This window comes from Bradyrhizobium sediminis (assembly GCF_018736105.1).
Classification (GTDB): domain Bacteria; phylum Pseudomonadota; class Alphaproteobacteria; order Rhizobiales; family Xanthobacteraceae; genus Bradyrhizobium.
The window spans coordinates 503,712-560,955 of sequence record NZ_CP076135.1 but is presented as its reverse complement, the minus strand read 5'-3'; the positions used below and the strand labels follow the sequence as shown (position 1 = coordinate 560,955).

General features: G+C 59.6%; 53 protein-coding genes and 1 tRNA gene (2 of these 54 only partly in view). 32 read left to right on the top strand and 22 right to left on the bottom strand.

Features of this window, described 5'->3' with window-relative positions; genetic code table 11:
• Together KMZ68_RS02725 and KMZ68_RS02720 are read left to right on the top strand one after the other, a co-directional pair.
• Positions 1-571 carry the 3' portion of a helix-turn-helix domain-containing protein gene (locus KMZ68_RS02725; RefSeq protein WP_215614379.1) on the top strand. It extends 341 nt beyond the left edge of the window, so 571 of the gene's 912 nt are visible here — the last part of the coding sequence; its start codon lies beyond the left edge, outside the window; the stop codon is at positions 569-571.
• Between the two features lie 613 nt (positions 572-1,184).
• A complete protein-coding gene (locus KMZ68_RS02720) occupies positions 1,185-1,847 on the top strand; it encodes an SOS response-associated peptidase (RefSeq protein WP_215614378.1) in 663 nt (220 codons plus the stop codon).
• A 28-nt stretch (positions 1,848-1,875) separates the two neighbouring features.
• Here KMZ68_RS02720 and KMZ68_RS02715 read toward each other — a convergent pair whose 3' ends face one another.
• Together KMZ68_RS02715 and KMZ68_RS02710 are read right to left on the bottom strand one after the other, a co-directional pair.
• Complete coding sequence (locus KMZ68_RS02715) at positions 1,876-2,358, bottom strand: hypothetical protein (protein ID WP_215614377.1); 483 nt, start codon at positions 2,356-2,358, stop codon at positions 1,876-1,878.
• Between the two features lie 38 nt (positions 2,359-2,396).
• Complete coding sequence (locus tag KMZ68_RS02710) at positions 2,397-4,031, bottom strand: recombinase family protein (protein ID WP_215614376.1); 1,635 nt, start codon at positions 4,029-4,031, stop codon at positions 2,397-2,399.
• A 290-nt stretch (positions 4,032-4,321) separates the two neighbouring features.
• Between KMZ68_RS02710 and KMZ68_RS02705 the strand changes: the two genes are divergently transcribed.
• Positions 4,322-5,395, top strand: coding sequence for a hypothetical protein (locus tag KMZ68_RS02705; RefSeq protein ID WP_249779499.1), 1,074 nt, complete (start codon positions 4,322-4,324; stop codon positions 5,393-5,395).
• Positions 5,396-5,510: 115 nt separating this feature from the next.
• Here KMZ68_RS02705 and KMZ68_RS02700 read toward each other — a convergent pair whose 3' ends face one another.
• Positions 5,511-6,392 carry a class I SAM-dependent methyltransferase gene (locus KMZ68_RS02700; RefSeq protein ID WP_215614374.1) on the bottom strand — a complete coding sequence of 294 codons (882 nt, stop codon included), beginning with the start codon at positions 6,390-6,392 and terminating at the stop codon, positions 5,511-5,513.
• Positions 6,393-6,417: 25 nt separating this feature from the next.
• Between KMZ68_RS02700 and KMZ68_RS02695 the strand changes: the two genes are divergently transcribed.
• A complete protein-coding gene (locus tag KMZ68_RS02695; RefSeq protein WP_215614373.1) occupies positions 6,418-6,615 on the top strand; it encodes a hypothetical protein in 198 nt (65 codons plus the stop codon).
• 210 nt (positions 6,616-6,825) lie between these two features.
• Here KMZ68_RS02695 and KMZ68_RS02690 read toward each other — a convergent pair whose 3' ends face one another.
• Positions 6,826-7,809, bottom strand: coding sequence for a VOC family protein (locus tag KMZ68_RS02690; RefSeq protein WP_215614372.1), 984 nt, complete (start codon positions 7,807-7,809; stop codon positions 6,826-6,828).
• Positions 7,810-7,967: 158 nt separating this feature from the next.
• On the opposite strand from KMZ68_RS02690, the gene KMZ68_RS02685 reads away from it, so the two are divergent.
• The 5 genes from KMZ68_RS02685 to KMZ68_RS02665 all read left to right on the top strand — a co-directional run bounded on the left by KMZ68_RS02685 (position 7,968) and on the right by KMZ68_RS02665 (position 14,086).
• Positions 7,968-8,759, top strand: a complete 792-nt coding sequence (locus KMZ68_RS02685) for a DNA-binding transcriptional regulator (RefSeq protein WP_215614371.1) — start codon at positions 7,968-7,970, stop codon at positions 8,757-8,759.
• A 91-nt stretch (positions 8,760-8,850) separates the two neighbouring features.
• Complete coding sequence (mhpA, locus tag KMZ68_RS02680; RefSeq protein ID WP_215614370.1) at positions 8,851-10,365, top strand: bifunctional 3-(3-hydroxy-phenyl)propionate/3-hydroxycinnamic acid hydroxylase MhpA; 1,515 nt, start codon at positions 8,851-8,853, stop codon at positions 10,363-10,365.
• 26 nt (positions 10,366-10,391) lie between these two features.
• Positions 10,392-11,249 (top strand): fumarylacetoacetate hydrolase family protein, encoded by an 858-nt coding sequence (locus KMZ68_RS02675; protein ID WP_215614369.1) that lies wholly within the window; start codon positions 10,392-10,394, stop codon positions 11,247-11,249.
• Between the two features lie 57 nt (positions 11,250-11,306).
• Positions 11,307-12,515, top strand: a complete 1,209-nt coding sequence (locus KMZ68_RS02670) for an ABC transporter substrate-binding protein (protein WP_215614368.1) — start codon at positions 11,307-11,309, stop codon at positions 12,513-12,515.
• A gap of 545 nt (positions 12,516-13,060) precedes the next feature.
• On the top strand, positions 13,061-14,086 hold the full coding sequence (locus tag KMZ68_RS02665; RefSeq protein WP_215614367.1) for a hypothetical protein: 1,026 nt from the start codon (positions 13,061-13,063) through the stop codon (positions 14,084-14,086).
• Between the two features lie 179 nt (positions 14,087-14,265).
• Here KMZ68_RS02665 and KMZ68_RS02660 read toward each other — a convergent pair whose 3' ends face one another.
• On the bottom strand, positions 14,266-15,480 hold the full coding sequence (locus KMZ68_RS02660; RefSeq protein ID WP_215614366.1) for a restriction endonuclease: 1,215 nt from the start codon (positions 15,478-15,480) through the stop codon (positions 14,266-14,268).
• Positions 15,481-15,579: 99 nt separating this feature from the next.
• On the opposite strand from KMZ68_RS02660, the gene KMZ68_RS02655 reads away from it, so the two are divergent.
• Positions 15,580-16,476: a 3'-5' exonuclease gene (locus KMZ68_RS02655; RefSeq protein WP_215614365.1), complete on the top strand. Its 897-nt coding sequence runs from the start codon at positions 15,580-15,582 to the stop codon at positions 16,474-16,476.
• A gap of 98 nt (positions 16,477-16,574) precedes the next feature.
• Positions 16,575-16,742, top strand: a complete 168-nt coding sequence (locus KMZ68_RS02650; RefSeq protein WP_215614364.1) for a hypothetical protein — start codon at positions 16,575-16,577, stop codon at positions 16,740-16,742.
• 43 nt (positions 16,743-16,785) lie between these two features.
• Here KMZ68_RS02650 and KMZ68_RS02645 read toward each other — a convergent pair whose 3' ends face one another.
• From KMZ68_RS02645 to KMZ68_RS02630, 4 genes are all read right to left on the bottom strand, one after another.
• Entirely contained in the window at positions 16,786-17,268 is a 483-nt protein-coding gene (locus KMZ68_RS02645; protein WP_215614363.1) for a phage terminase small subunit P27 family, read from the bottom strand.
• Entirely contained in the window at positions 17,268-18,671 is a 1,404-nt protein-coding gene (locus KMZ68_RS02640; protein ID WP_249779498.1) for a site-specific DNA-methyltransferase, read from the bottom strand. The genes KMZ68_RS02645 and KMZ68_RS02640 overlap by 1 nt, the downstream gene beginning before the upstream one ends.
• Positions 18,672-18,753: 82 nt before the next feature.
• Positions 18,754-19,497: a helix-turn-helix domain-containing protein gene (locus tag KMZ68_RS02635; RefSeq protein ID WP_215614362.1), complete on the bottom strand. Its 744-nt coding sequence runs from the start codon at positions 19,495-19,497 to the stop codon at positions 18,754-18,756.
• Complete coding sequence (locus tag KMZ68_RS02630) at positions 19,497-19,673, bottom strand: hypothetical protein (RefSeq protein ID WP_215614361.1); 177 nt, start codon at positions 19,671-19,673, stop codon at positions 19,497-19,499. Before KMZ68_RS02630 ends, KMZ68_RS02635 begins: the two co-directional genes overlap by 1 nt.
• Positions 19,674-19,827: 154 nt before the next feature.
• Between KMZ68_RS02630 and KMZ68_RS02625 the strand changes: the two genes are divergently transcribed.
• From KMZ68_RS02625 to KMZ68_RS02595, 7 genes are all read left to right on the top strand, one after another.
• On the top strand, positions 19,828-20,451 hold the full coding sequence (locus KMZ68_RS02625) for a hypothetical protein (protein WP_215614360.1): 624 nt from the start codon (positions 19,828-19,830) through the stop codon (positions 20,449-20,451).
• Positions 20,452-20,508: 57 nt separating this feature from the next.
• The gene (locus KMZ68_RS26195; RefSeq protein WP_215614359.1) at positions 20,509-20,709 is read left to right on the top strand and encodes a helix-turn-helix transcriptional regulator; all 201 of its coding nucleotides are present in this window, start codon (positions 20,509-20,511) and stop codon (positions 20,707-20,709) included.
• Positions 20,710-20,911: 202 nt separating this feature from the next.
• Positions 20,912-21,358, top strand: a complete 447-nt coding sequence (locus KMZ68_RS02615; RefSeq protein ID WP_215614358.1) for a DUF2924 domain-containing protein — start codon at positions 20,912-20,914, stop codon at positions 21,356-21,358.
• Positions 21,355-22,716, top strand: a complete 1,362-nt coding sequence (locus tag KMZ68_RS02610) for a recombinase family protein (RefSeq protein ID WP_371741401.1) — start codon at positions 21,355-21,357, stop codon at positions 22,714-22,716. Before KMZ68_RS02615 ends, KMZ68_RS02610 begins: the two co-directional genes overlap by 4 nt.
• Positions 22,713-23,138 carry a hypothetical protein gene (locus tag KMZ68_RS02605; protein ID WP_215614357.1) on the top strand — a complete coding sequence of 142 codons (426 nt, stop codon included), beginning with the start codon at positions 22,713-22,715 and terminating at the stop codon, positions 23,136-23,138. Before KMZ68_RS02610 ends, KMZ68_RS02605 begins: the two co-directional genes overlap by 4 nt.
• A gap of 177 nt (positions 23,139-23,315) precedes the next feature.
• Positions 23,316-24,392 (top strand): HNH endonuclease, encoded by a 1,077-nt coding sequence (locus KMZ68_RS02600; protein ID WP_215614356.1) that lies wholly within the window; start codon positions 23,316-23,318, stop codon positions 24,390-24,392.
• Positions 24,393-24,564: 172 nt separating this feature from the next.
• Positions 24,565-25,683, top strand: a complete 1,119-nt coding sequence (locus KMZ68_RS02595; RefSeq protein WP_215614355.1) for a DUF4062 domain-containing protein — start codon at positions 24,565-24,567, stop codon at positions 25,681-25,683.
• A gap of 122 nt (positions 25,684-25,805) precedes the next feature.
• On the opposite strand, the gene KMZ68_RS02590 is transcribed toward KMZ68_RS02595, so the two are convergent.
• Complete coding sequence (locus tag KMZ68_RS02590) at positions 25,806-26,258, bottom strand: ParB N-terminal domain-containing protein (protein WP_215614354.1); 453 nt, start codon at positions 26,256-26,258, stop codon at positions 25,806-25,808.
• Positions 26,255-27,952 (bottom strand): UvrD-helicase domain-containing protein, encoded by a 1,698-nt coding sequence (locus KMZ68_RS02585; protein WP_215614353.1) that lies wholly within the window; start codon positions 27,950-27,952, stop codon positions 26,255-26,257. The genes KMZ68_RS02590 and KMZ68_RS02585 overlap by 4 nt, the downstream gene beginning before the upstream one ends.
• Positions 27,953-28,466: 514 nt before the next feature.
• Between KMZ68_RS02585 and KMZ68_RS02580 the strand changes: the two genes are divergently transcribed.
• Positions 28,467-29,060 carry a hypothetical protein gene (locus KMZ68_RS02580; protein WP_215614352.1) on the top strand — a complete coding sequence of 198 codons (594 nt, stop codon included), beginning with the start codon at positions 28,467-28,469 and terminating at the stop codon, positions 29,058-29,060.
• 421 nt (positions 29,061-29,481) lie between these two features.
• Here KMZ68_RS02580 and KMZ68_RS02575 read toward each other — a convergent pair whose 3' ends face one another.
• Positions 29,482-30,669 carry a toll/interleukin-1 receptor domain-containing protein gene (locus tag KMZ68_RS02575; protein WP_249779497.1) on the bottom strand — a complete coding sequence of 396 codons (1,188 nt, stop codon included), beginning with the start codon at positions 30,667-30,669 and terminating at the stop codon, positions 29,482-29,484.
• 237 nt (positions 30,670-30,906) lie between these two features.
• On the opposite strand from KMZ68_RS02575, the gene KMZ68_RS02570 reads away from it, so the two are divergent.
• Genes KMZ68_RS02570 through KMZ68_RS02555 form a run of 4 tightly spaced genes read left to right on the top strand, consistent with a single transcriptional unit; the run spans position 30,907 to position 33,664 of the window.
• Positions 30,907-31,311: a hypothetical protein gene (locus KMZ68_RS02570; RefSeq protein WP_215614350.1), complete on the top strand. Its 405-nt coding sequence runs from the start codon at positions 30,907-30,909 to the stop codon at positions 31,309-31,311.
• Entirely contained in the window at positions 31,295-32,338 is a 1,044-nt protein-coding gene (locus KMZ68_RS02565; protein WP_215614349.1) for a TIR domain-containing protein, read from the top strand. The genes KMZ68_RS02570 and KMZ68_RS02565 overlap by 17 nt, the downstream gene beginning before the upstream one ends.
• A gap of 28 nt (positions 32,339-32,366) precedes the next feature.
• Positions 32,367-33,290 (top strand): TIR domain-containing protein, encoded by a 924-nt coding sequence (locus KMZ68_RS02560; RefSeq protein WP_249779496.1) that lies wholly within the window; start codon positions 32,367-32,369, stop codon positions 33,288-33,290.
• Between the two features lie 47 nt (positions 33,291-33,337).
• Positions 33,338-33,664 carry a hypothetical protein gene (locus KMZ68_RS02555; protein ID WP_215614348.1) on the top strand — a complete coding sequence of 109 codons (327 nt, stop codon included), beginning with the start codon at positions 33,338-33,340 and terminating at the stop codon, positions 33,662-33,664.
• Positions 33,665-33,681: 17 nt separating this feature from the next.
• On the opposite strand, the gene KMZ68_RS02550 is transcribed toward KMZ68_RS02555, so the two are convergent.
• From KMZ68_RS02550 to KMZ68_RS02535, 4 genes are all read right to left on the bottom strand, one after another.
• Positions 33,682-34,182 carry a thermonuclease family protein gene (locus KMZ68_RS02550; RefSeq protein WP_215614347.1) on the bottom strand — a complete coding sequence of 167 codons (501 nt, stop codon included), beginning with the start codon at positions 34,180-34,182 and terminating at the stop codon, positions 33,682-33,684.
• 452 nt (positions 34,183-34,634) lie between these two features.
• A complete protein-coding gene (locus KMZ68_RS02545; protein WP_215614346.1) occupies positions 34,635-35,060 on the bottom strand; it encodes a DUF6527 family protein in 426 nt (141 codons plus the stop codon).
• Positions 35,057-36,265, bottom strand: a complete 1,209-nt coding sequence (locus KMZ68_RS02540; protein ID WP_215614345.1) for a ThiF family adenylyltransferase — start codon at positions 36,263-36,265, stop codon at positions 35,057-35,059. The genes KMZ68_RS02545 and KMZ68_RS02540 overlap by 4 nt, the downstream gene beginning before the upstream one ends.
• Positions 36,240-36,689, bottom strand: coding sequence for a multiubiquitin domain-containing protein (locus tag KMZ68_RS02535; RefSeq protein WP_215614344.1), 450 nt, complete (start codon positions 36,687-36,689; stop codon positions 36,240-36,242). Before KMZ68_RS02535 ends, KMZ68_RS02540 begins: the two co-directional genes overlap by 26 nt.
• Positions 36,690-36,849: 160 nt before the next feature.
• Here KMZ68_RS02535 and KMZ68_RS02530 point away from each other — a divergent pair, with 160 nt between their 5' ends.
• Both KMZ68_RS02530 and KMZ68_RS02525 read left to right on the top strand, forming a co-directional pair.
• On the top strand, positions 36,850-37,221 hold the full coding sequence (locus KMZ68_RS02530; RefSeq protein WP_215614343.1) for a helix-turn-helix domain-containing protein: 372 nt from the start codon (positions 36,850-36,852) through the stop codon (positions 37,219-37,221).
• The gene (locus KMZ68_RS02525; protein WP_215614342.1) at positions 37,218-38,144 is read left to right on the top strand and encodes an ImmA/IrrE family metallo-endopeptidase; all 927 of its coding nucleotides are present in this window, start codon (positions 37,218-37,220) and stop codon (positions 38,142-38,144) included. The genes KMZ68_RS02530 and KMZ68_RS02525 overlap by 4 nt, the downstream gene beginning before the upstream one ends.
• Before the next feature lie 228 nt (positions 38,145-38,372).
• Here KMZ68_RS02525 and KMZ68_RS02520 read toward each other — a convergent pair whose 3' ends face one another.
• Entirely contained in the window at positions 38,373-39,548 is a 1,176-nt protein-coding gene (locus KMZ68_RS02520) for a S1C family serine protease (protein WP_215614341.1), read from the bottom strand.
• Between KMZ68_RS02520 and KMZ68_RS02515 the strand changes: the two genes are divergently transcribed.
• Complete coding sequence (locus KMZ68_RS02515; protein ID WP_215614340.1) at positions 39,520-43,548, top strand: CHAT domain-containing protein; 4,029 nt, start codon at positions 39,520-39,522, stop codon at positions 43,546-43,548. The genes KMZ68_RS02520 and KMZ68_RS02515 overlap by 29 nt on opposite strands.
• A gap of 609 nt (positions 43,549-44,157) precedes the next feature.
• Here KMZ68_RS02515 and KMZ68_RS02510 read toward each other — a convergent pair.
• Positions 44,158-44,247, bottom strand: a tRNA-Ser gene (locus tag KMZ68_RS02510).
• 235 nt (positions 44,248-44,482) lie between these two features.
• Here KMZ68_RS02510 and KMZ68_RS02505 point away from each other — a divergent pair.
• Positions 44,483-44,791, top strand: coding sequence for a hypothetical protein (locus KMZ68_RS02505; protein WP_371741490.1), 309 nt, complete (start codon positions 44,483-44,485; stop codon positions 44,789-44,791).
• A 138-nt stretch (positions 44,792-44,929) separates the two neighbouring features.
• Here KMZ68_RS02505 and KMZ68_RS02500 read toward each other — a convergent pair whose 3' ends face one another.
• The 3 genes from KMZ68_RS02500 to KMZ68_RS02490 all read right to left on the bottom strand — a co-directional run bounded on the left by KMZ68_RS02500 (position 44,930) and on the right by KMZ68_RS02490 (position 48,953).
• Positions 44,930-46,390: a trehalose-6-phosphate synthase gene (locus tag KMZ68_RS02500; RefSeq protein WP_215614339.1), complete on the bottom strand. Its 1,461-nt coding sequence runs from the start codon at positions 46,388-46,390 to the stop codon at positions 44,930-44,932.
• Positions 46,391-46,592: 202 nt separating this feature from the next.
• Entirely contained in the window at positions 46,593-47,402 is an 810-nt protein-coding gene (otsB, locus tag KMZ68_RS02495) for a trehalose-phosphatase (protein WP_249779679.1), read from the bottom strand.
• Between the two features lie 48 nt (positions 47,403-47,450).
• Positions 47,451-48,953: an MFS transporter gene (locus KMZ68_RS02490; RefSeq protein ID WP_215614337.1), complete on the bottom strand. Its 1,503-nt coding sequence runs from the start codon at positions 48,951-48,953 to the stop codon at positions 47,451-47,453.
• Positions 48,954-49,136: 183 nt separating this feature from the next.
• On the opposite strand from KMZ68_RS02490, the gene KMZ68_RS02485 reads away from it, so the two are divergent.
• Complete coding sequence (locus KMZ68_RS02485; protein WP_215614335.1) at positions 49,137-49,517, top strand: DUF3175 domain-containing protein; 381 nt, start codon at positions 49,137-49,139, stop codon at positions 49,515-49,517.
• A 69-nt stretch (positions 49,518-49,586) separates the two neighbouring features.
• Here KMZ68_RS02485 and KMZ68_RS02480 read toward each other — a convergent pair whose 3' ends face one another.
• A complete protein-coding gene (locus KMZ68_RS02480; protein WP_249779495.1) occupies positions 49,587-51,626 on the bottom strand; it encodes a methyl-accepting chemotaxis protein in 2,040 nt (679 codons plus the stop codon).
• A gap of 458 nt (positions 51,627-52,084) precedes the next feature.
• On the opposite strand from KMZ68_RS02480, the gene KMZ68_RS02475 reads away from it, so the two are divergent.
• From KMZ68_RS02475 to KMZ68_RS02460, 4 genes are all read left to right on the top strand, one after another.
• On the top strand, positions 52,085-52,570 hold the full coding sequence (locus tag KMZ68_RS02475) for a (2Fe-2S)-binding protein (protein WP_215614334.1): 486 nt from the start codon (positions 52,085-52,087) through the stop codon (positions 52,568-52,570).
• Positions 52,571-52,675: 105 nt separating this feature from the next.
• Positions 52,676-55,015 carry a xanthine dehydrogenase family protein molybdopterin-binding subunit gene (locus KMZ68_RS02470; protein WP_215614333.1) on the top strand — a complete coding sequence of 780 codons (2,340 nt, stop codon included), beginning with the start codon at positions 52,676-52,678 and terminating at the stop codon, positions 55,013-55,015.
• 14 nt (positions 55,016-55,029) lie between these two features.
• Positions 55,030-55,830, top strand: a complete 801-nt coding sequence (locus KMZ68_RS02465) for an FAD binding domain-containing protein (RefSeq protein ID WP_215614332.1) — start codon at positions 55,030-55,032, stop codon at positions 55,828-55,830.
• A 210-nt stretch (positions 55,831-56,040) separates the two neighbouring features.
• A protein-coding gene (locus KMZ68_RS02460; protein WP_215614331.1) for an LLM class flavin-dependent oxidoreductase crosses the window boundary here: on the top strand, positions 56,041-57,244 show its 5' portion. The gene runs 113 nt beyond the window's last position; 1,204 of the gene's 1,317 nt are visible here — the first part of the coding sequence; the start codon lies at positions 56,041-56,043; its stop codon lies off the right edge, out of view.

Sequence of the window (57,244 nt, the reverse complement as noted above, 5' to 3'; positions counted from 1 at the left end):
GTTCGCCGCCCTGTCGCGCTGTGACATCTCGAGCCTCGTCGATCAAACAGTGCCCTTGAGCCGGATACCCAACGATGAGATCGTCGACACATTCGCAAAGGCGCTGAGTACTGGAAAGCCGCAGGCTGCTTTCGACCTCTTGCAGGACTACATCGAGCGGTGCCAGCAAACAGGGCGATTACCACATGATGACCTGGGTCGCAGCGTGCAGGATTGGGTGCACGGCATTGGGCGCAAGGCTTCCGGCCTCGTTACATCGCTCAGCGCACGCCAAGCTGAACGTCGGATCAAGAAGTGGACAGGGCATTCGCGCAGAAAACTTCAATTCTACCAGCGCGCGGAACGCCTTCTCGAACAGACGCTGGCTATGGGGCGTGCCGAACCGCAATGGTCCGCGATTACCTACGACGCAGGTTTTTCGGACCAATCGCATATGATCAGAGACATGAGACGCTTGACCGGCTTCAGTCCCAAATCTCTCTTTGGACGTTTAGAGGAAGAGCCTTTTTGGTGTTATCGTCTCTTCGGCTCGCATTTCGCCTCACTCGTTCGGGCTGATTCCGCGCCCTAGCAGAAGCTGCGACAAGCTGCACACGTCTCCCGCTCGGCGGACCGCCCGTGGTCGCCGACGGCATTTGGCTCGTCAGCTTCATGCACTATGATCTGGGATACTTCGACCTGGAGCAGAAAACCCTGCAACCCCTCGACAACCCGTTCGGCACGAGGTTGTCACCCATGTCTTAGGTACGTTCTGTTACCTATGTGTCCGGGCCGGACAGGCAGAATGCTGGCGGAGGGAGAGGAACTGGGATCGAACCTTCTCCGCGTAGCTCAGAGTATTGTATGGGGTCCAGGCGGTCCAGTCGGGTGTCAGAGGCCGGAAAACTGGGCGAAACAGCTCCAGTGCTCTGCCGGCGGCCAATTGGTCCAACTGGGCCAGCACGACAGTCTTGGCGTCAAATCCGCACCGACCATGCGCGGTAAGCCTCTGCGCGGTCTGCCTCACGGACGGCCTCCGTGGCGCGCTGGCGGGCATGTTTGGCAGTCGTTTTCGCGCCGCAGATTTGGCTGCCCCTCTCGCGACTTGGTGCCCATGGCGAAGCATTACAGCGGCCCTTGCGAGCCCCGGCAATGCCCCTAGGATTAGACGCCCGGAGCATCCGGAAAGCCCTACAGGTCGGTCAATGTGCAATCTGTATTCGATCACTACGAACCAGGAGGCGATCCGTCGGCTTTTCCGCGTGGTCAACCAATACGTGGGCAACCTGCCGCCAATGACTGGCGTATTTCCCGACTATCCGGCGCCCGTGGTGCGGAACGCTGGCTCTGAACACGAACTGACCATGATGCGCTGGGGGATGCCGGCGCCCCCGAAGTTCGGCGGCCCGCCGGTCACCAATATTCGCAACACCTCCTCTCCCCACTGGCGGGGCTGGTTGAAGCCGGAGAACCGCTGCCTGGTGCCGGCCAATAGCTTTTCGGAATACGCACCTGAGCCCAACCCAGGGACCGGTAAGAAGGATGTGGTCTGGTTCGCGCTGAACGGCGATCGCCCCCTGTTCGCCTTTGCAGGGATCTGGACCCTGTTCCGCGGCGACCGCGGCACCAAGTCCAAACCGGTCCCCGGCCCTCACGACGTCTATGGCTTCCTGACGACGGCGCCGAACGCGATCGTCGAGCCGATTCACCCGAAGGCCATGCCGGTGATCCTGACAACCGACGAAGAGCGCGACGTTTGGATGCGCGCACCCTGGGACGAAGCCAAGGCGCTGCAGCGGCCGTTGCCACATGACGCGCTGAAGATCGTCGCCCGCGGCGTGGACAAGGAAGACAAGGTCGCGGCGTGAGGAAACCGGCTCGCAAGCGGTTGCGAGGTCAAAAGTTCTTCGACCCTCTGAATCCCGGTCTCATGCTTTCATCGGTCATGCAGATGGAGCCGCCGGTCCCGCTGGTGATGTACTGTTGAACGCGGCCGTCCTTGATATAGAAAATATTGTTGCAGGCTTGAAATTTCTGCATGCAGCTTGAGAAGCCGCTGTAGCTTGCCATATCGACGGTGGATTTGAAAATCTGGCCCCCGCCTGAACACGACGCGACGTTCTGGCCGTTGACGTAATTTCGTATTTCGGTTCCGTCGCTGGCAATTGTTCGCACAACCGGGACCGTCAGAAAGAATGGATGTTTGTCCAATTCCGCGACCGGGATGCCTTGCCAAGAGTCAAGGTCTTGCTTGCTCACGCATCCGGCCATGAGGGCAACTGAAATGAAAATCAGCGCAAGTGCAGGCAGCCTTAGATCGACCACTACTTCGTCCCCCAATAAACGGCTTCTACCCTTCATGCCCTTCGCGCGTGACAAGGCCGGTTGCCGCTAATCCAGCGCTTGTAGGCAGGTATTTAGGCACGCCGTTTATAATGCTGGCAAGAGCCTTTTGCGGCCGGCCGCAGCGCGCCTGTCCGCGCACCACCAGCAATTTGATGGATGATTGCCTTTGTGAGTTGAGCGGAAGTTCGGAAGCGACAGCCGTCGAATCGGTATAGCCCCGCTTCCATGAAGCGAATTTTCGACCCAGTCATGGCCCTGGTCGGCAACAGGAAGTAGTCAAGTAAGCTATCGTTTCCCTCGCCAAGCCTGATCGCGACGATATGGCCCTCAGGCAATACGGTGCGACGATTGATCGTCCAGATTGGCTTTCTATCCGAACCCCGCCAAGAGCGCGCGAGACGAAGTGATATCGCAAACCGATTGTTGACGGTTAGTACGTCTATCCCTTGCTCGAAACAGGCAACCGAGCCGGCCTTCTTAAGCCGGGCGGCGAGATCGGCGGCAGTATCCCTGAGAAGCGCGTTGAATTCGGTTCTCCGGTCAATCCAGTCGAAATCCCATTTAAGTTCATAGCCTATGCGTCGGTAAGCGTTTCGGAGACTGCCGAACCGTTCATTATAAACGTTGATAGCGGGAACACCCAATGTGCTGTTGATTATCGTTTCGCTGAGCCGCCCCTCTTTTTCGAGCAGCGACTTCAATCGTAACAGTAATTCATCGTCCGTGAGGTGTAGCCATCGAAGCGTCAAGCGTCTTTGAGCGTCGAGGAAAACATTGCGGTCTACCGCTGGCGCGATCGAACCTCTGGTTCTGACCCACAGGCTAGGGGGATTTTTTATTTTTCCTCCGCGCAGCGGATTTGACTCGCGATTGTACACTGTGTTGCCGATGTAATTCTCATTGCGAAGAATGTAGTCCACCATTGCCCTCGTCCAAGGTCGACCACGATGATTGGGAACACCCTCACGATTGAGCCGCCGCACGATCTCCTCTTCGGACTTTCGCTCCTCGACGTACTCCTCGAATATTCGTTGGATCACTTCGATCTCGCTTAGCTGGCCGAGACGCAAGACGACGTGATCGGTCTTCAGGTTCTTCTGTTGGCCGCGCTTGAGAAACCCTTTTGAAAGTCGATTTTCGTCGATCAATTCTCGGCGGAGGCCAAATCCCAAGGGCCCGCCCTGTCGGAAACCCAAAGCAGCGAGACGCAGTTGTCCGGCATGAACCTTGGCGGAAAGCTCGCGGCTGAATTCCGCAGCCATCACGCGTTTAAGGTTTTTGACGATGCTCGACAGCAAGCTTCCATCGTTGTCGAATTGCTCCGCGCAATAATCGATCCTAATTCCGGCCTTCCGACATAAAAATTCGTAATGAGCACTCTCGTCGACGTCCTGGAAGCGGCCCCACCGGCTGACATCGTATACCAACACCCGGCCGAAGTCGGCACGGCCCGAGCATACATCCGTGATCAGTTGCTTGAGGCCTTCGCGCTTGTCGATCTTCAAACCGCTGAGCCCTTCATCTCTGTAGGTCCGCACGATGTTGAGGTTGTAGCGTGCGGCATAAGCCGCAATCGCGGCCGCCTGGTTTTCAATCGAGTACCGCTGGTGAATGGTCGACATCCGCACGTATTGGGCGGCTCGCTGGGCGAGCTCGCCTGCGAATTTCGACAGATCTGCGCGACGCACGACCAGGGACTTTGCCATCGGTCGACACCCAGCGATTCTTCAACATTGGAATTTTGCGCTCAATCCAAGGTAGGCGCCAGCGATCTTTGAGGGGTGGCGATCAGGCCGGTTATCCGTGGGAGCGCGGCTACAGGCTTGCCCGTCTCAGTGGTACTCCCTGTTCACCTCTTTTGACTCAGGGCGGACATTAGATAATACCTGCTGGCTTGGAAGCTGGAGCCTACTATCGCACAATGTTCAAACCTTTATTTCTAAAGGTGTTTTTCAGTTTTCTCTGTCTAGGCGTCCTAGCGTCCAATTTCTGGACCATGCGCAACTGGACCGAGCGAACTGGCGTGTATGATGATATCTGTTACCTGCGGCAGGCGCATCTATTCCAACGCTTCGGGTTGGGCGGCTTCGACACCAATATAACCCGTGATGACGACCAATACTTTGCGACCTTGGCGCGGGAGATTGGCTATCAAGCCTGGAACGATCCGGCCCACATGCCCTGCCACACTCAGATAGGCGAAAAACAGGTTCTCCAGTACCCACCCGGCACCGGTCTGGCTCTTTCGATTTTCCCGGCTGGCTTCCAAAGGGTGCCACTGTACGGGGTCGCAAATTTCATCATTTTCATCGGTGCGCTTTTCGCGATCTGGTCGGCGCCCTCACGTCGCTGGACAGCAATTTCCGGTATTGTCGGCGTGGCCGCGCTCTACTTCATGGTCAACCCGTCCAAAGCCAGCTCGTCCATTGCTCCAACGATGATTGTTTGCGTGATGGTCGGATATCTGACGAGCATCTTGGCGAACGTCCCCAGGCCGTCGCGCCAGATCACAGTGACTGTCTTAATCGGATTAATATTGGGGCTAGCGGTTTCATTCAGGCTGGCAAATCTTTTTCTATCCGCCGGTTACTTCCTTGTTTTGTTGGCGATGGCTGTGCGGTCGAGGAAGCAGAGCGATATCCTGCAGCTCTTTTCGTTCGGTACGGCCTACCTATTAGGACTGGTGCCTACGCTGGTCGCGAATGCGATCAATGCTGGCAGCGTCCTGGCGACTACCTACAGTTCGTTCGACGCCCGGCCGCCCGACTTTAGCCTTAGCGTCGCACGCGAGTACTTGGTCGATATGCAAGGCCCCCTGATCATACTAACCGCAGCATGGTCGATCTGGGCCTTCAGTTCTGCTGCGCGGAAGACTGCCGCATTCATCGTTGTCGCGAATATCGCAATAAATCTGGCGTTCTTTCTGACTCATCCGATTTTCACACCGTACTATCTGATGCCGCTGGCAATGCTGTCCATCTGGACACTGTTATTTTCTTTATTGAACGATTCCAGCGAGGCCGCGCCTTTGCCGGGCCAATCGGCCTTCGCACGGGTGCAGTCAAAATGAGACCTAGTCGAAGTTAGGGAACCGACCGCCTACAGAGCGCCGAAGGAAAGAACTCCGACAGTATAGCTGAAGCTCCGGATTACGGTTGGCAATAGCCCCTACCCTGGGTCACTCTTCAGCCTGAAACGGGACAGATGCGGCGCAAGCTTTCGATTTCCCAAAGCCCCAGTTGACGCTGGTCGAACGGCGGCACCCAGTCGTCGATCGTTCGTAGAGGCGCCGGGAAGTTGTAGGGCGCGGCACAAAGATTGATGGGAAACCAGTCCCCGATGCGAATGGAGCGATTCTTTCCGTCGGGGTAGGTGGTGATCAGGAGATACTTGATGTCCGAGCGGATAATGTTGGCGAGAGCCAGGAAAATCATCTCTTCGGAAAGATGCATAAGGCAGTCGCGGCAAAGCAGCAGGTCGGCTTGTGGGAGCACGTCTTTGCAGAGATCAAGGGTGCGGAACTCGCGTTCCGGACGGCCGTAGCGGATTCGCGCGTTTTCGACCAATCGCGTCACGATGTCGCTTCCGATGTAATGAGTGACTGGAAGCTTCACCTCGGACATCCAATGAAAGTCACCGCACGGCAAATCAAGGAGCGTGCGGATGTTGAGATCTGCGACAAGTCTAGGAAGGGCTTCCCGCAATTTTTCCGTGTAGTGGAGAGTGGACCCGCCACCAGAGGCCGTCTCTTGATAACCCCAGATGTTGCGCCGATAGATCTCGGTGAACACTTCGCGTGGCCCGCCAGAGAGATTGCGAACCATCTGCGAGCGCAGCCATACCAATAAAGGTGCAGGAAGAGCTCGGCGAGCAACGTCGATGCAAGCCGTAAAAAACTCGGTTCGGCGAAACTCATCCGCAAATCTACTGATCGGCCCCATCGGGAAAAATTCAACTAAAGGTCGATTAGAGTCAAGGCGAGTGCGTTGCGGGTTGCGCCTCATATAAACTTCTGAAATTCCGAAATTTTGACTCGACACGTCGGGCAAATCAGTGCTCTTGATCATGACCTCCTGGGAAGAGAGGTCCGGCATGAAGAAAGCACTATCGGGTAACAGAGGTACGCTGCACGGCCTCGCCGAGATCCTGGCGCAGGCGCCGCAGGTCGCGGCGGCTTTCGGCAAATGGCCCGGATTCGTGCTGATGCTGCTGACGATTCTGACGCTTTTCGCCGTGAGCCTGGTGACGGCCATCGCTGTCGGCAGGACCGTTGTCGACCTCTTCGGCTGAGGTTCCAGGATTCGCAAATTAGGCGTTATGGAATTGAACGTCCGCTTTGCGCCAACAGCGGTCCTTCCGTCGAATTCCGCTTTTGGCGCTGCTCCTGATTTCGGGATGGCCGGGCTCGGCAAACTGGGCGTTGGGCGTGATCGTGGGCGTAACCGGCTTGGCGACCATCGTTGTCGCCAGCGCTGTGCGTCGGGCTGTCAGGTAGTCCGCTCATTCCCGCGCAATCACCCCCTCGAGCCATGGGCAGTTCAAAGGCGGCACGCTCGGATCGGGCACGCGAACGCCGCGTGCCGCCGCGGATAGCCGCATATCGCGCATGCGTTTGCGCTGCTCCTCGGGCATGTGCAGGCGCTCGTGCCCCCACAATGAAGGTCCGTCAAAGGTCTCATGCGGCTGCCAGGTCGCGGGATCGATGACGCGTCCGCCCCAGCCATATTCGATGAAAAAGCCTGAGGGTGTGTTGACGTAGAACGAGGTCATGTGATCGTTGGTATGGCGCCCAAGGGAATAGGCGATCCTGCCCTCGTCCAGCTGGGCGACGTCATAGCCCTGGCCGACATCGTCGAGACTGCCGACCTCGACCATGAAATGATGCAGCGCGCGCCGACCTGAGCCAACCATGGCAAAGCTGTGGTGGCGGCCGTTGACGTGAAAGAAATATAGCCCGTATGGCTTCAGCCCGAAGTCCGACACGTGGAAGCCGAGGAGATCGCGATAGAAAGGCAGCAGCGGCTCGACGTCCTCCACGTTGAGGACGGCATGGCCCATGCCGAGTGCGCCGGTGCGGAAGCCGGAGATCGGACGCCCGGGCTTGAAGGGATCTGGCGAAAGCTCTGGCTTGCAGAACGCTTCGAGTGGATTGCCCGCGGGATCGCTGAACGAGATCAGCTCGGCCACATGGCGCTCGTCGGCCAGCGCACGCGATCCGCGCGTGACCTTGACGCCGGCACTGTCGATCCGGCCGGCTAGACGATCGAGCTCGGCGCGGGTTGGAACCTCCCAGCCCATCACGCTCAGGCCCGCGTCGCTGCTGCCGTCGACGATCAGCCGCTGCTTGCGGTCGTCCATGCGAAAGGCGCGCATGCTGCCGCCGCGATCGACCTGCTGCATCCCCAGCAGGCTCGTCGCCATCTGGCTCCATTGGTCCAGTTGCGAGGACTTGATCCCGATATAGCCCAGCGCGGTGATTTCCATGCCACTTCCTCCAGGGAACCGCTCCGGCTGCGTTGCGCCGTCAGGCGGTTCGAATTTGGTATCAACGCCGCGCGGACCTACGCTAAACTTCTGCAGTTGCTTCGCGTTTTCAACGACGATACCGGCGCCTTGACGCCGGACAAGGGAGGAATCTTAAAGTGTCCAAGGAGCGGACGCGGTCCGGACGACCACGGCAGCCAGAGGGCGTCCGCGCCTTCAAGCGCGGCCTCGATGTTCTGCATGAGATCAATCGCTCCGGCGGCATCCGCGCCGGTGACGTCGCCCGGCAGCTCGATCTCCCCCGTCCCACCGTCTATCGCCTGCTCGAGACGCTGGAGGAACTCGGCTATGTCGCGCGCAGCGCAAGCGATGATCGCTTCCGGGTGACACGACGGGCCTCCAGCCTGGGGGACGGCTACGATCCCGGCGTGGTGATCTGCCAGGCGGCGGCGCCCTATTTGGCCGAGCTGAGCAAGATCCTGGTCTGGCCGGTCGATCTCTCCACTTACGAGAACGCTGCGATGGTGATCCAGGAGACGACTCATTCGCGAAGTCCACTCTCGATCGACCGCGGCATGATCGGCAGGCGGTTACCCGTGCTCAGGACCTCTGCCGGACGCGCCTATCTCACGGCCTGCGCGACGCGCGAGCGCGACGTGATCGTCAACCATCTGCGCCGCATCGATGAGGCCGATGACCGCCCCTTTCTCGAAGCCGACCGCCTGTCGCGCATGATCGCGGAGACCGCGCAACGGGGCTACGCGATCCGGAACGAAGGCGAATACAATCCCAAGACGGCCTCGATCGCGGTCCCGATCGTCCGCGATGACGTGGTGTTCGGCTGCATTTCGATCATCTGGATCCGTTCGGCGCTCTCGCTTGATGAAGCGATCGCCGAATTCGTCGCGCCGTTGCGCGAAGCCGCGGCCGCCATCCCGGTCGAAACCTAGTCGCACCAAGGGCCTTTGCCTGTCCGTCCGCTTGGCGGACACTTGGCGCGGCGCCGTTGAAGGCGGGGCATGCCTGGGGAAGAGATACCCCATGCAACATAAATGCGCTTCTTCGGAATTCGACGTGGTGATCGTCGGGCGCGGTCCCGTCGGGGCGACGCTTGCCAACCTGCTCGGCCTGTGCGGCGTGCGGACCCTGGTCTTGGAGCGCGAGGCGCGGGCCTATCACTTGCCGCGCGCAGTGCATTTCGACGATGAATGCATGCGCGTTTTCCAGACGATCGGACTGGCCGAAGAAATCCTGCCGCTTGTCATCCTGAGCCCGGGGATGCGGTTCCTCGATGCCAACGGCCGCCTGATTCTGGACTGGCCGCGGTCGCAAAATCTTACCTCCATGGGCTGGCATCTCAGCTACCGATTCCACCAGCCCGACCTCGAAGACATTCTCATCAACGGCTTGCAGCGCTGGCCGCAGGTCGAGCTGCGCAACCGGTGCGAGGTGTTCGCGCTGGAGGAGGACGAGCACGGCGTTCGCATACGCTACGAGGACTTGTCAAACGGGCAGCTCGCAGAAGTCCGCGCCGGCTACGTCGTCGGTTGCGACGGCGCCCGCTCGCTGGTGCGCCGCTTCATCGGCTCCGGCATGAACGATCTTGGCTTTCACGAGCGCTGGCTCGTGATCGACGCTCTGCTCATGCACGAGCGTCCCGATCTCGGCGACTACAGCATTCAGTATTGCGACCCGCGCCGGCCGGCGACCTATATCCGCGGCACGGGCAATCGCAGGCGCTGGGAGATCACCGTGCATCCGGACGAGGACACCCAAGCTGTCACGCAGCCGGCGAAGATCTGGGAGCTGCTGTCGCAGTGGATTAGGCCCGACGAGGCCGAGATCGAGCGCGCAGCCGTCTACACCTTTCATTCGGCCATCGCGAAACAATGGCGAAATGGGCGGCTGCTGCTTGCCGGAGACTCCGCGCATCAGACCCCGCCGTTCCTGGGACAGGGCATGTGCGCGGGTATTCGCGACGTTGCCAATCTCGCCTGGAAGCTCGGCGACATCATTGCCGGGCGCGCAGATGCGAACCTGCTCGACACTTATCAAAGCGAGCGCTCGCCCCATGTTCGCGAATTCATCGAGCTTGCGATCCGCTTGGGCGGCGTGATCAACACCAAGGCGATCGAAGCGGGCCTCGCCGCCGGTGAGGCGCGCAAGGACGCACCGGTCAAGCTGGACGTTCGCAAGCCCCTGCTCGGCCCCGGGCTTGCGATCGACGACCTCCCATTGGCTGGCCATCTCGCGCCGCAATTTACGCTCGCCGATGGCCGCCGAAGCGACGATCGAACCGGTTATGCCAATGTCCTGCTCGTCGATAAGGCCGCGACACTTTCGCAACCCGCCCGCACGGCGCTCGCCCAAGCAGGAATAGAAGTGCTGACCGGCAACGAGGCCGCCGATCTCGGGCGCTGGCTTCGCGAGCACGACATCAAAGCCGCGCTGATCCGCCCCGACCGCTACGTGCGCGGCGCGGCCAGAAGCGAAGAGGAGTTCGACCTGTTGATCGCAGCTATCTGCCCTCTTGCTCATGTGCCGACCGCTGCCTGATCAACTCCAACACCCAAGGACCTTTGATGAAACTGCTCTCATTCGTCGTACAAGGCCGGCCTGGCTACGGAGCCGTGAAGGACAACGGCGTCGTCGACCTCGGTGCGCGGCTCGCTGCCGAAGGCTGCACGACGCTGCGCCAGCTGCTCGAAGCAAATCGGCTGGCTGACGCGGCCAGACTGGTGGCGTCGGCGCGTCCCGATCACGCCCTGGACGAGATCATCTTCGCGCCCGTTATTCCCGATCCCGGCAAGATCATCTGTGTCGGCCTCAACTATCGTGATCATGTCGCAGAGACCGGCCGCACCGTCACCGAAAAGCCGGCACTGTTCGCGCGCTTTGCATGCAGCCAGGTCGGACATCTGCGGCCGCTACTAAAACCGAGAGTCAGCGACGATTTCGACTATGAGGGCGAACTCGCCGCCGTCATCGGCAAGACTGGCCGCCACATTCCAGCAAGCCGCGCGCTCGAGCATGTCGCAGGTTACGCCTGCTACAACGAGGGCAGCGTCCGGGACTGGCAGCGCCACACCAGCCAGTTCCTTGCGGGCAAGACGTTTGCCGAAAGCGGCAGTTTTGGTCCCTGGCTGGTGACGACGGACGAAATCCCCGATCCTTCAGAGCTCACGCTACAGACGCGGCTCAACGGCGCGATCGTACAGAACACGACCACTGATCTCATGATCACGCCGGTGCCCGAGCTGATCGCCTACATCTCGACCATCTGCCCGCTCGCGCCCGGCGACGTCATCGTCACTGGCACGCCGGGAGGCGTCGGCCTGAAGCGCACGCCGCCGCTGTGGATGCGTCCCGGCGACACGGTTGAAGTGGAAATTTCCGGCATCGGCACGCTCCGCAACACGGTGATCGCGGAACCCGCGTAGGGCGCGGGCCCCACTCCAAAACAGCACAGAAACAACATAACGCTCCGAGGAAACGACATGGCCAGCTACCGCACCAAATTCGGCGCCACATTGCTAATCACTCTCATTCTCACGGCTCCGGCCGCGCACGCCGAGATCAAGGGTGACGCCATCCGTATCGGCGTGCTCACCGACATGAACGGCATCTTCGCAACCGCCATGGGAGCGGGCTCGGCCGAAGCGGCGCGAATGGCGACCGAAGAGTTCGGCGGCAAGATCGGCGGCAAGCCGATCGAGATTTTGCAGGCCGACCATCAGAACAAGCCGGACATTGCAGCATCGCTCGCCCGCAAATGGTTCAATGACGGCGTCCAGGCGATAGCGGATGGCGGCAGCTCGGGCGCATCACTCGCGGTGCAAGAGCTCGTACGCGCCAATGGCAGGATCTTTCTGATCTCCGGCGCCGGCGCCAACCAGCTCACCGACGAGGCCTGCGCGCCGACCAGCGTACAATGGACGCACGACGCCTACTCCACCGCGACCGCCGTGGTGTCGGGCATCATGCAGTCCGGCAAGGAGCCCTGGTTCTTCATCACCGGCGACTACGCCTTCGGACATTCGATCGAGGCGACCGCGCGGGCGCGGATCGTGGAGCTGGGCGGCACCGTCGCCGGCAGCGTCAAGGCACAGTTGGGGACGCCGGACTACAGTTCTTTCCTGCTGCAGGCGCAGTCGTCAGGCGCAAAGATTTTGGCGATCAATGTCGCCGGCGACAACGCCACCGCCATCAAGCAGGCGGAGGAATTCGGGCTTGTTGCCCAAGGCATGAAGATCGTGCCGATGTCCTTCCAGAATGTCGACATCCATGCTGTTGGGCTGAAGGCGACGCGCGGCGATCTGATTCTCACCAGCTTCTTCGAGGACGTCTCCCCCGCTGCGCGCCGCTTCTCCGATGCCTTCTATGCGCGCCGCAACGCGATGCCCTCGCAAATCCAAGCCGGCGTCTATTCAGCCGTGCGTCACTATTTGCAGGCGGTGAAGGACACCGGGTCGGACGACGGCGCGACTGTCATGGCGAAGATGAAGGCCACGCCGGTCTCGGACGCTTACACCCAAAATGGCCGGATCCGCGAGGATCAGCGCATGGTGCACGATCTCTATCTGGTTCAGGTCAAGACGCCGGATGAATCCAAGGGACCGTGGGATTTCGTGAAACTCGTCGCGACGATTCCGCCCGACCAAGCGTTCCGCCCGCTCGACCGCAGCAAATGCAGTCTCGTGAAATGATAACAGGCACACTCACGTTCCGCCCGTCGCCGCGGCTTTCGGCACGGCTGCTAGGAAAACCGTGAATACGGTAGATTTGATCTTCTCATCCACGCTCCTTCTTCGAGCGCAGTGCACGGATCCGAACGTCCGCTTTGCGCCAAGACCAGTCATTCGCGGATCAGATGTTATGGAAGAAGTCGGTCAGTGGCCGACACGGATGTGACATCAACAAAACCTGGCGGGAGCCTAAATCTGCGGCTAGCGTCTGTTCGTACCTTTCGTCGGCCAGGGGACGCGAGAAGGTTGCGGTCCTAGGGCTATCACCAATTTCAGCTGGTTGCGCCTCATCGCGCTTGCGTCCAGGTTATTCGGCTGTCAGAATACTACTTCTGGTAATATCTTGCGAATTTTTTCGGAGGCGACAAATGCATGCATTAGATCGCGCCAAAACCAGTTCATAGGCCGCCGTCCGCACAAAAAAATAATACTGCCGCGTACAAGTCGTGCGACGGGATCATTCGCTGAATTTATGTGTCGCGCCGTCAATTCTCGGAACCAAAGTCATGTACAACCGAAGAGTCTTTCTGGCGAACGCCGGCGCAGCACTGATCAGCGCCCCCAGCCTTTTGCGTGCCCAAACAAGCAAGAAGCTGCGTATTGTCGTGGTCGCCAATCGTTACCACGAGGCGGATGGCCTCATGGCCGCAATGACAAATCAAATGAAACAAAATCCGTACCTGAGTTATCCCTACAAGGTCGCCGCCTCCAAGGATCCGGCTTACCCGCCACCTCCGCAGAATAGCACAGAGCCGCGCTGCCTAATCGACGTACGCAATGCCACGTCCGGGAACGCCGCCGTGGCAACGGTGGAGATTTGGTGTATCGACGATCTCGCCAGTGTCAAAGGGGAGAGTGCGGCCAAGGTAGCCGCTATGGCGGCAATAACGAAGTATGGTCAGGTGCCGGATGGGGTGATTGCGTTTGGTACGGCTGGCTATCCGGGAGCTGCCTCAAACAATGGATGCGCAACAATCGGTGGAACGATTTTCATTCATGACGCTGCAAAAGATGTGGACGGAGCTCAAGGCGGCAATTGGGGATGGCCGAACAAGATGGAGAAGCTCATTCCAAGCAAGACGCCCGTATCGTTTTTCACAAACGTGGCGTCCGACCAAAAGATGCTGGACGCCATTACGGGCGAGATGATTCCTCCACCGAACCGTCCCGCCGGCTTCCTTCAATTGCTCATAGCACCCGATGGTGTCGGTATCAGTTCGGTAAATATCCCCTCTCTTTCGGGCGGAGGCGCCGGAGCTGCGTATTGCGGCATCGACACGAAGGCAATCGGGCTCGCAAAGGCGGCAGGCGCCACCAACATAAGCTCCGTTGAAACGACCCACGGGGTCATTCGTTCAATGTGGGAGAAAGATGATCCAGCCTTCATCTACGTTACGGCGATACCAAATCGCGTTTGCCACTTTCCCGACGAAGCATCATCCATCTATAGGCAGGAGTTTCCTTCCTCCCACAATGCCGGCATCGCATTGAAGTATGCGCTCCCCGGATTTGTGAAAGCGATCGCGTCCTAGCGATGCGGTCTGTCCGGCGGGCGTAACGGGCTTGGGGGAGCGTTCCTCCTGATGAACTCACGTCGCAGGCAGCGACCATGGCAGCAAGATTCGGCAAATTGGTGTTATGGAATGGGTCGGCCATTGGCCGACACTGAGACGGGCCAACTGCATGAACCCCGGCGCCTGAGCACCCCGACCTATGACGAAGGCGCCAGTGAAAACTCTGTCTCTAGTAGTGTGCGAACTGCGGCCGCCGTGCTGAATCCATTCGCAACCAAAATATCGGCGATATCTTTGCCGCTGAGAAATACGATCGGATGGCGATCCTCGCGCACCTCTTCATAGGCTTGGCGCGCAATTACCGATGTGGTTACGAGCACCCCGAACTGCCGGTGGCGTATGCGAGAGATCAAGCGTGAAACTTCCCGAACACCCACGGTATTGATAGTCGCTTCATCTAACCCAGGTTGGTAACACTTGGCTTCTAGCGAAAATTCGGCATAGACCGGATCGTCTGCCAGGCCGAGCAAGTATCGCCCGACCGCGTCACGGCCGCCGTCAACGCTGCCCCGCGTGATGGTGTCGACGATTACACGCGGATCGTGCATTTGAAAGATGCGAGCAGCGAACGCCTCGAATGCAATTGGCGCCTGCTCGAAATATTCGAATACGACTCGCAATATATCTGCCTTCGTGGCGCTATCGGGCCGCTGCTGATCGACACTCCTGATCGATGTCGTACTCTCTGACGCCAGGGCTTGCGCGCGTCCTGTTTTCACCCAACTCTGCCAAGCGGGCGGCGCCGAGGCCAAGCTGGCATTATTCCCGTTGCTCAGCTCCTGCAGCCACGAACGCGCGACGACTGACGCGTTCAATACAGTGAAGACGGCGCGGTAATTCTGAAAGCGCTGCCCTTCCGCGGTTCTCCAGACGGCAACGAGATCAGCCGTCGATGGGAGACCTGTAAACCCAGGCACCGCCAGCCCTTTGAATTGCACCGATCGGCTGCTGCGAGGCGTCGGATACTTCTTGAAGATAAGGAAAGGTGGGATTTTCTCGCGCATCGGGGGCGATGTGTGCAGGAGCTCAAAAGTCCGCCTCAGGATCCTGTTGCCGCCACGCTGGGTATCATGGAGTTCATGTCCTGGCTTCTTGTTGTCGCCGAAGTAAACGAACTGACCCGTATTCAAGTCCAGCGTATCAGGCCAATCCTGATCTTCACCGCTGGTATACAGAACGACGAGCGTTCTATCCTCACCGCGGCCGGCGGCTCGAAAGCCGCCCTGGTTCCCAACCCCTTGCAAAACCTTTGAAATAGGATCGTCGGCGGCGTTCCCGCTCCTACCGCCCTCATATACGGCGTCGATGATGAGGTCTGATGAAGACAACAGCTCGCTGGGAATAATGCGCATTGCTTCCACCTGGCGCTAGCACGCGGGCTACTTTAAAGGCGACATTGACGCCTGCGCCAAGACCCTCGGCGCCGCACCCCGCAATCAACGGTCGATACCATGTCGTTGGAAAACATCAATCTGGCAGAAATGGCTGAGACGCTAGCTCGGTCGCCCGACTATCGCGTTCTCCGCAAGCTGGTCCCGAGAGACGAGTTTGCACCCCGCGAAGGACAGGAGACTAGGACGGGCATTTTGCTCGATGTCGAAACCACCGGCCTGAATACCTCGCAAGACGAAGTTATAGAGCTTGCGATGGTCAAATTCACCTATCTGCCGGACGATAGAATGGCAGCTGTCACGGGCGTGTTTTCGTCATTCAACGAGCCATCGATCCCGATACCGGAAGAAGTGGTCGAGCTCACGCACATCACCGACGAAATGGTGGCGGGACATCGCATTGACCCGGATGCCGTCGCTTCCTTTGTCTCGAATGCGGCTCTAACCATCGCCCACAATGCCAACTTCGACCGAAAGTTTGCGGAGCGCTACTGGCCAGTGTTCGAACGCAAACCTTGGGCATGCTCGGCGACCGAGGTGGAATGGCGCAAACACGGCTTTGACGGATCGCGGCTTGGATATCTGTTAGCAGGCGTAGGCTTGTTCCACCAAGCGCATCGCGCCGTCGACGATTGCAGGGCTTTGATGGAAATCCTGGCATCCGATGTTCCCAAGCTGAACCGATCCGCCTTTGCAATCCTGCTTGAACGGGCCCGCCGCAAGACCGTTCGTATTTGGGCCGAACAGGCTCCATTCGAACTGAAGGACACGCTGAAGAAGCGCGGCTATCGATGGAGCGATGGCTCCGACGGAAGGCCGCGCTCCTGGTACGTTGATGTGGATGAGGCCAATCAGACAGCAGAGATCGAGTTCTTGCGAACGGAGGTTTATCTGCGGGAGATTGATCCGCGCATCCAGTTCATGAGCGCGATGAATAGGTTTTCGTGCAGATTGTGATCTCTGTGCTCGTGCGGTCGCCCGACCCTCCCCCTACCTAATTTCGCGACAATTTTTCCAAGCTACGACTCGGCAATCACCGCTCGGAAAAATAATAGGTGAAAAATGCCAGCAACGACCCTTTCAAACCCGAGCAAAGCAACACCCTCTCATTTCAAGATACTGAAACTCCTATTGTTTTTGCTTTCAAGCAGTTGAGCGACGTCGAACAGCTGTCAACTAACCAGATGAAAAAGTGCGTGCAGCAGAAAAAAATCCCTGAATGAGGGAGCCACCGGTCCGCGCTGCTCTGCTTGGTAGAGATTTGACCTACCCCCCGCCCCCTGGCTCCTCTTCGTATTCATCCATTCTCAATTGAAGGAGTGGAAGCTCGTTGACCGGTGGAGCTGATATGCGGCTACGGCTGGCTGGGGTGAAGCCAAACTCGGTTGCTACGCGCAGCATGATCTCAGCCTGCCTATTCGCAATCGCCAGGTATGGGGACTGAATCGGATAGCCTGTCGGCGATTTCACCATGGTCCCGAATTTCTGAACCTGTTCCATCGCTTCCGCCCAAAGCGCGTACGCTCCGCAATAGGCAGCCAAGGCGCCGCGATCGAGATGCGTTACCAGGTCGAGCTTTACGAGTTCGGCGCTGAGACGTTCCCATTCCCGCCTTGCGAGCGGACTCAGCTCAGCCGGACATTCAGGAAGCGCGGGCTCAGGCCGCGGCTCGTGCGGATTCAGCGGGCGCTTGCCGGGATTGCCAGTCAATACCTTGATCCTTGTTGGTGTGGGGCGACGGCCGCGCATCACGACGCTTCCTCGCTCGATTGGGCTTCTGGGCAAAGGGCATCGAAGCTCAGGCCATCGCTTGCGCGGACTGCTTCCTCACCGGTGAAGGCTTGCCAACGCCGAATGGCGAGGTCAACGAAGAGAGGATCAATCTCGATGCCAAGGCAGGCGCGCCCGCAGGACTGCGCAGCAATTAGGGTGGTACCGCTACCAAGGAAGGGTTCGTAGATCGCCTGCCCGGGAATGGAATTGTTCAGCATGGGCCTGCGCATGCACTCCACGGGCTTCTGGGTCGCGTGCTCGGTTTTGGCGTCCTGTCCGCCGCTGCCGATTGTCCAGAGCGTGGTTTGCTTTCGGTCTCCTGTCCAGTTGCCCTTCTTTCGTACTGCGTACCAGCAGGGCTCGTGTTGCCAGTGATAGTCGCCCTGACTCATCACCAGCCTCTCCTTGGCCCAAATGATCTGGGCCCGAATAGTAAACCCGCTCTTGGCGAGGCTCTCGGCAACAATGGTCGACCGAAGCGCTCCATGCCAGACATAAGCGATCTCGCCTTGGAAGATATCCCAGGTCGGCGTCCAGTCAGCGATCTCGTCGTTTTTGATTTTGTTCTTTCGGGCCGAATTGCTGACGCCACGACGGTGACGCCATTCTGGATCGTATTGCACGCCGTAAGGAGGGTCCGTAACCATGAGCTGCGGAACAGTGCCAGCAAAGAGCGCCTCCACCAGCTTTTCATCCCTGCTGTCACCGCATGCAATCCGATGTGGCCCGAGTTGCCAAATGTCGCCCGGCCGCGAAATCGCGACCTCGGCGACTTCAGGTATCTGGTCCTCGTCGGTAAGACCGCCTTGCACCGATGAGAAGGCAAACGCCAATTCTTTTGTAGTAAAGCCGAGCGCCGAAAGATTGGCTCCCATGGCCGACAGATCAGCAAGCTCAAGGCTGAGCATTTGATTATCCCAGCCGGCGTTCATGGCGATCCTGTTGTCGGCGAGAACCAATTGCCGGCGGTTCAAATCCGACAGCGGCAATACGACCACCGGCACCTCTGAGAGCCCCAGCTTTCGTGCGGCAGCAAGCCGACCGTGCCCGGCAACTATGTCTCCCGCTGAACTGACTTGGATTGGATTTGAGAATCCGAACGATCTGATGCTGCCGGCGATTTCCGCAACCTGAGTCTCGCTGTGCGTTCGAGCATTCCGCGCGTAGGGGATCAGCCTATCGATGGGCCAGTATTCGATTTGCAGCCGTTGCAAATCGTCGTCTGTCGCTTTGCATTCCACTGTCCCGGTCAAGTGACTATCGTTTCCATCAACAGCCATGCCCACCCCCTCTCTCCGTAATTTCACGATACTTTCACCAGCCCACTGAGAAAAAAAATAATTCGGAAACTCCCGAAAAGATGCGCGTTGCGGGGCCACCGGTCCGCCAGGGCAGAGTGGTCAAGATTTGACCACCCCCCTTGGGGCGACGGTGATGACGTCCGGCAGTACACAACGCCTGTCATGCCGAAGTCCTCGTACCCGCCGCGCGCGAGAGCTCTACCGCCTGCATCGCATCTGTAAGCGACCTACGCATACGAGCTATTTCGCTGTCACTAAGGTCCCCGTTGCGTTCTCGCCCGGTCCAATAGTTCAACTGCGCCTCGCCAATCATGCCCAACATGGTCCAACCGAAGGCCACGTCACCACGTCCTAGTCGATGCGCCAGTCTCGTTTGGGTTACCTCTGGCCGCTCGGTACGAGGGATCTCTTCCTTGCCGAGCCCTGCCGTTCTCACGGCACGCGGCGAGGGCTTGTGATCTTCCGCCGCCCCTTTGTTTGATGCTGTTACTTGTTTTGAATCAGTCTTTGTTGAATTCTCATTCCTTACTAGTGCTCCCTGATTTGCCGTATCCGGGTGAGCCGCGTCCGGACGGGCCGCGTCCGGCAAACCAGCGCTCGGTGAAGATGCAACATCCCGAACGTAGTAGGTTACGGGTTTAAATGCGCCGTGCTCGCGTACCTGCCGACGCACAATGTAGCCAGCCTTGATGCATTCGTTGATGATGCGGTATAGCCGGTCCCTCCCAACCCTTAGTTTTCGTGCTACCTGCGTCAGGTGAACGCGCCAATTGGGGGGGCGCGACAGCAAGTAGCCAAGCGTGCCTTTGGCCTCGACGCTCAGATTGTTGTCGTCCCAAATCTTGTTGGACAGGACCGAAAAGCCTGACTTGTGCCGCTCGCGGATGATGTATTGCTCCGCCATCAATCGACTTGTCCTAGGCTGACTGCTTTCTCACTGACTTCAAAAACCATGCCGAAATCGCATCGATCTGTGTTGCGACTGAAGCGGTTGATGACGAACTCTTCCGCACCGAACAAGCCTTCGCACGGACTGGTCGACTTGTGAGTAGCAAGTGTATCTGAGGGACCGGTCAGCATTGCTTCGATCCGATTCGTCGTTGGCAAGATCAAACGACAAAGGACGGCAATCCGAAATTGTGAAGATCGTTCCTTTTGGTTGAATAGCGCTATTTTATGCTGAGTCTGACACGATTACCTTGGATGAACGAATCAGAGCTACGAGCTGCGTGCCATGGACAGACTTCGGCCATTCCGACCAATCGATTATCTCAATCAACGCGAGCTCAAGGTATTGCGGAGGGTCGCCGCATCCGGGAGTGAGTTGGCGCCGGCGGCCGCACTGCATTTTTGCGCTACGTACAAGGCTGACGTTCCAGAATGGCTAACCGGTTTGGCTGCTCGTGGCTATTGCGAACACCTCAATTCAAACCGCCCCAAGAAGCGTGGTCGTTCGTCTGGACCAATAGAGCGCTATCGCCAGGATATGATTGATTACATGCGCTGGGATACGGTCAGATCCACACGTGATAAGCAGAAAGATTGCCCCGAAAGCCTTGCGATTCTTGAGACAAATTCGAACCGTTGCCCTTACATAAAAGACTATAACAAGCTGCTCAGGTGGTACGGGCACGATTGGCTTCGGGCGTACGAATGCGCTTCCATGTTCCTGAGAGGCACTCCCGCCTTTGGAGGGCCGGATGCGATGAAGGCGAGCTATTGTCGCGTTGAGCACGCGAGCAACCCGTTGCGATACTTCTTGTTCCAGCCCGAATTTCTCGAAAGCGTTGGGCTTGAGCATCCCAGCCGTTGGGGCTGGTCTACAAAATGCACGCCGTTGTATAACCTGACGCTCTAGTTGGCCCCAGTCATTCTCCTTGGCACCGGCGAATCTTGATTGCCAAGGAGAACAAGTATGTCTTCCGAGCAACGTCCCCGGCTGCGGGCACTCGAAGCCGCCAAATACCTCCGCGTCAGCCGCTCGACATTGGCCAAGTGGCGCATGTCCGGCATCGGCCCACCCTTTCATCGGTGCGGGCCACGATTGATCTATTACTTCCAGCATGAAATCGACGCTTGGCTTGCCGCATGTGACGGTCACTCAGGCTCAATATGAGCGAGCACCCGGGCACAGAGCCAAGTTATCAGGAGGAAGCCGCTGATCGGCTGAGCGAAATCGCCGAGATTCTGGCCGCCGGCTTTATGCGTCTGGAAGCCTGTAAGTCCAGTCGAAAACCGGCCGAATTCGGAGAAAGTTCGCTTCACTTCACGGTCGACCAGAGCGGTGATGGGCCACCCTGCTCTGCGGAGAATTCTCCATGACGGATAGTGTTTTGGCCCAATTGGCCGCCCTAAAGGGCGCGCCGGCACCCGCCCTGAAGGCCAAATGGCGCGCATTGTTCGACACGGAGCCGCCGCCCTACAATAGGCGCTTCCTGGAGAGCCGGCTGGCTTACCGTATTCAGGAATTGGCCCACGGTGGCTTAAAAAAGGAGACCGTCGAACGGCTGCGGGTTCTGGGCAAGCAGTATGACGGCAAGCCAGGCGCCAAGCCCAAGCCCCACGGTCCGCGCCTGCCGATAGCTGGAACCCGGTTGATTCGGGAATGGCAGGGGGTCGAGCACCGCGTCACCGTGCGCAGCGACGATTTTGAATATCAGGGGCGGCCATACAAATCGCTCTCCGCCATCGCCCGTGAGATCACGGGTGTACGTTGGAACGGCTGGGTATTCTTCGGACTGAAGAACTCGCGGGGTGCGCCATGATGCACACGCAGCGAGCAAAGGGTGCCGGTGCTCACTCTCCGTCGCACCAGCCGTCAGTGCGAAAACTTCGCTGCGCCGTCTATACCCGCAAGTCGACCGAGGAAGGGCTTGAGATGGAGTTCAACTCCCTCGACGCCCAGCGGGAAGCCTGCGAGGCCTACGTCACCAGCCAGCGCGCCGAAGGTTGGCTTCTTGCACCCGATCGATACGACGATGGTGGCTTCTCGGGTGGCACCCTGGAGCGTCCCGCACTGAAGCGGCTGCGCGCCGATATAGAGGTCGGCAAGGTGGACGTCGTCGTGGTCTACAAGATCGACCGTCTGTCCCGGTCGCTGATGGACTTTTCCCGGTTGGTCGAACTTTTCGATCAACACAAAGTCACGTTTGTTTCGGTAACACAGTCCTTCAACACCACGACGTCCATGGGCCGATTGACGCTGAACATCCTGCTGTCCTTTGCCCAGTTCGAACGTGAGGTGATTGGCGAGCGCATCCGCGATAAGTTCGCGGCGTCACGCAAGCGGGGTATGTGGATGGGCGGCTGGGCACCGCTCGGCTACGAGGTCAGGGATCGCAAGCTGGTTGTCAATGAGGCTGATGCCAGGCTCGTCCGCTCGATCTTTCAGCGCTTCCTCAAGATCGGTTCCGCCACCACGCTGGCGCGGCAGTTGATCGCGGAAGACATCCGCAACAAATACGGCAAGCCGATCGACAAGGGCATACTCTACAAGATGCTCAACAATCCCGTTTATATCGGCGTGGCCGTGCACAAGGGCGTCTCTTACCCAGGCGAGCACGTCGGCATCATCGATCGGAAGCTCTGGGACAAAATCCAGGCCCGGCTCCAGGAAAGCCCCCGCAAACGGGCGGCTGCCACGCGGGCACAAACACCTTCCTTGTTGAAGGGACTCATCTTTGGCCCGACCGGGATCGTCATGTCGCCGACACACACACGGAAGAACGGCAGGCTGTATCGCTACTATCTCAGCCAGACGGTCCTGAAGCAGGGGTCAGACGGCTGTCCCGTTGCCCGTGTTCCAGCTGCCGAGATCGAGAGGATCGTGATCGACCAGGTCCGTGGTCTGCTTCTCTCCCCCGAGGTCATCGTCCAAACTTGGCGCATTGCCCGCAAATCCATCAAGGGCTTGACCGAGTCTGACGTCCGCAGTTCGTTGCTGGAATTCGATCCGCTTTGGAACGAACTCTTCCCAACCGAGCAATCCCGCATCATCGAACTGCTCGTCGAGCGAGTTGATGTCCGCGCTGATCGCGTTGATCTCAATCTCCGGATCGCTGGAGTGACTTCGCTACTTGGCGAGTTGACTGGCAATTCCATCAACCGGCAGGATGCCGCATGACAACCCACGCCCAGGCAAGTAAGGCCAAAATCAGCAAGGACGGTCTCACGGCGACGGTGAGCATCGCCGTAAACTTTATCCAGCGCGGTGGCCGCAAGCAGATCCTGTCACCTGCGGGAACGGCGCCGTGGTCCCCCGCGCCGCGCCTCGACAGCGCCCTGGTTAAGGCCGTCGTTCGCGCGCATCGCTGGCGGCAAATGCTCGAAAGCGGCGAGTACGCATCCTCCGCAGAACTGGCCAAGGCGGAAAAGGTCAACGATTCCTATCTGAGCCGGATCCTGCGGCTGACCTTGATCGCGCCCGATATCACCGAGGCGATCCTGAGCGGACGCCAACCCAGCACGCTTCAGCTCGATGATCTGCTCAAGCCTCTGCCGGCGGAGTGGGAAAGACAGCGCTCCAAGCTGCGGGTTCGGCAGTAGCCGAATATCAGGGCCGGATTCGCCGATCCATTGTTATGGAATTTCGGCGTCGGGTTATCACCAAAAGCGAACGGCTCCGAACTCGGCATTTAATCCGAGGCGAGTCCTAATTAAGCCCTGATTTCTGTTGCGTGGAATCGATTCGTGTAATTTGTTCGTATCTAGTCAGTAATGGCCTTGGCTGGCACCCACCCCATACTCGAAGGCCGCCTTTCGAGTAAAGATTTTGTGGTCGCAATGCGAGCTCAACCCCAGCTCCCACAAAGACACTCGGCACATAAGCTTGAATCGCTGTCGAGAGAGAGATTTCGATCTCTTTTTCGGGAGCCGCTGTTTCTCGTTCGAGATGAGCCTGCTCCCGACTATGGAGTCGACCTTTCTATTGAGGCACTGATTGACAACGGCAAAAGTCCAACAAACATCCGCTGCTTTGTGCAACTCAAGGCGACCGACCAACGCCCAGCACCCAGTGGAGGGTACCGGATCAATGTAAAAGCAAGCAATATACGCTATCTGACAAATTCGCACTCTTCGTTTTTTGCTTTATACGCGGCGTCCGCTGGTCGATTTTATTACCGCTCGGCGCTGGATGTCTTTGAGGCCCTCCAAGATTACGGGGCGATGCCATCGTACAAGAAATATCTGTCCCTCTCGTTCGTCGAAGAACTAACCAAGGAACGCGTTGCACAGATTCACACTCAGATGATTGCGTTTGCCAAAAGTGTAAAGGAGGCCGAGCGGCTCTTCGCCAGCAAAGAGTTCGGTGAGGTGATAATTGGTCAATACGAAGATCGGTCAGACTCCTCCAAAATTAGCGGGGTGCATGCCTACAGAGTGGACGAATTTGGCAATCAAATAAGAATGGAGCACGAAATTTGGGTGCTCCATAATGGGCCTATACCTGTCGGCTTTGAGGTGTTTCATAAGAACGGCGTCACTCTTGACAACAGAAATTCAAACATTGGTCTTCGCCCAATAGAGCCGAGAAGGTTCCGGTTAGGAATTTTTCCATCCAGGGAAGAAAACATCGGTGCACGGAACATTCTTGAAGCAATGGTCCGTGGCGAAAAGGCCGCGTTCGAAAAATCCGACCCGCCAGAACCGATCTTATTTTGGAGAGTCATTAGAGAATTGCAAGATCAAGGCTTGTCTATGATGCAAGAGGACGTGGAAGCTTATAAAGTACGTTGTATCGAATATCTGCGCATGGATTTGATACCAGGGCCCGAAGGTATTGGATCGCAGTTAGAATAGAGCACACATACCTCGCGCAAGCGTGCCCATTGCCGCTTCCGGCAGATTGTGGCCGCCTGCCAACATGGCAACACGATCTGGCTTCAAGATCCGGCTTCGCGAACGCATTGACAACCACAACCACCCCGAGCACGATCGCGACCTTGTGAAAGGAACACGGAAACCGCGATAAATGGGTAAATCCTCCAAGATCAAGATAATGATATCGAGCCGGTGCAACGACATGTTCCCGCTCTCCTCCAAGTCGCAAGTAAGGCTGAGCGATCTACGTACCAAGATAAAGAAGGAGATTGAAGGCACCACCGTGCTGGGCAGCCGGCCGTTTGAGGTGTGGATTAACGAAGATGCCGCCGAAAGCGCAGAGCTCGATGCTTGGGACGAGTGCATGCGACAAGCCCGCGAATGCGACATTTTCGTCGTTCTCTTCAACGGAAACGCGGGTTGGACGGGAACCGGCGAGAACGCCTCGATCGGAATCTGTCACGCCGAGTTCTTGACGGCCTACGCGCGCGCTCCGGCCAAGGTCTTTCTCATCGACATCTTTGAACGGCGAGCCCCCAGCGCCCCGAAAAAGCCCGCCGACGTCAATTTCCAAAAACGCCTCGAACGGGAGAATAGGTTCGGCTCGTCGGCTACGGACGTGCCTTCGCTGGAGGAGGCCATTCGCTCGCGGATCGTGAGCGCAACGGTAAAACTCGTACAGCAGGGCGTGGCCGACGCCAACCGCGGCAAGGGATATCTGGGACCAGCGCTTGACTGGAATAGGATGCCTTACCCTCAGCGAAGCGCCGCGATGGTGGCCGCTGCGGGCGCTGCGTTGGGTTCAACGAACCCCATCAAGGACGGTAACTTCTGCATCGTCACGATCGAGAAGAAGAGGATCCTCTTCAGGGTCGGCGCGGTGCCGGATTCTATGTCTGTTGCGACCGCACGCGAAATGGTTGGCCAACCCCACCTGCGAGACGACACCGCCGCCGCCAGGGTCGCGCGGTTGGACGGTGGTCCAGTTCATCTAATCGCGTGCCACAAGGGGGTGACTGGAACGCAAGCACAGCGCATGCTGGGATTTCCCGACGCGACCGTCGTCGCGGCGCCCTTCGGGGTCTACGTGCTGGATCCGGTGCAGGCCATCCAGATCGTGCTACTTGCTAATTGCAAGGACGAAGGCGCCACACGGCACAACGTGCAACGCTTCATGGACTGGTTGCCCCAATCCGAACAAGGCGAACCTCTCGCCAAGTTCGCTAGCAAGCGCAAAGACCTCGTGGCATTGCTCTCTACACAGCCCTAACCTTGCAAGCGCGGCTCGCATCGTCGTTCGCTCCATCGACGGCCGACATTCGCCAATCGAACGTTATGGAACATAGCGGCTGACTGATAAGCTTCGTGTAATTTCCTTATCAGTTGAACAACTTAATCCATTTGCGGCCAAAGCTTTTCAAGGCTTGACTGACTTCGTCTGCAATCAAGGCGGATATCTAACTTACGAAATGAAATGCCAAGCATGTTTGCAGCGCTCGCTCGGCCGACAAGCTCTATCAGTCGATATGCAACCATTTCCTTTTCTTGCGCATCCCATTCCTTGCGCTGACGGCGAATATAAATCCAGACACGCAAACGATCTTCGTCGCCAAGCAATCGATCCGTTACTTCGATGGGTATTTGACGGAATTCACTTTTGCCTTCTACAAGTACCTTGTAATTGGCCCATCGGTGCTCACCGTCGATAATGCGAAAGCATCCATCTTGATCGGAAAGAGGCTCAACAAGCAGCGGTTCAAAAATTCCCTTGTTATCGACAATCTGCCTTTGTAATTCTTCATCTTCTTTGGGGCCAATGCGCGGCTGAAGCGAGGGCGCAATCATCGGATCAGCGACAGAACGTTCTGCGGAACCTCGACGGCTTCCTTTGCGCGAGTCAGGGCGACGTAGAAAAGTCGCACCTCGGCCGGATCGGGGCCACTGGTTGGCTTTCCCGGTTGGCTGCGCAGAAAATCATCCGTAAGCCGGACCGTGCTCCATTCGCGACCCTTTGCTTTGTGAGCGGTCGAAATAGTCAGGTCACTTCGCTCTTCGTCGACGGTGCGATTGAGAGCCCATATCAATTGACGCTCTCCACGACCCTCGACCAGGTTCACAAATGACAGCAGGTGATCCCCCTCACCGCTTTTGGCAAATTCGACGACTTGCTCCCACTTGTCGAAGCCGAAGAAGTCCGGGACCGTGCTCTGTTTGCCCTCCTTCAGGTCCTGCACGCCGCGCAGCATTTCCATCAACTCATCGGTACCGCCGACAAGATGAGGCTTCTTGCCTTCATCCAGGCATTCGATGATTGCGGCAATGGTGGAGGCGTTGGTGCGCGCCAGTATGGTTCGCGGCTCAACGCTTCCAACCCGGCTCTTGACCGCTACATTTCCCCTGAGCGGACGCTTTTCGCCGAGAAAGACCAAGAGCTTCGAGGCCCATTCCGCTATGGCAGGACCAAAGCGAAACGAGGTGGTGAGGTAGGTCTCGCCCTGGGTCTCGATTTTTTCCATCGCATTTACCGCGCCGCGCCACTCATAGATTTGCTGGTACTTGTCCCCCACATAGATCATTTGGGCTGGCTGCTTCCGCAGAACATCGAGCACAACCGGATTTGTATCCTGCGCCTCGTCAAGGAGAATGAAGTCGGCGGCAATCGCGGGATTGGTGAGAGCCCATAGTTTCAGGTAGCCATCGTGACCGAGCGGCATGGTGTCGGCCTCGCTCCTCATACGACCCCAGACGTGCTTAGCACCGTGCAGGGCGAACTCTGTCACAGCCCGCATAGTGGCGTCGGGAGCGGCAAGCAGCGATCCATGACGGGGAACGTGATGCGCCGCCAGTTCGGCGTCGGCGCTCTGCATATAGCGGCGCAGGGTATCGAGGATAAGATATCCCTGCGACCGTGGTTGCAGTACGTGCCGCCTATCGATGTCCCACCGCCTCAAGTTCAGCATCTCGGCAAGCTGATTTGCGTTTATCCTCTTGGTCATCTTATCGGAGTTGTTTCGATAGGCCCACGGCGTCGCCTTGAAAGCGAGTCCGTGGCTGGTCGAACAGTTCACCGTATTGGGAAATTTCTCTTTGGCATCGCGGACAATGTCGCGGTTAAACGCGATGTATTGACCGCGCCTGGATGTGCTCTGCGCCAGGAATTCGAGCGTTGAGGTCTTGCCGGTGCCGGCATAGGCGTTGATCTTCACGGAGCCGCCGCGCTGAAACTGATCGATGGCTTGCTGCTGCTCTGCTGTCGGCTTTCGCGACGGCTTACCCTTCGCGTTGGGTGGCGGCTTTTGCGTCGGCCCCGTCTTTGCGGTAGGCGGCGGTTTTGCCGCGCCCCGTTGCTCACTGCGCGGCCGCTCCGCAGTGCCTAGAAATCTCTCTGCTGCCTGAAGAAGCGATCGGGCCTTCGGAGTGGTGCGGAAGCCGAGTTCGCTGACGACTTTTTCAACTGCTGCTCTGTCGCCGCTGTCCTGGGCGCGTTCAAACTCCTCTTCAAGTTGCGCAATCGACCAACTCAAATATTGGCGCGACACCGAAAAACTCCCCCTGCAGGCCGGTCCCACATACTATCACAACTGCTTGAAGCGTCGCTACCATCGGTGGTACTCCCGACTGAGCAGGGGGGCGATGTCCAGCTACAACAAAGCATGCAAGTATTGCGGGCGCAGGATTAACCTGCGGCAGATGCCGCACGGCCAATGGGTACCTTTCGAAGGGGACCAACAGCATGTTTGCGACGAGCCGCCCCCGAAAAAGGCTGCGCCTGCTGTAAAGCCCCGCACGCCGACGCCCGCAGAACCTCCCGCGGCCCCTTTCAAGCCTCTCTATCCTGAGGTCCCGGAGGGCCCGCCCCCCAGCCCAAAGCCAGCACCACCGCGCACTGTTTCACCGGACGCGCCTGCGCCAGCTCCGCGTCCTGCGCCGGCACCGCAGCCGCCCCGCGCTGGCACGCCGACGCCGATCCGTGTCACGCCGCAACCCACGCCATCACCCGAGCCCGCGCCGCCGCGCAACGCAGGCTCGCCGGCGCAAACTGGCTCACGGCCAATGGCGCCGCAGCCTGCGCCGAGGAAAAGGCGAGGTATTGTCGAGACGTTTCTCGGTGTGATCACCGGCCTGCTCAGCTCAACATTCGGCCTAACGATCAGCGCCTTCGCGCTCTTGTCGCTGCCGCTAAACGTCATCGCGGTGATGCATATTTTCGGATGGTCCTGGTTTGGGGCTCTCGTCGGCGTGATCTTGTTTTCCTGCGTCCCCTTCGTTGGCCAGCTTGGCTTTCTCATCCTCGCGGTGATGGGGGCATATTATGTGTGGGACGCCAATTTTGACTGGCAGAAAGCGGCGTATTCCCTGACGAAGACGTTTGACATCTCGACGCTTTCAGAGGCCGAACTGGAGCGTTTCAAAACCGAAGTGGTCCGCCCCGGCTTCGAAAAGGCCTGCAAAGCGGAGGCCCTCAAGACCGCCGGCTTCGACGGAAAATTGCCCGCGCGCGCGGCAAGTCAATGCGAGTGCCTTGCGACGAATTTTGCGGCCAAGCTCACCCGCGCCGACATGATCGCCTTTGAGAAAGCGGGCCAATATCCCGATGATTTGCAGCAGCGTGTAGGAAGCGAGATTCGTCGCGCCTGCCAGAACTAAACCAACGTATTAGCTGCGCAGTTTGTGTAGAGAAGCGGCAATTGCCTCGGTGCTTTGAAAGCCATCACCAAATTGGAACTCAGTATGGTTCGCCCCGTCGAATGCAACATAGGCCGAAGTCGCTGGTTGCAGAAACTCGGCGCGAACTAAAAGGGTGAGCTTGGGTCGAAGCTGTAGGACGGCTCGGCCACGGCCTTGGATCGTTTCAGGGTCGGTCAATAGCTGAAGGTCCGCTTCACAAACTCTACGCTATCCGCTGCGGCATCAATTTTGTAACCTGAATCCAGCGGAGATCGGAACGGAGGACGTTGAGGCGTGCCGTCATCAGTCATTTGGAGTCCGATCACTAACCGCGCCTCCGCTCGTGTGAGGATGGGATCCTGTGACGCCGGTACCGCGACGCAGAGTTTAAGTGAGCAAGCTACGAGCGGCTCTTCACAAATCGACGCATATTCTGGTTGCCGACAATTCTAAAAACGGCCCACGGCGCGGTACCGATGCCCTGATAGTCCACGATGAGAGACCTCTCCAGCAAATAATAAGCGGTCGAGTTCAGACGTCGAGGCTCCCATTGATACAGCTTTGCGATTTCTTCGCAGGGATCGGGAAACTTAGGGTCGCTCATGATGTCGGCCGCCAACCGAAGTGCATCATCGGCCGTACTCCACGGTTTCCAGTAGCGATCGAACTCGGCAAACAGCGTCCCTTCCACCAAAACGTGGCCGGTCGACAGCCGGAGAAAACCAGAAAGCTCCTGGATGGCATCTTCGGTGTCTTCGACGCTGAGGCCGACTTCCTTGGCCAGCTCATCGACCTCGCAAATCGGGTCGCCGAATAAGCCGTCCTCCGATTTTTCCACGAAGTAGCGCGCGATGGCGTTGGCCGCGGCGGAATAACCGGTCTGCGATGCCCGGCTGTTTTGCACGGCCGCGGGTGCAGGCCCTCGCGGCGGTTTGCGCGTCAGCGCGTAGATATCATGGATCAACTGAGCAACATCGGCATCGGTCACAATCGACGCTGACGCAATGCCCGAAAGCAACGGCGGCAATTCGGACGCCGGCAGTTCGTGACGAACCGGAAGAAAGCGGCACTGGTCGTTCAGTTTGCGGATGAGACCCGCGTCCATTTCCTGGTTGACCCAAGGCTTGTTGATAGAGCGCGGCGTGAGCAAGACAAGAAAGTGCGTGCAGCCGCCAATTCCCTCGTCGATCTTTTGCCGTAGGCTATCGCCGGACGAGATGCACCACTTGTCCCACCACACCTCGATGCCGGCGCCCCGAAGCGCCTCGGCGACCCGCCGCGCGATGTCGATGTCTTCGGATGTATAACTGATAAAGACGTGCGGCTGGCTTTCTGGCGCTGCGCTGGGTTCACCCGCTGCCTCGAGGCCCAGCCGTTCGTTGACCAAAGCAACAAGGGCTGGCGAGCCCTCGACCTGAATCTTTAGATCGTCGAGGCTGTTGCCGCGAATGACGATGGTTGGGAATTCGCCCGTGTCTGGATCGCGAATGTTGCCGACCTTTTCGCGGATTTGATTGCGAACGCCCTCCAGCACTGACGCCATGACAGCATCCTTGAGATTGCGGGGATCAAGGTTCTTGCCACCCATTGAAAATCTAATCATTGGCACCTCTCCGCCCCGGGAATCGCTGATATACAGGTACGCCCCGTTTGGTCCCTGCGCTTGCATACCTTCCGGGCAAGCTTTTTAAGGGCCCGGTCGAGCAATAGCTCCCGGCCCATTGAGAATCCGATGGATAGCTCGGGGAATCGCCTTGTCGATGTTCCTTATCCGTTCTAACCTGCCCCTATGCCGTTGTCGCCGGAAAAAATCGCTGATCTGAGGTTGAAGCAGCTGGAGATGCTTCAGGGGGTGGTGACGCGCATGGCGGCGCAGTGCGCGACCTTGAAGAACTACTGCGTTACCATTTCGGTCGCGATCGCCGGCTTCGCCATCACCTTGCAGCGCCCCATCGTCGCCTTGCTGACGCTGGTGCCGATCCTGTCCTTTGCCTTCTTGGATGCGCGCTATCTTCAAGTCGAGCGCCGATTCCGGAAGCGATTCGACGCGGTCGCCGCAGAAGGCTGGGACACGTCGCCCACCTTCAACATGGGCAACAAGGACAACCCGGTTTCGCCATATTGGCCTGCCTTCTTCAGCTGGTCGGTGGCGGGATTCTATCTGCCGCTGGCCGTTGTGACGGTCTTGGCGGTAGCCATTGCAAGGCAGGTCTATGACAAGCTCATATGACAAGGATGCGCTGATCAGGCTGCTGCAGCGCGTCGCCCAGCCAACAAGCCCGACGTTCGGTTCTGGTCTCGCCTCACCATTCGGTTCTGGCCTCTCCTCCCCGTTCTTTGCGCCAACGCCGCCACCGTCCAATGGCGTGGCTGGCCTGCTAAGCGCCCTCGCGCCCTCGGCGCCTTCCATCGACGCGGGATCAAGTCTGCTCGGCGCCTTTGGGCTGCCGACGCCTTCGACCGCGCAGAACCCGTTCGCGCCCTTTCTCAACCCTGACCTAGTCGCCCCGCCAGTAGCGCCTCGTCGGCCCCTGCCTCGGCTCGCCGACCTTGTTGCGCCGCCTGTGGCGCCTGCAAGGCCAGCGCCGACGTACGCGCCGGCCACCATCAAGCGGAAGGGCTTTTTCTCCTTCCACTATGCCGACATCATGCGCGTCAACAACGTGCGCCAATCTTGGAAGATCGATTGCCCCGGCCGCGAGGACAAGCGCCAGTTCTTCGACCGCAGCCTGTGGGAGTCCGTCCAGCGCAAGAACCCGGAAGGCCTCAAGAACCTGATTCGCGGCGGCATGGCCCACGCCTCCGTGGTCTGCGTGCTGGTAGGCACCGAGACTTGGGCTCGGCCGTGGGTCAGGTACGAAATCGCCCGCTCCGTCATCGACAAGAAGGGCCTGCTGGCGGTCCACCTCAACAGCCTTCGGCACCATCAGCGCCAAGCCCCGGATGAACATGGAGATAATCCGCTCGACTACATGGCTGTGGGGTGCCCGAAACAGGCGGGTGTGTACTTCCTCTATGAGCGCGTGTTGCAACAGGTGGTGGAGGCTGGCCAGCTGACATGGCAATGGCGCTGGGAGAAGTACAGCAAGTACACCTTCGCCGTGCCACTGCCGAAACACATGCAGGCGAACCCGCCGAAGGTGGGCTTCGTCGTGCCACTTTCCGACGTCACGGCCATTTACGACTACGTTGCCGAGGAAGGCCACAAGAACATCGGCGCGTGGATTGACACCGCGGCGTTGCGGGCAGGCCGCTAGGCAATTGCAACCAAAGCGGAGCACATCTTTGCCCCCTCGCCGGCCGACCACCCCGCCGCCCCAGGCTCCCGTTCTGAACGCGGCGCAGGTCCGCCGCCGCATCGAGCGACTGAAGCAATGCCTCGCTGATGTGGAAGCGTTCAAGCCGGAGCAAGTGCAGAAGCGCTTCAACATCCCTGAGGTGATGACCATCGAAGCGGGCATACGGGACGCGCTGGCAGTCGCCTTTGGCCACAACACGCCGCGGTACAAGAACTTTGAAGATGCGGCCAGCCTGGACAATGGTCCGGTCACGATGCGCATGGAGCCGGCTTTTGGCCGTGGTGGGCCGATCGATTATGACGCGAGAGACGCGCACGAAGCCCGCCAGTACCTTGCCGAAGGCAAGCAGCGTTCGATCAAGATATTGCAGGGAGCCATTAGGGCGCTGGAGACCGACCTGGGGGACCTTGACGATGACAGCCAGGGTTCAGGGCTGGGCGCACCGTCTCCATCCATGGTGACTGCTGCGCGCAAGGTGTTCATTGTCCATGGCCATGACGAAGGCGTGCGCGAAGCTGTTGCGAGGTTCTTGGAGAAGATCGGATTTGAGGCCGTCATCCTGCATGAAAAGGCCAACCAGGGCCGAACCGTCATCGAGAAGGTGGAAGCCCACAGTGATGTAGGCTTCGCGGTCATCCTGCTGACCCCCGATGACGAAGGCTGCGTGAAGGGCGGAACGCCGGCACCGCGCGTGAGGCAAAACGTGCTCCTGGAGCTGGGTTACTTCATAGGCAAGCTGGGACGCCCGCGCGTTTGCACGTTGAAGGTCGGCGACCCCGAAATTCCTTCTGACTGGCGTGGCGTCATCGACGAGTCTTTCGACAGGGGCGGTGGCTGGCGGCAGACGTTGTCGAGGGAGCTGGAGGCAGCCGGCTACGAGATTGACTGGAACAAGGTTATGCGCGGTTGAAGCGTTTGGCCGGCTGCTGCCGGAATCATCAAACAGGCGACAGCACTATGGGCTATTCCAAGCGTGTCTTATTTGGTGACGATCCCGCCGATGACGAAGCGCGGCAGCGCATAGCTCAATCGACCGCAAACTACCTCGCGCCGTTCACGTTCAAGATTCCGACACGCCGGAAAAACCGGCTCAAGATCGGACAGTATTGGGACGGCGCGTGGCCGTCAATCGTCGCGGAGGCCGCCAAAGCCCTGAACATCGAAAGCGTTCAGATCAACGACCAGCGGTGTTTTAAGTCGCAAGAAGAAGCTGACTCGGTCAAAGCCCTCGCTGAACAAAATCACCAAGCGTGGGTCAAACGGTATGAGCAACCGTCCGGCTGACACGTTTCGGCGCGCGGTCATTGTGGCCTCTGCGCGGAAAATTGCCTTTCGATGATCTTTGGCCAATCAGGCATTTCGGGACAACTCGTTTCTCCGCAGACAAACGGCTCGGCGAGTTCTTCGGCGATTAGCATCTCACCTATGTTCTTGCCGTTGAGCGTCAGCCGGCCACACTTCCTGCCATAGTTGCACTTCTTGGTCCCGATGGTCTTTGTCGGGCACGAGCAAACCACCTCCGCCAAATCGAGCGGACCGTTGTGCAGCAGTTCGGTGAAGCGCTTCTTTGCGACGATGGCCAGTGCCCTCTCGTCTGGGGTCACCTTACGGCGGCGCGTCTTTATTTCCGGGGTGTCATACCCAACCAACCGATAGCGATGTCCCCCGACCTCGATGGTGTCGCCATCCACAACGGTGATGGCATCGACGCTGATGAGCTCCGCCTGGACGCGCAGCGTCGAGAAGAAAATAGCTGCAAAGATCAGCGTGAAACACTTCATGCCCCGCCCCGATTCGCCCACCAGGTTATCAACCCCGAGAGAGACATTAGCGTGGTCCTATTCCAATCCCAATCCATGGCGCCATTTGCCATGCGGATTTTCCGGACCCTTCATACGGCATGCCCTGGGCGCCGCAAACCCAATTCCCGCTTGCGCCACTGGTCGAACGGACGACCGGCCGAGGCCAAGGCGCGCGGCTTTAAGACCATCCTGGTTTATTGCGTTGGTCCACCCGACCGCGACCCGCGACCACGCTGCTGGCATTCGTCAGCGGTGCCGTTGGACCGGCTGCCAGATTGGGACTGGTACGATATCTGCGCGCATTTCAAGTGCACGAAATGCGGCAGCGTGGGATGGGTTGGTCCTCGGCCCAAACTGATCGGCTTTTGCTCGAAACCTTATCAGTCGGTCGACTGACTCCATTTGTGACCAAACTTTATCAATTAGCGAACCAACCCCGTCGAGCAAGTTTTTCACCGAAGGCCAAGCGATTTTAAGATCGCGTTAAGCCAGGCTCTTATCATGCTGCCAAATCGGCGATACCACGGCCACGCAACCGCGTCGAAATACGCTTCGCGGAATGCGTTATCTTGCGCGCGGCCGGCAAGGATTTGCTCCTTGCTCATGGCGCCTGCCCACATCACCGCGTTGTCTTTAACCCAGTAGTGCGACTGACAGGGATGATTCCAGTTGCCGATGGACGGCGAGAGAGACACCCGATCGCCGTTCACCACCAGGCTGTATTCGGCGTTGCGGAACGGCGTGACAATTTTGGTGCCGCAACCACACGCGCAGCGATGACTTGCGGTTAGGAATCGCTGGGAGATGTACAGGACGCCGTCTTCAAGTTCCTTGGGAATGAAGTCGACGTAACGGGGCTGCAGCACGTTGAACGTCACGTCCGATCCTCTTTGGTTAGTCCGTGGGTGCTGATGGTGTATAGCGAATGGTGTTCGCGACAATCGTCCGCATAGAAGCCCCTCAGCTTCTTCCACTTCGTCACCGCCAAGGCCGCGTTCGCCATGTTTAAGTCGGCAACCTGGATGTTCCGGTAGATGTCATTTTCCTGCGCCGCCCCGAAAGATACCACCTCCTCAAGATGCTGATGTTGCTCGGGCGCTGCAACGGTGAAACGGCAAATGCCGCGTAGGAAGCCTTTCTCGTCGACCGCCACGTCGATGCCGACATCGATGAACGGCACCTTCATCGCCACGAGGCCCTGCAAAATGACCTTGCGCGCCTCGGCATCGTCAATGGCGACGAAGACGAAGTCGAAGCCGGCGAGCTCCGGCAACTGCTCGGCCCGTACGTGGTAAGGGTGACGGAAAATCCCGGTCCGCATGCGGTCATAGATGCCGAAGAACCAATCAACCTTCTTGGGGGGATTTTCGATCTCGTCGGCCCGCGGGGCGCCCGGCGCCCGGAACGCGTTATGAAGCTGGAAATCGTCTCCATCGAACAGGTGTAGCTCATCGATCGGCGTTTTCGCCAGCAAATCGAGGATGTAGGAGCCGGAGCCGCCGAGCCCGATGATCGCGACGCGATTTGCCAACAGCTTCGCCGTCGCCGCACCGATACCAGCGCGCGTGGTTGCCATATCAGGGTAACGGAAGACGCGTTGCTGCGCTTCGACAACGGCCGGTACCGGCTTGTCGCTACGCGGATCGCAGCTTTTTTCGAGAACTTGGGCTTCGTGCCAAATCAACCTGATATAAGCCCAGATCTTCTCGTGATAGTCGGCATAGTTGGTCTTGTCGGCGCGCTTCCTCGAAAAGCCGACGGTCGTTTTGATGCCGTCGCCCTTATCTTCCGGCGACGGATTCGAGATCATCTCGGCCATGACGCGGCCGGTCGGATCGCACGGCGGCTCCCCAATCCACCAGCACTGATGGTTTGCGACAGGATTGACGGCCTTGCCGCGGGGGTCGATCTCAAGCGGGCAATAGAGCGTGCCGAGCACCACCTCCCGCTTGGACGTAACGGCCGGAACGCCTTGGATCAGCAGATGGTAGGCCGTGCCCTGCACGAGCTTGAGGCGGAACCCTTCCGCCTCAAGTTTCGCCAAGTCCGGGCTCTGATTAAGATTTATCGGTGTTACGGACATCGAAGATCATCTCCTCAACAACAACCACCTTGTGGCCGGGCCGCAGCGACCCCTCTTGCCCGTCGGGCTTGGTCCACGACACGCTGTAGCGGATGTCGCCGCCGAACGGTCCATGCGGGAACGCCAGCTTCACCACCTGATCGTAAGAAATCTTGCGATGCGGCCATGCATCCTGCGTGCCGTTGACGAAGATCGTCACCGTTTTCTGGGAGTAGAAGTGCTCGTCCTTGTGAAGGTGCACCTCGGTGCCATCGCGGGGAATCAACTGGTCTTCGTGGTCGCCTTCGGCTTCGCGGAACAGCTCCTTATGCGGACCCATCTCGGCCAGCTTATAGAGCGCCTCGCCGGTGGTGGGATTGGGCGATTTGTAGGGCTCGCGATCGATGTGGATGCGAACTTCGTGGTCGTGGTGGTCTTCAGACATTCGGTTTAGCCTTCTATTCGAAGAGATTAAGGGCCCGCGAGCCGATCCGCTTTATATATGCGGCTTTGCTAAATTCGTCAAGCACCTGCCACGCGGCGCTTGACGTATCAAGCTAATCGGGTATATTCTCATTCAGAATCAATCACATAGGAGGAAAGCCATGCCGGAAGCCAAAGAGCCGCCCGCGGCGAAACTGACCTTTGGCAAACATCTCGCTCGCCTGCGGGATGCCGCGCACCTCACCCTGCGTCAAGTCGAGGAAGCGTCTGGCAAGGAGGTTTCAAATGCCTATTTAAGTCAACTTGAGAATGATAAGATCACCAAACCCTCGCCGAACGTGCTTCACGTTTTGGCGCGCATTTACAGTACGTCTTACGAAGACCTCATGGAGCGAGCCGGTTACTTTCCCGCGGCATCAACCGGATCGCGGCAAGCACGCGTTGCGACCTTCGCGGTGGAGAATCTGACGCCGGACGAAGAAAAAGCATTGATCGAATACCTGGCGTTCATAAGGAAACAACACCGCACGTGACCCGACCTGATGATGCATTCTTAACGCCGGAACAGCTGCTCAATGTGCAGCGTCATGCCGACCGCCTGCTGCGCGACGCTGCAGCTCATGGCGTATTTCCGACGCCGGTTAAGACCATCATGGAAGCGGCCAAGCTTACGGTCGTCGATGATGAAATCCTGAATGCTACTTTTCTCGAGCGCTTCATAAAATCAGCCAAGGCGAGCGTCGCCACGATCAAATCGGCGTTGAGTAAGGTGCTCGGCTTGTTCGAAGCCAACGATCGGCTGGTGATCATCGACAAGGACACCCCTACCCCGCGTATCCCGTTCGTTAAGCTGCACGAGGCTGGGCATGGAACGATGCCCCATCAAAGCAAAGTGTATTCCCTCATCCACGATTGTGAGAAAACGCTCGATCCCGAGATCACCGATCTCTTCGAGCGCGAGGCCAACGTGTTTGCGTCGGAAGCCCTGTTTCAGGGCGAGTTGTTCGCACAACACGCGAATGACCACGCGTTTGGCATCAAGGCCGGCATGGCCCTTGCCAAGCAGTTCGGCGGCTCTAACTACGCAACGTTCCGCCGCTACGTCACCAGTAACCCAAGCGCCTGCTGCCTCGTGGTGCTCGAACCGGAGCTCACCTACGATCATGCCGGCTTTCGGGCCTATATCCGGCGGGTCATCGTCTCAAGAACCTTTCACCGCATGTACGACGCTGCCGGTTTTGGCACCGCCATCATATCGGGCCATGCGCTGGCATCGCTGGTACCGCGCGGCGCGAAACAGCGGATGGTGGCAAAGCGCGACTTCAGTCTGGTCGATCGCAACGGCGACACCCGGATCTGCACCGGCGAAGCATTTAAGACCCGCCACCAAATTCTTGTTCTCATCCTAGACGAGCGTCCGAAGACAACAATGGTGGTCCTTCCCGGCGAAAGCTAATTCGAACAGACCAACGCAAAAACTGAAGCTGTATAGAGGCTATACGATTATCCACTCGTAGCTCTTGTTGGAGACTTTACCCGTGAGCGCGGGCGCCGAACTCTCTTTAGTTGTGGCACAGACGTTTATGCACAGTGCGGCGAAGCAGTGACGACGAGCTTGTCATGCATTAGGTCGTTGTGGGAATAGGCGCAACGGTCCATCTATCGCATCCATAGATAGAAGCCGTCAGTAACGGGTACCGGGGATATACTTATCCAGGCGCGAAGGCGTCAGCTTGCCATCAGGATGATAGCCAACGAGATCAATCTTTCGGTCAAAATCAACGTCGTGAAAGGAGATGTCCCACTTCTGGTCGCGATTGCGATCCTCGACAGAGATATCCGTTTTACCGTCGAAATTGATGTCGAGATGCGTAGAAATAGGCTTGGTGAGGTCGTCCGGCGTGACAAAGGAATAGTCTGCTTTGCCATCGCAGTTCGTATCGAACTGCACGAGTACAGCTGTATTCTGCCGGTCCCTTCCCTCATACAGTTTTACCGACTTGCAGGTCGCCGGTGCCTTCGCGGGGATTGGCTGGCCGGCCTTGGCAAGGAAGGCCTGGACATCGGCGATGGAGATCGCGAAGTTGAGCGCCTCGCCTTTGGCCTTGAAGGCGTTCACGCCGATGAGCTTGCCATCATCCGAGAGCAGCGGACCGCCGGAATTGCCGGGATTGATGGGTGTCTGGGTCTGGATGACGCTTGCTTTGTGCGAGCCTTCTTCGTCGCGCCATTCGTAATCTTTACGGTATTGGCTGATGAACCCCTTGGTGTAGGTCCAGGCCTCCCCGGTCGGATGCCCGATAGCGTGCACGTCGGCACCGACCTGAATGTCGGCTTCGGAGCCAAGGACGATGGGCTTTGTATCGCGCGGCGCGGAAGCAACGCGAAGGAGGGCCAGGTCGTGGCCCGGATCGATTTTCACGACTTGCGCGATCTCAAAGTCAGCTTCGGACGGTTTACTTCCCTCGGTTGGCGGCTTGAACAGGAGGCCGACCTTCTGAAAGCCCTTCACGACGTGCCAGTTGGTCAGGACCGCGTCGCCGAGCCCGATATAGGAGCCTGAACCGATGCTGGTGTCGGTAACCACGATGACGACCGAGGGCGAAAGCAGCCGGTAGATCTCGGAATCGTGCCGGCCGCGGCTGACGTAAGGCGCATCGGCGAGCTTGACGCCCGCGTATTTAGTGACGAGCGCGTTGCCGAGGCCGCCCATGTCATAAAGTTCGGGGGTGCTCTCGAGGGAGAGTATGTTAGCGTTCTCAGGCGAGGCCGGGAGGGCCTTGCCGACCAGGTCTGCCTGGGCCAAGGCTGTATCCATGAGGGCGACGGCAATGAAGGCAGACAAGACGGCGCGTTTCATACGATCGGGCCCCCCGTCCCTCTTGTCTGTGCTGACAGCGATGCTGCTTTGCTCAACCCTGCAGCTCATTCTCGTTTCACGTGCATTTTCACAGCCCGCGCCGGATTTGGAAAGCCGAAAACAGGCTGCGTACCAGAAATTTCATCGCGGCCAGGTCCGCGAAGCCGGGCGCGAGATCGCCGGGCTTGTCAAGGAGACGGCCGATCAGAATGCCAAAGCGCTTCTGCTGCGCGACCTGACCGAGATATGTTCGACGGCCTTCGAAGTCGAGTGCGCGATCGAATCCGAGGTTGCGGCCTATGAGATCGTCAAAACGGACGAGAAGCTCAAACCGCTCTTCCCGGAACTCTATGCCTACCTGCTTCGCGCGCAGTTCTTCGGAAACAACGATCCGCAATCTCGCAAGAGCCTCTTTCCGAACAACAAAGTACCATTCAATCCCGCGGCGTCTCCGTATCCGGCGGTGATGGCCAATCTTACGGCCGTGAACCACTTCCTGCTCTTGAACGAACATCAGTTGGCTGAGAAAGCCTACTCCACTGCGATCATGGGTCTCTTACTCATCGACCCCAAGGACAAATACAGCATCTGCAAGGCGCTAGCCGAATTTCTGGAGTCGCTGATTTCACAACAGGACATTGTTAGCGCCCAAGCGCTCGCACGCCTGATCGATCCCTACATGTCAGCCAATCTCAATCACGAAGGTCCGGTGTTTGCGGGTTACGTACACATCATGACTCAGCTGGTCGCGATGACAACCCGGTCCAGGCAGGTCGCCGGATTTCTCGAGGAGGCGATCCGGCTCAACGATCGTCTGGACATAAATGAAGGCATAAAGCTCTACCGGACCTCGACAAGCAATAGCCTTGCATCGCTCTCGCTTCTCTTCGAAGGTGCCACTGATGAAGCTGCTGCCCTCCATGCGCGTCATCCCTTGCAAGCGCAGCGCGACGCAATTATCGCACGTGATCATTTCGAGACGCTGCAAGAGTTTTACTTTGGACTCTCTGAGTTACTCATTTCGAGTTCCAAAGATCCATCGCGCATGGCGCCCTGGAAGTTGCACTTCGCGGCGATCCCTGCCGCCTGGCAGCTATCGGGATACGTCGCCGAGAATATTGAATCTTACCGTCATTTCGCACTCGGATTGATAGCTCTTCCAACTTCACGAGCGGAAGCCGCTGCATTGATTCAAACGGCGGCGCGGGAGCGGATTGAGGTCTTTGAAGGATTTCTGACGCGCCGCTTTGAAGGGTTTCAGCTGCCGACCTTGATCGACGCCCTTGTTATTCAGACGGCTCTGACGTCCCTTGTGGACTTCCCGCCGCCTGATGCCGCCGACCTGGCGCTTAGGGGCAGCGAAATGCTTTCCCGTACGCTTCGGCATCAGACCAGCGATTTTGCGGTCCTGATCGGCGCCCAAAAGACCGAACGCGCGCGCGACACCGTACGCTCCTATTATATCTTGCAGCAACAAAAGCGGCAGTGGGAGCTTGATCAGATCAAGAACCTCATGGCTGGCAGCAAGAAGGAAGCTGGATATCTCATTACGACTTACGCAGGCCTTACCGAGACCATTGTTCGGCTGGAAGACGCACTCACGAAAGATGCGGATTACGCCAAGGCGATCGGGTATCCGATGGCTGCACAAATTCAAACGGTGCTCGAACCCAACGAGGTCTTTCTCACTTTCTTTCCCACGCTCAAGGGTATGGGTCGTCTTTGCATCTCGAGGACGACAACGCTGTTTTCAGTGTCCGATGTCGAACCGCAAGTGGCGATCCTTGACGCCAAGCTGGTGCGATTGGCGCTGACGCAGGAGCGTGCGGCTGATGAGACGCTTGATAGCCAGTATCCGGTCCAATCGGCTGTTCGCCTCAGGGATCTTCTCTTCAAAGGTCTCGAATCCTGCGCGCAGCCTGGCTCGCTGGTCAATGCAGCGCCACCTGAGGAACTGTCGGGCATTCCGCTCTCGGCCCTGCTCGAAGAAGCGCCGCCCCGGCGGGGCGACGGATACGATCTGCTCGCGGCCCGCTGGCTTGGCAAGACATACAGGCTCGCGAGTTCGATCTCGGCACGTCATTTTCTTGGCACGCGCACGTCGATCTCGCACCAGCACGCGCCGCTGCCTTATCTCGGCATCGGCAATCCCTCCCTTTCCATGGTCACTCAACAGGCCAGTCTGACGCGCAGTGGCAATACCGACGCCTCCCTGCGCGGCGCCTTGAGCGAACTGGGATCGCTGCCGGAGACGGCGGACGAAATCACCAACGTCGGGCAACTTATGCATGCCGCAAAAGGCGATGTACTGCTGGGTACAGATGCGTCTGAGGAGAACTTCCGCACCAAGGATCTCGGCAAGTACGACATCATCCATTTCGCAACCCACGGGCTGCTGCGCAACGACATACCCGGCTTGAACGAGGCGTCGCTGGTTCTCACGCCCAAGGACTTGTCCGACAGTTTCGACGATGGATTGCTGACGGCGCCGGAGATCACCCGGCTTCCGCTTGATGCGCGCCTTGTCGTTCTTTCGGCCTGCAATACGGCGCGGATGGATACATCGGCCGCAAATATCGGCATCACCGATCTTGCGGCCGCCTTCTCGGTTTCCGGATCGCCGACCTTGCTAGCATCGCTTTGGACCGTGGAAACCAACGCCGCACATGATCTGATGCTGGCATTTTTCACAACCTGGAACGAACAGCACCACAAGAGCGCCTCGGCGGCTCTGGCGGGAGGTGTTGAACGCTATCTCGCCCGAGCCGACAGGGCTCATCACCATCCGCGCTTCTGGGCGCCTTTCATTGTCTTTGGCTATGGAGCTAGCTTGCCCGACGATGGCGTGAATTCAACGAACGCTACGTTTGATTATGCACCCTTTGGCAACGACGAGGTCGGAGAACTCTTCGATGCCAAACCTCTCGCGGGCCGCCTGATACTATCGGCGATGGGCGGTTGGGACGGAAGCTCGATGGCCAGCATCATCAGGGATGCGGGGCACGATGGCGCCGGCTTTCCGGCCGCGTCTCACGACATTGCCGCCGGCCCTCTCTTCATCGATCAATCGCAGATATATGCGCTTGGTTACAAGACGTCACCCCACCCCTACCCGGTTGTCCGGCGGCTCGCGCCGGATGGCTCCAAGGTCTGGGAAAGGGCTTGGCCGGATCTCGAGGACAACTCGCCAGCGGGTGCGGTAAAGATTGGCAATGACATCGTCATGTTGTCAGGCTCGATTTATTCGCAGCAAACCGACGAACGCGTGGCATATCTGACCCGGTTCGACGTGGATGGTCATGAGATCGCGCGCAAAGAGATCAAGGTCGGAAAGTCCGCGTTTATCGTGGGCCGATCGACGTTGCTCTCAAAGCTCGGTCCCGATCCCGTGCTCGTCGTCAACTTGCGGCAATTTGGCAATTTTGGTGCAAACGAAGCTCTCTTCGGTCTGCCGACCCTCTGCGACGGGCCGCGCCAAACGGTACTCTATCTGTTGGACAGCTCAACTTTCGAAATCAAGAAGACCCTTACAATCCCCGACTTTCAGGCTTTTGGTGTCGATGGCGGCGACAGTCAGCTCAAGATCGGCGGCCAGACGCGCGGAGCCTGCGAGGCTGGCGGCAAGGGACTTCTCCTCCAGGTGGGCCGGCAATTTACATCATCGGCGCTGTGGAAGGATGATGATCCGTTTCCGTCTAACGTCCAGTCTGTAGCGAGTGAGCAGGGCGAGACATATTTCGCCGTGAAGCGGCAGCGTCCGATTGGCGTGCGGCGCCTCGGCGCCACAACAGCAGAGACGGGCTCGAAGCGATGGGGCGATAGCGGCGACGAGCTTCTCGAGTTTTCAATCTTCAAGATCGAACTGAACGGTGGGGCCGTACCTTCCTACAATTCCGCCTTCGGTCTGAGTGCCTTTGCCCAGGGACTTGTGTTCGACCGGGGCAAGCCGGTTATCTATGGCAGTCTCGGCGGCAGGCCGGCCCTTTCAACGCGACAATAATAGCTGTCTCCATCACTTCGATGAGCCATTTTAGAGAAACGAACCCCGTTACATTTACTCGTAAGCTTTTGTTAGAAGCCTTATCAGTTCGAGAAGGACTGCCCGGCTCGGCCAGCAGTCGTGATCGAACCCGTCTCCGCTCAAAGTCTCCCAAAAACGGGAATATTCCTGGACGCGGCCGGAGACTATCGCCGATTTCCACCTCCAACTCGGCAAACCGGGAATCCAGAGACGAAAACGAATACGCGAAAAGCCGGGATTTCCGGCCCATTCTCGCGTCTCTTGAGAAGCCTGGCCGAACACAGAAATGGCTGGCTGATGCGGGAGGATTCGAACCGCGATATGGCGGGTCAGAAATCAGCGCTCTTGCCTGTTCGAGAGAAGCAGCAAAACCCTTTTCCGGCCAGGTTCATAGGTAACTCCAAACGTTCAAATTTCGAGAACCGTACCGAATTGATGGAGTCCAGAGCTTTGGAGAGAAACGGGCCCTTCGGAGAAGAATAAGCCGGCTCTCCCTATCCGGAGTCCGGAGCTCAGATGAGAAATCGCTGCTGTTACTGGGCCTAATCGGCCGCTAATTCACCGGGAGAATGCGCGGCTGGGACAATTTGGCGGAGAGAGTGGGATTCGAACCCACGGTACGGTTTCCCGCACACACGCTTTCCAAGCGTGCGCCTTAAGCCACTCGGCCATCTCTCCGGATGGCTTCTCTTGAAGGGGCCCGGCGACTTTTGCAAGGGACTGTGGGCGCGGCCGGCGACATTTCCGCAACATATTGAATAATCTTGATAATTTATGAGGGCTAACGCCGGGGCGGTGCATCTCAAAGACCCTTGAACCGAAAACCGGTTAGCGGCGACGATGAATGATCGTGGCGATTCAACAAGCGGGGCGCGGCATGACCATCCATCGGGCGCTGGTGTTCTCGGTTCTGATGTCCGCGATACCGGCCGTTTGCGCCGGGCCGGCGCTGGCACAGGCCTGCACCCGCCGGGGCGTCGATGTCGCCTGCGATGACGGCCGCCGCGGCATCCTGTCCGGCGACGCCATCATCTGGACCGACGGCTCGCGCTCGAGCCTGACCTCGCCGAATCCGGGCGTCATCATCGGCAACAAGTCATCGGTCATCGTCGGGCCGGGCGTGTTCGTCGGCAAGGGCAACGGCGTGGTGCCGATGGATAATCCGAGCGCGCCGAACAAGGCGCGCTGCGCCGTCCTCGATGGCGTATCGTACTGCTACTGACCTGCACTCACCCGCTAGAGCCTTCCGTTCCGATTGAATCGGAACGGGGCTCTGTCTTTTTGTCTTGACGCGTTTTCTTCACGCGAACCGGTATCCACCCCGGATCAAGTCCGGGGCAGGCTTTCGCTTGAAAACGCTCTAATGATACCGCGCGCCGAGATTGGCCGAGTGGAGCGGCCACAGGGTCGGCGGCTCCGCCATCAGCGGCGCGCTCGCCTCCTTGTCGGCATGGCTTTCCTGCAGCGCATCGACGAAATCGGCGAACCAGCTCTGGATCGTGCTCGCGCGCAGCTTCGCCATCATGTCTTCCCAGCGCATGCGCCGCTCGGTCAGCGGCATCGACAGCGCGGTCGCGATGGTTCGCGCCATGCCCTCGATATCGTGCGGATTGACCAATAACGCCGCATCGAGTTCGTTGGCCGCGCCGGCGAATTTCGACAACACCAGCACGCCGGGATCGGCCGGGTTCTGTGCCGCGACATATTCCTTGGCGACGAGATTCATCCCGTCATGCAGCGGGGTCACGACGCCGACCTGGGCAGTACGATAAAGACCAGCCAGCACGGTCTGGCCAAAACCCTTGTTGAGATAACGGATCGGCGTCCAGTCCACCTCGCCGTGGCGGCCGTTGACGTCGCTGACCAATCTCGCAAGTTCGCTCTGCAGATCGCCATAGGCTTCGATGGCGCCGCGCGACGGCGTTGCGATCTGCAGCAGCGAAGCCGTGCGCGCCAGCGACGGCTGCAAGGTCCACATCCGGTCGAACGCGTTGATGCGGTTCACCAGCCCCTTGGAATAGTCCAGCCGGTCGACGCCGATCGCCAGCTTCTCACCGTTCAGGCTTCGCCGCAGCCGCGACACGTCGGGATGCGACGCGGCCTTGGCGGCCTGCTGGGCGAATTTTTCCGGATCGATGCCGATCGGAAATACCGCAATGCGCGAAATGCCGTGGCGCGAGGCGACGACGCCATCCGCCACGGTCAGACCGAGGTCCGACTGGACATAGGACAGGAAATTCTCGCAATCGTGTTCGGTCTGGAAGCCGATCAGGTCGTAGGCCAGCATCGCAGCAACCAGGTCGCGATGCTGCGGCACGGCGCCGATGGTGGCGCGGTCGGGCCAGGGAGTGTGCAGGAAAAACCCGATCGGCTGGCTGACGCCGAGATCGCGCAGTTCCGCGCCCAGCGCCAGGAAATGATAATCCTGGATCCAGAACGCCGTGTCCGTCTTGCGGAACCGCAGCAGCGCGCGCGCCATGAAGGCGTTCACTTCGCGATAGGACAGGTAATCTTCCCTGCAAGCGCGGATCAGGTCGGTGCGCGAATGCAGCGCCGGCCACAATGCCGAATTGGCGAAGCCTTCGTAGTAGCCGCCGTAATGCGCGGCCGGCAGATCCAGCAGCGCCACCGCGCCTGCGCCCAGCGCTTCGATCTCGGCAAACGGTTCCCTCTGCGCGCCATCGCGGACGCGACCGCTGGAACCGACCCAGATCGCGCCGGATTTCTCCACCACCGGCAGCAAGGCAGCCGCGAGGCCCCCGGTCATGGGTTCGTTGGCCATGCCGCGCGCGACGCGATTTGAAACGACGACGAGGTTCACAGGGTCCCCTCCTGTTGGTCACTCGCGAGTTAACGGTCATTCATCAATATGGTTCCTGGTCACCCTTTCAACGAAATGAAACCAAATTCAGGCGCTGCCGCGATGGAACCGACCAACCTGCTGCAGAAAGATTCCGCACGGAACAGCGCGATGTCGGCAAACTGCCGCGGCATCGAGCAGCAAGAAACTCCGGACTTTCAAATCATGGCCGCGAAGCGGCTTTTTCGTCGTCGAGCAGACGTGCAAGCCATTGCCGGACATCGCCAGGCTCGTCGAAATGACCGGCCACACCCTTGGCCCGCCTGCCAACCGAAAATGCGAGGCCATCGAGATCGGGCATGATGGCGAACACCGATTCGTCGGTGACGTCGTCGCCGATGAACAGCGGGCGGCGCCCCTTGAACGGGCCATGCGTCATCAGTTCCCGCACGCCCGACGCCTTGGTGAAGCCGGAATGCTTGATCTCGCAGACGCATTTTCCGGGCAGCACTTCGATCGGCGCGTTGGGAAGATCGGCGCGGATCAGCGACACCGCTTCATAGATCGCCTGCTCCGCCTGCGGCGCGAGACGGTAGTGCAGTGCCAGCGAATAGCCCTTGTCTTCGAGCAGGATTCCCGGGCTGAGCCTGGCGATCGCCGCAAGCCGCCGCTTCAATTCCTTGTCCATCGGCGGCGCATGGGTGGCGACCGCTTCGCTGTCGGCCGTAACCCTCATTTCCGCGCCGTGGCCGCCGACCGCCGGGAATTGCTCGGGCGCAAAGATCAGATCGATATCGTTCAATGAACGCCCGCTGACCAAGGCCAGCGCGCCCGAGGTGCGCTCCAGCAACCGGTTCAGGGTTTCAGCGAGACCCGGCGGCACCCAGACTTCGCGCGGCGTCGGCGCCAGATCGAGCAGCGTGCCGTCGATGTCGAGCAGGATCGCGGATTGCTCGAGATGCGGCAGCAGCGAGCGCGGCACCGGAACGGCTTCCGGCGAGCCCTCGTCATCCGGGGAGATATCTTCCTGCATCGGCAAGTCGGCCAAATCCTGATCGACCAAGTCCTGATCCATTGCATCCTACTCCACGAAAGCCAGCGGCCGCGCAACCGATTCCAGCGCCCGGCGCTCGGCAGCGATGCCGTAACGCCACCCGATCGCGGCGGCCGCAATCATCAATCCGGATCCCAACAGGTAGCCGGCGAACACGCTGTCGCGGGATCCGGTATCGATCAGCGCCCCGAACAAGGCGGGGCCGGCGACGCCGCCGATTCCGGTTCCGATCGCATAGAACAGCGCGATCGCCAGCGCCCGGACCTCCAGCGGAAAGGTTTCGCTGACGGTTAGGTAGGCCGCGCTGGCGGCAGGGGACGCAAAAAAGAAGATCACCATCCAGGCGATGGTCTGGCTCTCGGCGCTCAGCATGCCGATCGAGAACAGATAGCCCGACAGCGCCAGCAGAATACCCGAGACGCCATAGGTGAACGCGATCATCGCGCGGCGTCCCAGCGTGTCGAACAGCCGCCCCAGCAACAGCGGCCCGAGAAAATTACCGGCGGCAAACGGCAGGATGTACCAACCGACCTGGTTCGACGCGATGCCGAAGAAATCGGTCAGCACCAGCGCGAAGGTGAAGAAGATCGCATTGTAGAAAAATGCCTGCGCCGTCATCAGCGCAAGTCCGACCAGCGAACGCGCGCGATAAAGCGAGAACAGCGTGTGCGCCACTTCGCGCAGCGGGGTATGATCGCGCATCTTCAACCTGATCTTTGGCCAGGCTTGCTGCGGCCGACCTTGCGCGTTGCTGGTCGCCGACCGCTCGATATCGGCGACAACAGCATGCGCCTGATCGGGGCGGCCGTGAATCATCAGCCAGCGCGGGCTTTCCGGAATCCACATCCGCATCACGAACACCACGAGGCCGAGACCGGCGCCGCCGAGATACGCCAGCCGCCAGCCGAGATCGGGATCGATCACCGCGGGATCGAGCAGAACAATGGCGCTGACTGCGCCCATCGCAGCACCAATCCAGAAGCTGCCGTTGATCGCAAGGTCGGTCCAGCCGCGATAGCGCGCCGGCACCAGTTCCTGGATCGTCGAATTGATCGCGGTATATTCGCCGCCGATGCCGGCGCCGGTGAGAAAGCGGAACAGCGCGTAGCTTCCGACATTCCAGGACAGCGCGGTGGCCGCGGTCGCCGTCAGATAGAGCGCCAGCGTGATGAAGAACAGCTTCTTGCGCCCGATCCGGTCCGTCAGCCAGCCGAACCCGAGCGCGCCAATGACGGCGCCGGCGAGATAGGCGCTGTTGGCAAAGCCGACGTCGAGATTGCTGAAGCGGAGCGCCGGGCTTTCCTTCAGCGCGCCGGAGAGCGCGCCCGCCAGCGTGACCTCGAGCCCATCCAGAATCCAGGTGATACCGAGCGCCAGCACCACGCGGGTGTGGAAGCCGCTCCAGCGCAGGCTGTCGAGCCGCGAGGGAATGTCGGTTTCGATGATGCCGTCATCGCCTGCTGGCACCGGCGCGGAAGCGGACCCGCTGTGATTCAGGACCGAGTTGCGATGTGTCAGTTGCAAATCCATTGAATCGGACCAATGCGAAACCACCCGGGAACGCTGGGTTCCAGGGCCTCCCGGCTCGAATTGCGGCTACCGTCATCCTGCCACGTTCGACAACGTTTGGACCGGTCGGGGGTTCCCGCATTGCGGCAAGGGAACCGATCGTCAGCGCTCATGTTTTTCGCTGCAATAACATGGAGCTGAATCATGGCTGCGTCACGGAAACCAACGCATTCGCGCACAGGCCCAGTGCGGAAGAAGACCACCCCACGAAAGGCAAGCCCTGCGCGACAAAAAACGACTGTCGGAAAAGCGTCGAAGAAACGCTGGTCGCAGCGGGTGACCCGCGAAAGCAACGCTCTCGATCTGGAGCAAGGCGTCTTCAAACTGACCGATCCGAAGAAGATTGCGGCTTCGTTGAAGCAATCGGCGGAACGCAGTTCGCGCCGCAAGGCTGGCGCCTACCGATCGGCGCTCTCGATGCTGACCTTCTACATCAACCGCGCCGGCAAAACCTTGTCGAAATTCCAGCGCGGGCGGCTGGAGCGGGCCAAGTCGGAGTTGAAGCGGCAGTTTGGGAGAGAATGATTTTCGGCGCCGCGAACATCTCATCGTCGTCCCGGCGCAAGTCCGGGACGACGTCGGAGAGAATCTGTCTCAAGCCGCACGGATATTCGCCATGAAGCGGTCGAGCTCCTCGCGCAACCGCGCGCTTTCGCTGGAAAGCGTCCTGGCCGAGTTCAACACCTCCTCTGAGGCGGACCCGGTTTCGGTGGCGCCGCGATTGACCTGCATGATATTCGCAGCCGCTTCGTGGGTGCCTTGCGCGACGTTCTGAACGCTGCGCGCAATCTCCTGGGTCGCCGTGCTCTGCTGCTGCACCGCACCTGCGATCGACGAGGAGATGTTCGAGATCTGCTCGATGGTGCCGCCGATTTCCTTGATCGCGGCTACCGATTCCTGCGTCGCGCCCTGCATGCCGGAAATGTGCGACGAGATCTCATCGGTCGCTTTTGCGGTCTGGCTGGCCAGCGACTTGACCTCGGAAGCGACGACCGCGAAACCGCGGCCGGCCTCGCCGGCGCGGGCGGCTTCGATGGTGGCGTTCAGCGCCAGCAGATTGGTCTGCTCGGCGATCGCCGTGATCAGCTTGACCACGTCGCCGATCTCCTGGGCGGCGCGCGACAGTTTGCCGATCCGCCCGTCGGTCTGCTGGGCTTGCAGCACCGCCGCTTCCGCGATCTGGTTGGATTCACGCACCCGCCTGCCGATCTCGTCGACGGAGGTCGAAAGCTCTTCCGTCGCGGCGGCGACGGATTGCATGTTGCTGGAGGCTTCTTCCGACGCGCCGGCGGCCTGGCTGGACAGGCTTTGGGTGGTTTCCGCGGTACGCGTCAGCGTGCCGGCCGCGGACTCGAGCTGGACCGCCGACGCTGAAACGTTGGAGACGATGGCGCCCACCGCCGATTCGAAATCGTCGGCGAAGCGAATGAGTTCGGCGCGGCGTGCCGCGCTGCTCGCCTTGTTCTGCGCCTCCTGGGTTGCGGCATCGCGCTCGGCCTTGGCGATGGCCTGCATCTTGAATTCTTCCACCGCGCCCGCCATCTCGCCAAGCTCGTCCTTGCGCCCGAGGCCGGGCAGCACGACGTCGAAATTGCCGCCGGCGAGCTCCCGCATCGCCTTGCACATCGCGATCATCGGCCTGGAAATTCCTCTCCCCAGCAACAGCGCCCACACTCCGCCGAGCAGGAAGCCGCCGGCCGCCAGCATCAGGATCAGGCGTTCGGTCTCGCCGATGCTCGCGTTGGCTTCGGTCTCCAGCCGTTGCTGGTCGGAGACCAGGCCCGCCTTCAAGGCGCTCGCGCCTTGCATGATGGCATCGGCGGATTTGGACATTTCGCCGCTGAGCTTCTCGACCAATTTGGTGTTTTCAACGAGCTTGCCGAGGGCGTTGCGGAAGTCGGCGAATAGCGAATCGACCTCCTTGATGGTGGACTTTATCTTTTCATCGCTCGTCGGTATCGCGTGCAGCGCGTTCAGGATGAAATTCAGACGGGCCAATGCGCTGGTCGCAGTCGCATAGTCGCCATTGATGACGAAGGTGTTGGCCAGCTCCTTTATGGCCTGAAACTGGCCGAGCACCTGCTTTGCCCCGAATTCGACCGCCGGCAATTCGGCTTCCGCCGCCGCACTGGCGAGATCGTCGAGCTTGTAGTGCAGGGACATCTGGCTGCGCATAAGCTGGTTTTGCGCAATGAGCGCACTTTCCTGCTTGGCCTTGAGAATGCCCGCGAAAATCCCGGAGAAGGTGCCGAATTCCTTGGCAAGCTCTGCGATCTGATTGCGCCGCGCCGGATCGGCGGTGCCCGTCATCGATCGGTCGATGGCATCCTTCAGGCTGGCCTCGGCGGCCAGCGCCGCCTTGCCGTCTTCTTCCTTGCCGGTCACCATGAAGTATCGCGCCAGCGCGCGATACGAGGTCAGCTCGCGGTCGATATTGCGCGCCAGATCGGCTTCTGAAACGCTGTTGCGGTAGGACGCCACGCCGGCGGCGACGCGCTCGAAGCCGAGATAGGCGATGCCCATGCTGGCGGCCGAGATGGCGAGCACGACGGCGAAGCCGAGCATGATCTTGGCGCGGAATCGCAAAGTCGGGAGTTTCGACGATATCGATGTCGATGCGGTATGTTCAGACAATCCCACCCCAAGCCCCCGTCTTCGTTCCGAAAAACCAGCGGAATCGGGAGCGCGGCCCCCGATCCGGTGCCGGAAACTAGGGCAGAATCAATAAAGGGGCGTAAATTTGGACCGAATTCCTCATCAAGGCGCGACTTCGTAGCCCGGCATGCGCTTGCGGCACGGGCCTCGGGGGGGCCGGCGGCGCCAGCCCTGCCAATCGGGGGCCTGTTGCAGCCTGGGCCCGGTCAGGGCCTGAAGCTCATTGAGCGTTATCCCCGGAGTCATTTCCTGCGCCACGCGAGACCTCGCCGCGTCACGTCGGCACGGCGAAGGTGCGGCGTATCGATCCCGGCCTTCGCCCGGACGATGGCTGAAAGACGACATCACAATGACCTCCGCGACGAAAATCCTAGTTGCAAAGTTCCGTCCCCGTGCTTCTAATTGGAACAACTAAAAATCATCGGGAGGGATTACGCGTGTCTACAGTCAAATTGACGGTGAACGGCAAGGCCGTGTCGGCCGAGGTCGAGGACCGGACTCTTCTTGTCCATCTCCTGCGCGAGCAACTGAACCTGACCGGTACCCACGTCGGCTGTGACACCAGCCAGTGCGGCTCCTGCGTCGTCCACATCGACGGCAAGGCGGTCAAGTCATGCACCGTGCTGGCAGGACAAGCCGCAGGGAGCAACGTCACCACCATCGAGGGCATCGCGAAGGGCGACGAATTGCATCCGATGCAGGCCGCTTTCCGCGACAATCACGGACTGCAGTGCGGCTACTGCACGCCGGGCATGATCATGTCGGCGATCGATATCGTGAACCGCTATGGCGGCAAGCTCGACGAGGCCACCGTCCGGCACGAGCTGGAAGGCAACATCTGCCGCTGCACCGGCTACCACAATATCGTCAAATCGGTGCTCGACGCCGCCGGCCGCATGAAGGTCGCGCAGGCGGCGGAATAGTCCCGCGTCCTGCACGGCGAGAGCTTCGAAATTCGGAAAAACCGACTGCGGTCTGCGCCCTCAGCATTTTGGCGCCGGCGATGCGGTCCGACAGGGAGAGATGCGATGGGTGTTGAGGGCATTGGCGCCAGCGTAGTGCGCAAGGAAGACCGGCGTTTCATCACAGGCAAGGGCCGCTACGTCGACGACATCAAGATTGTCGGCATGACCTACGCGCATTTCATCCGCAGCCCGCACGCGCATGCCAAGGTGAAGAGCATCGACGCCTCGGCGGCGAAGAAGATGCCCGGTGTGGTCGACGTGCTCACGGGCAAGCAGATCGTCGATGACAAGGTCGGCAATTTGATCTGCGGCTGGGCCATCACCTCCAAGGACGGCTCGCCGATGAAGATGGGCGCATGGCCGGCGATGGCGCCGGAGACCGTGCGCTTCGTCGGACAGGCGGTCGCGGTCGTGATCGCCGAGACCAAGAACCAGGCCCGCGACGCCGCGGAAGCCGTCGTGGTCAATTACGAAGAACTCCCGGCCGCCGCCGATATTCGCGCCGCGATCAAGCCGGGCGCGCCGCAGCTGCATCCGGAAGCGCCGGGCAATGTGATCTACGACTGGACCATCGGCGAGGAAGCGGCGACGGACGCGGCGTTCAAGGCCGCGGCCAACGTGGTCTCGCTCGACATCACCAACAACCGGCTGGTGCCGAACGCGATGGAGCCGCGCGCGGCGATCGGGGAATACAACGAGGCCGAAGAGCATTTCACGCTGTACACGACCTCGCAAAACCCGCATGTCGCGCGCCTCGTGCTGTCGGCGTTCTACAACATCGCGCAGGAGCACAAGCTGCGGGTGGTGGCGCCCGATGTCGGCGGCGGTTTCGGCTCGAAGATCTTCATCTATCCCGAGGAAATGGTGGCGCTGTGGGCCTCCAAGAAGGTGCGGCGCCCGGTGAAGTGGACCGGCGACCGTTCCGAGGCCTTCCTGACCGACGCCCACGGCCGCGATCATCTGACCAAGGCCGAACTGGCGTTCGACAAGGACAACAAGATCACCGGCCTGCGCGTCAAGACCTACGCCAATCTCGGCGCCTACATGTCGCTGTTCTCCTCCTCGGTGCCGACCTATCTCTATGCGACGCTGCTGTCGGGCCAGTACAACATCCCCAACATCTTCGCCGAGGTGATCAGCGTCTACACCAACACCACCCCGGTCGACGCCTATCGCGGCGCCGGCCGGCCCGAGGCCAGTTTCGTGGTGGAGCGGCTGATGGAGACGGCGGCGCGGCAGTTGAAGGTCGATCCGGCGGAATTGCGCCGCAAGAACTTCATCACCCAATTCCCGCATCAGACCCCGGTCATCATGGCCTATGACATCGGCGATTTCGGCGCTTCGCTCGATTCCGCGATGAAGGCGATCGACTACGCCGGCTTCCCCGCGCGCAAGGCGAAAGCCAAGTCCGAGGGCAAGCTGCGCGGCCTCGGCGTCTCCTGCTACATCGAGGCCTGTGGCATCGCGCCCTCGAAGGCGGTCGGCAGCCTCGGCGCCGGCGTCGGCCTGTGGGAATCCGCCGAGGTCCGCGTCAACCCGGTCGGCACCATCGAAATCCTGACGGGATCGCACAGCCACGGCCAGGGCCACGAAACCACCTTCTGCCAGCTGGTCGCCGAACGCTTGGGCGTCCCGATCAGCCAGGTGCAGATCGTCCACGGCGACACCGACAAGGTACAGTTCGGCATGGGCACCTACGGCTCGCGCTCGGCCGCGGTCGGCCTGACCGCGATCCTGAAAGCGATGGAGAAGGTCGAGGCCAAGGCCAAGAAGATCGCCGCGCATCAGCTCGAGGCGTCGGAGAACGACATCGTGATCGAGAACGGCGAGTTCAAGGTCACCGGCACCGACAAGTCGATCGCGCTGCCGATGGTCGCGCTCGCCGCCTACACCGCGCACAACCTGCCCGACGGCATGGAGCCCGGCCTGAAGGAGGGCGCGTTCTACGACCCGACCAACTTCACCTTCCCGGCCGGCGCCTATATCTGCGAACTCGAGGTCGATTCGGCCACCGGCAAGACCTCCTTCGTCAACTTCGTCGCGGCCGACGATTTCGGACGGCTGATCAATCCGATGATCGTCGAAGGCCAGGTCCATGGCGGCCTTGCGCAAGGCATCGGTCAGGCGTTGCTCGAAGGCGCCGTCTATGACAGCTCCGGCCAGCTCGTGACCGCGTCGTTCATGGACTACACCATGCCGCGCGCCGACGACCTGCCGTCGTTCAAGCTGAACCACACCACGACGCTGTGTCCGGGCAATCCGCTCGGGGTCAAGGGTTGCGGCGAGGCCGGCGCGATCGGCGCATCCGCAGCCGTCATCAACGCCATCACCGACGCCATAGGCAACAACAAGCTCGAGATGCCGGCGACACCCGATCGGGTGTGGCACGCCATTCACGGTTGAGAGGGAGCATCATCATGTACGAGACCACCTATCATCGCCCCTCTTCTGTCGACGAAGCGGCAGCACTGTTTTCGAAGGGCAAGGAGTCGAAATATCTCGCCGGCGGCCACACCCTGGTCCCGGTCATGAAGCAGCGGCTGGCCTCGCCATCCGACGTGATCGATCTCGGCAAGCTCAAGGACCTGATCGGTATTGAGGTTGCCGGGGACACGCTGACCATCAAGGCGGCGACGACGCATTACGACGTCGCCACCAGCGGCCCTGTGCAGAAGGCCATTGCCGCGCTCGCCCATCTGGCCTCGCAGATCGGCGATCCGGCGGTGCGCCATCGCGGCACCATCGGCGGCTCGATCGCCAACAACGACCCGGCAGCGGATTACCCGGCGGCGGTGCTCGCCCTCGGCGCCACCGTGAAGACCAACAAGCGCTCGATCCCGGCGGACGAGTTCTTCAAGGGCCTGTTCTCGACCGCGCTGGCGGACGGCGAGATCATCACCCAGGTGTCGTTCCCGGTGCCAGCCAAGGCGGGGTATTCCAAGTTCCCGCATCCGGCATCGCGCTTCGCGCTGACCGGCGTGTTCGTGGTCAAGACCAAGGCCGGCGACGTCCGCGTCGCCGCCACCGGCGCCTCGCAGAGCGGCGTGATGCGGGTGCCTGCGATCGAGGCGGCGCTGAAGGCCAACTGGTCGGCGGGCGCGCTCGACGGCGTCAAGATTTCCGCGGATGGTCTGATGAGCGATATCCATGGCTCATCGGACTATCGCGCCAATCTGATCAAGGTGATGGCGCAACGCGCAGTGACTGCCGCCGGCTGATAGCGTCTAAACACAAGGCTCATGCAAGCGGCGCGCAGCAATGCGCGCCGCTCTGCATTTGGTCATATTCCACTCAAATGACACTTGCCACGCTGCCCACAAGGCGAGACAATTTAGCTAATCAACTAATTAAACGAAATAATCTTGCGCATATTCTGATCGCAAAACCGGTACCCACTTTTGCGGAATGCACGGCTCCCGGGAGGAACCATGAAGTTCGGCATTTTCTACGAGCACCAATTGCCGCGGCCGTGGAACGAGGGCGACGAGGTCAGGCTGTTTCAGGAGGCGCTCGACCAGGTCGAACTCGCCGACAGGCTCGGCATCGACTACGCCTGGGAAGTCGAGCACCACTTCCTCGAGGAATATTCGCACTCTTCCGCGCCGGAAATCTTCCTCGCGGCGTGCTCGCAGCGCACCAAGAAGATTCGCCTCGGCCACGGCATCTGCCTGATGCCGCCGAAATACAACCACCCGGCGCGGGTCGCCGAGCGCATCGCGACGCTGGACCTCGTCTCCAACGGCCGGGTCGAATTCGGCACCGGCGAGAGCGCCTCCCTGATGGAGCTCGGCGGCTTCAATGTCGGCTTCGATCCGGTCGAGAAGCGCCGGATGTGGAAGGAGGGCGTCGAGCAGTGCACCAACATGATGGCGATGGACCCCTATCCCGGCTTCAAGGGCGAGTTCTTCGAGATGCCCTGCCGCAACGTGGTCCCGAAACCGCTGCAGAAGCCGCATCCGCCGCTGTGGGTCGCCTGCTCCAACCGCGAGACCATCAAGATGGCGGCGCGCTGCGGCATCGGCGCGCTGACCTTTGCCTTCGTCGATCCGCGCGAGGCACGGCAATGGGTCGATGACTATTACCGCATCTTCAAGGAGGAATGCGTGCCGATCGGTCACGCCGTCAATCCCAATGTCGCGATGGTGACCGGCTTCTCGGTGCATCCGGACGAGATGGAATCGCGCCGCCGCGGCGAGGACGGCTTGCGGTTCTTCCGCTACGGCCTTGCGCATCATTATATCTTCGGCGAACACAAGCCGGGCCGCACCGACATCTGGGCCAATTTCGAAAAGGCGCGGCATGCGCTGCCGCCGGCCGGCGCCGATCACGGCATCGGCACGCCGGACCAGTTGCGGACCCATCTGCGGCACTTCGAGGAATCAGGCGTCGACCAGACCGTGTTCATCCAGCAGGGCGGCCGCAACCAGCACAAGCATATCTGCGAGGCGCTCGAGCTGTTCGCAAAGGACGTGATGCCGGAATTCCGGCAACGCGAAATCGAACGCGAGAAGCAGAAGCAGGAAGAGCTCGCGCCCTATATCGAGAAGGCGATGGCGCGCAAACAGGCGATGCAGCCGATGCGCGACGAGGAGATTCCGGTCTATGTCGCGCTCGGCCGCAAGATCGCCGAAG

Bases quoted from the DNA above. Each gene is read 5' to 3' on its own strand.
- mhpA (WP_215614370.1), top strand. From the start codon at position 8,851: ATGCAACATAAATGCGCTTCTTCGGAATTCGACGTGGTGATCGTCGGG.
- KMZ68_RS02710 (WP_215614376.1), bottom strand. From the start codon at position 4,031: ATGGCAAAGTCCCTGGTCGTGCGTCGCGCAGATCTGTCGAAATTCGCA.
- KMZ68_RS02660 (WP_215614366.1), bottom strand. From the start codon at position 15,480: ATGCGCATTATTCCCAGCGAGCTGTTGTCTTCATCAGACCTCATCATC.
- KMZ68_RS02575 (WP_249779497.1), bottom strand. From the start codon at position 30,669: ATGGGTGGCAAGAACCTTGATCCCCGCAATCTCAAGGATGCTGTCATG.
- KMZ68_RS02635 (WP_215614362.1), bottom strand. From the start codon at position 19,497: ATGGCGGAGCAATACATCATCCGCGAGCGGCACAAGTCAGGCTTTTCG.
- KMZ68_RS02535 (WP_215614344.1), bottom strand. From the start codon at position 36,689: ATGTCTGAAGACCACCACGACCACGAAGTTCGCATCCACATCGATCGC.
- KMZ68_RS02610 (WP_371741401.1), top strand. From the start codon at position 21,355: ATGATGCACACGCAGCGAGCAAAGGGTGCCGGTGCTCACTCTCCGTCG.
- KMZ68_RS02615 (WP_215614358.1), top strand. From the start codon at position 20,912: ATGACGGATAGTGTTTTGGCCCAATTGGCCGCCCTAAAGGGCGCGCCG.
- KMZ68_RS02625 (WP_215614360.1), top strand. From the start codon at position 19,828: ATGGACAGACTTCGGCCATTCCGACCAATCGATTATCTCAATCAACGC.
- KMZ68_RS02565 (WP_215614349.1), top strand. From the start codon at position 31,295: ATGACAAGCTCATATGACAAGGATGCGCTGATCAGGCTGCTGCAGCGC.
- KMZ68_RS02530 (WP_215614343.1), top strand. From the start codon at position 36,850: ATGCCGGAAGCCAAAGAGCCGCCCGCGGCGAAACTGACCTTTGGCAAA.
- KMZ68_RS02695 (WP_215614373.1), top strand. From the start codon at position 6,418: ATGAAGAAAGCACTATCGGGTAACAGAGGTACGCTGCACGGCCTCGCC.
- KMZ68_RS26195 (WP_215614359.1), top strand. From the start codon at position 20,509: ATGTCTTCCGAGCAACGTCCCCGGCTGCGGGCACTCGAAGCCGCCAAA.
- KMZ68_RS02675 (WP_215614369.1), top strand. From the start codon at position 10,392: ATGAAACTGCTCTCATTCGTCGTACAAGGCCGGCCTGGCTACGGAGCC.
- KMZ68_RS02670 (WP_215614368.1), top strand. From the start codon at position 11,307: ATGGCCAGCTACCGCACCAAATTCGGCGCCACATTGCTAATCACTCTC.
- KMZ68_RS02505 (WP_371741490.1), top strand. From the start codon at position 44,483: ATGTCCGCGATACCGGCCGTTTGCGCCGGGCCGGCGCTGGCACAGGCC.
- KMZ68_RS02520 (WP_215614341.1), bottom strand. From the start codon at position 39,548: ATGAAACGCGCCGTCTTGTCTGCCTTCATTGCCGTCGCCCTCATGGAT.
- KMZ68_RS02540 (WP_215614345.1), bottom strand. From the start codon at position 36,265: ATGTCCGTAACACCGATAAATCTTAATCAGAGCCCGGACTTGGCGAAA.
- KMZ68_RS02590 (WP_215614354.1), bottom strand. From the start codon at position 26,258: ATGATTGCGCCCTCGCTTCAGCCGCGCATTGGCCCCAAAGAAGATGAA.
- KMZ68_RS02700 (WP_215614374.1), bottom strand. From the start codon at position 6,392: ATGATCAAGAGCACTGATTTGCCCGACGTGTCGAGTCAAAATTTCGGA.
- KMZ68_RS02595 (WP_215614355.1), top strand. From the start codon at position 24,565: ATGGGTAAATCCTCCAAGATCAAGATAATGATATCGAGCCGGTGCAAC.
- KMZ68_RS02705 (WP_249779499.1), top strand. From the start codon at position 4,322: ATGCGCAACTGGACCGAGCGAACTGGCGTGTATGATGATATCTGTTAC.
- otsB (WP_249779679.1), bottom strand. From the start codon at position 47,402: ATGCAGGAAGATATCTCCCCGGATGACGAGGGCTCGCCGGAAGCCGTT.
- KMZ68_RS02630 (WP_215614361.1), bottom strand. From the start codon at position 19,673: ATGCTGACCGGTCCCTCAGATACACTTGCTACTCACAAGTCGACCAGT.
- KMZ68_RS02580 (WP_215614352.1), top strand. From the start codon at position 28,467: ATGGCGCCGCAGCCTGCGCCGAGGAAAAGGCGAGGTATTGTCGAGACG.
- KMZ68_RS02515 (WP_215614340.1), top strand. From the start codon at position 39,520: ATGAAGGCAGACAAGACGGCGCGTTTCATACGATCGGGCCCCCCGTCC.
- KMZ68_RS02465 (WP_215614332.1), top strand. From the start codon at position 55,030: ATGTACGAGACCACCTATCATCGCCCCTCTTCTGTCGACGAAGCGGCA.
- KMZ68_RS02690 (WP_215614372.1), bottom strand. From the start codon at position 7,809: ATGGAAATCACCGCGCTGGGCTATATCGGGATCAAGTCCTCGCAACTG.
- KMZ68_RS02555 (WP_215614348.1), top strand. From the start codon at position 33,338: ATGGGCTATTCCAAGCGTGTCTTATTTGGTGACGATCCCGCCGATGAC.
- KMZ68_RS02485 (WP_215614335.1), top strand. From the start codon at position 49,137: ATGGCTGCGTCACGGAAACCAACGCATTCGCGCACAGGCCCAGTGCGG.
- KMZ68_RS02470 (WP_215614333.1), top strand. From the start codon at position 52,676: ATGGGTGTTGAGGGCATTGGCGCCAGCGTAGTGCGCAAGGAAGACCGG.
- KMZ68_RS02645 (WP_215614363.1), bottom strand. From the start codon at position 17,268: ATGCGCGGCCGTCGCCCCACACCAACAAGGATCAAGGTATTGACTGGC.
- KMZ68_RS02655 (WP_215614365.1), top strand. From the start codon at position 15,580: ATGTCGTTGGAAAACATCAATCTGGCAGAAATGGCTGAGACGCTAGCT.
- KMZ68_RS02720 (WP_215614378.1), top strand. From the start codon at position 1,185: ATGTGCAATCTGTATTCGATCACTACGAACCAGGAGGCGATCCGTCGG.
- KMZ68_RS02665 (WP_215614367.1), top strand. From the start codon at position 13,061: ATGTACAACCGAAGAGTCTTTCTGGCGAACGCCGGCGCAGCACTGATC.
- KMZ68_RS02605 (WP_215614357.1), top strand. From the start codon at position 22,713: ATGACAACCCACGCCCAGGCAAGTAAGGCCAAAATCAGCAAGGACGGT.
- KMZ68_RS02490 (WP_215614337.1), bottom strand. From the start codon at position 48,953: ATGGATTTGCAACTGACACATCGCAACTCGGTCCTGAATCACAGCGGG.